Source organism: Christensenella sp. KGMB01412 (genome assembly GCF_055522415.1).
Genome location: NZ_JBVFVW010000011.1, coordinates 1 through 57,348 on the forward strand (window position 1 = coordinate 1; position 57,348 = coordinate 57,348).

General features: G+C 48.6%; 56 protein-coding genes and 1 riboswitch (1 of these 57 only partly in view). Of the genes, 8 read left to right on the forward strand and 48 right to left on the reverse strand.

The genetic code is table 11. The features are described from left to right. Window positions 1–134: 134 nt before the first annotated feature. The 19 genes from ACS5WU_RS12555 to ACS5WU_RS12645 form a co-directional block, all read right to left on the reverse strand. Window positions 135–1,763 carry a VanW family protein gene (locus tag ACS5WU_RS12555; RefSeq protein ID WP_046441756.1) on the reverse strand — a complete coding sequence of 543 codons (1,629 nt, stop codon included), beginning with the start codon at window positions 1,761–1,763 and terminating at the stop codon, window positions 135–137. A gap of 167 nt (window positions 1,764–1,930) precedes the next feature. Continuing rightward, on the reverse strand, window positions 1,931–3,826 hold the full coding sequence (locus ACS5WU_RS12560) for a VanW family protein (RefSeq protein WP_302761235.1): 1,896 nt from the start codon (window positions 3,824–3,826) through the stop codon (window positions 1,931–1,933). A 74-nt stretch (window positions 3,827–3,900) separates the two neighbouring features. Continuing rightward, window positions 3,901–4,296 carry a secondary thiamine-phosphate synthase enzyme YjbQ gene (locus ACS5WU_RS12565; protein WP_046441761.1) on the reverse strand — a complete coding sequence of 132 codons (396 nt, stop codon included), beginning with the start codon at window positions 4,294–4,296 and terminating at the stop codon, window positions 3,901–3,903. A gap of 13 nt (window positions 4,297–4,309) precedes the next feature. Next, window positions 4,310–4,936 carry a redox-sensing transcriptional repressor Rex gene (locus tag ACS5WU_RS12570; RefSeq protein ID WP_046441763.1) on the reverse strand — a complete coding sequence of 209 codons (627 nt, stop codon included), beginning with the start codon at window positions 4,934–4,936 and terminating at the stop codon, window positions 4,310–4,312. A 202-nt stretch (window positions 4,937–5,138) separates the two neighbouring features. After that, the gene (locus ACS5WU_RS12575) at window positions 5,139–5,780 is read right to left on the reverse strand and encodes a DUF4190 domain-containing protein (protein WP_052740051.1); all 642 of its coding nucleotides are present in this window, start codon (window positions 5,778–5,780) and stop codon (window positions 5,139–5,141) included. A 46-nt stretch (window positions 5,781–5,826) separates the two neighbouring features. Beyond that, window positions 5,827–6,411, reverse strand: a complete 585-nt coding sequence (locus ACS5WU_RS12580; RefSeq protein ID WP_046441765.1) for a DUF4190 domain-containing protein — start codon at window positions 6,409–6,411, stop codon at window positions 5,827–5,829. A 276-nt stretch (window positions 6,412–6,687) separates the two neighbouring features. Then, the gene (locus ACS5WU_RS12585; RefSeq protein WP_046441767.1) at window positions 6,688–7,605 is read right to left on the reverse strand and encodes an AEC family transporter; all 918 of its coding nucleotides are present in this window, start codon (window positions 7,603–7,605) and stop codon (window positions 6,688–6,690) included. A 106-nt stretch (window positions 7,606–7,711) separates the two neighbouring features. Beyond that, on the reverse strand, window positions 7,712–8,413 hold the full coding sequence (locus ACS5WU_RS12590; protein WP_302761241.1) for a flavodoxin family protein: 702 nt from the start codon (window positions 8,411–8,413) through the stop codon (window positions 7,712–7,714). Beyond that, window positions 8,413–8,949 (reverse strand): helix-turn-helix domain-containing protein, encoded by a 537-nt coding sequence (locus ACS5WU_RS12595; protein ID WP_302761243.1) that lies wholly within the window; start codon window positions 8,947–8,949, stop codon window positions 8,413–8,415. The genes ACS5WU_RS12590 and ACS5WU_RS12595 overlap by 1 nt, the downstream gene beginning before the upstream one ends. A gap of 188 nt (window positions 8,950–9,137) precedes the next feature. After that, entirely contained in the window at window positions 9,138–9,404 is a 267-nt protein-coding gene (locus tag ACS5WU_RS12600; RefSeq protein ID WP_302761245.1) for a phage holin family protein, read from the reverse strand. A gap of 13 nt (window positions 9,405–9,417) precedes the next feature. Further along, window positions 9,418–10,197 carry a peptidoglycan recognition protein family protein gene (locus ACS5WU_RS12605; RefSeq protein WP_046441773.1) on the reverse strand — a complete coding sequence of 260 codons (780 nt, stop codon included), beginning with the start codon at window positions 10,195–10,197 and terminating at the stop codon, window positions 9,418–9,420. Between the two features lie 10 nt (window positions 10,198–10,207). Further along, entirely contained in the window at window positions 10,208–10,471 is a 264-nt protein-coding gene (locus ACS5WU_RS12610; RefSeq protein ID WP_302761249.1) for a hypothetical protein, read from the reverse strand. Window positions 10,472–10,535: 64 nt separating this feature from the next. Continuing rightward, entirely contained in the window at window positions 10,536–11,261 is a 726-nt protein-coding gene (locus ACS5WU_RS12615; RefSeq protein WP_465089188.1) for a hypothetical protein, read from the reverse strand. Window positions 11,262–11,333: 72 nt separating this feature from the next. Then, window positions 11,334–11,735, reverse strand: a complete 402-nt coding sequence (locus tag ACS5WU_RS12620; protein WP_465089189.1) for a hypothetical protein — start codon at window positions 11,733–11,735, stop codon at window positions 11,334–11,336. Window positions 11,736–11,745: 10 nt separating this feature from the next. Then, complete coding sequence (locus ACS5WU_RS12625; RefSeq protein WP_302760057.1) at window positions 11,746–13,932, reverse strand: tail fiber protein; 2,187 nt, start codon at window positions 13,930–13,932, stop codon at window positions 11,746–11,748. A gap of 20 nt (window positions 13,933–13,952) precedes the next feature. Further along, complete coding sequence (locus ACS5WU_RS12630; protein ID WP_302760056.1) at window positions 13,953–15,836, reverse strand: hypothetical protein; 1,884 nt, start codon at window positions 15,834–15,836, stop codon at window positions 13,953–13,955. Further along, the gene (locus ACS5WU_RS12635; RefSeq protein WP_131924999.1) at window positions 15,833–16,249 is read right to left on the reverse strand and encodes a hypothetical protein; all 417 of its coding nucleotides are present in this window, start codon (window positions 16,247–16,249) and stop codon (window positions 15,833–15,835) included. Before ACS5WU_RS12635 ends, ACS5WU_RS12630 begins: the two co-directional genes overlap by 4 nt. A 128-nt stretch (window positions 16,250–16,377) precedes the next feature. After that, window positions 16,378–17,748, reverse strand: coding sequence for a phage terminase large subunit (locus ACS5WU_RS12640; RefSeq protein ID WP_302760055.1), 1,371 nt, complete (start codon window positions 17,746–17,748; stop codon window positions 16,378–16,380). Then, complete coding sequence (locus ACS5WU_RS12645) at window positions 17,745–18,179, reverse strand: terminase small subunit (protein WP_046443930.1); 435 nt, start codon at window positions 18,177–18,179, stop codon at window positions 17,745–17,747. The genes ACS5WU_RS12640 and ACS5WU_RS12645 overlap by 4 nt, the downstream gene beginning before the upstream one ends. 116 nt (window positions 18,180–18,295) lie before the next feature. On the opposite strand from ACS5WU_RS12645, the gene ACS5WU_RS12650 reads away from it, so the two are divergent. Beyond that, on the forward strand, window positions 18,296–18,505 hold the full coding sequence (locus ACS5WU_RS12650) for a hypothetical protein (protein WP_046443929.1): 210 nt from the start codon (window positions 18,296–18,298) through the stop codon (window positions 18,503–18,505). Between the two features lie 71 nt (window positions 18,506–18,576). Here ACS5WU_RS12650 and ACS5WU_RS12655 read toward each other — a convergent pair whose 3' ends face one another. From ACS5WU_RS12655 to ACS5WU_RS12695, 9 genes are all read right to left on the reverse strand, one after another. After that, window positions 18,577–19,626, reverse strand: a complete 1,050-nt coding sequence (locus tag ACS5WU_RS12655) for a chitobiase/beta-hexosaminidase C-terminal domain-containing protein (protein ID WP_302760054.1) — start codon at window positions 19,624–19,626, stop codon at window positions 18,577–18,579. A gap of 15 nt (window positions 19,627–19,641) precedes the next feature. Continuing rightward, complete coding sequence (locus ACS5WU_RS12660) at window positions 19,642–20,424, reverse strand: hypothetical protein (protein ID WP_302760053.1); 783 nt, start codon at window positions 20,422–20,424, stop codon at window positions 19,642–19,644. A gap of 59 nt (window positions 20,425–20,483) precedes the next feature. Further along, the gene (locus ACS5WU_RS12665) at window positions 20,484–20,675 is read right to left on the reverse strand and encodes a hypothetical protein (RefSeq protein ID WP_302760052.1); all 192 of its coding nucleotides are present in this window, start codon (window positions 20,673–20,675) and stop codon (window positions 20,484–20,486) included. 178 nt (window positions 20,676–20,853) lie between these two features. Further along, window positions 20,854–21,105, reverse strand: coding sequence for a hypothetical protein (locus ACS5WU_RS12670; protein WP_302760051.1), 252 nt, complete (start codon window positions 21,103–21,105; stop codon window positions 20,854–20,856). A 5-nt stretch (window positions 21,106–21,110) separates the two neighbouring features. Next, window positions 21,111–24,338, reverse strand: coding sequence for a hypothetical protein (locus ACS5WU_RS12675; RefSeq protein WP_302760050.1), 3,228 nt, complete (start codon window positions 24,336–24,338; stop codon window positions 21,111–21,113). 76 nt (window positions 24,339–24,414) lie between these two features. Further along, window positions 24,415–26,529, reverse strand: a complete 2,115-nt coding sequence (locus tag ACS5WU_RS12680; RefSeq protein ID WP_302760049.1) for a hypothetical protein — start codon at window positions 26,527–26,529, stop codon at window positions 24,415–24,417. A gap of 134 nt (window positions 26,530–26,663) precedes the next feature. After that, window positions 26,664–26,867, reverse strand: a complete 204-nt coding sequence (locus ACS5WU_RS12685) for a hypothetical protein (protein WP_302760048.1) — start codon at window positions 26,865–26,867, stop codon at window positions 26,664–26,666. Between the two features lie 132 nt (window positions 26,868–26,999). Beyond that, the gene (locus ACS5WU_RS12690) at window positions 27,000–27,446 is read right to left on the reverse strand and encodes a hypothetical protein (RefSeq protein ID WP_302760047.1); all 447 of its coding nucleotides are present in this window, start codon (window positions 27,444–27,446) and stop codon (window positions 27,000–27,002) included. A gap of 12 nt (window positions 27,447–27,458) precedes the next feature. Then, complete coding sequence (locus ACS5WU_RS12695; RefSeq protein WP_302760046.1) at window positions 27,459–27,713, reverse strand: hypothetical protein; 255 nt, start codon at window positions 27,711–27,713, stop codon at window positions 27,459–27,461. A gap of 256 nt (window positions 27,714–27,969) precedes the next feature. On the opposite strand from ACS5WU_RS12695, the gene ACS5WU_RS12700 reads away from it, so the two are divergent. Then, window positions 27,970–28,293, forward strand: a complete 324-nt coding sequence (locus tag ACS5WU_RS12700) for a helix-turn-helix transcriptional regulator (protein ID WP_059108634.1) — start codon at window positions 27,970–27,972, stop codon at window positions 28,291–28,293. An 81-nt stretch (window positions 28,294–28,374) separates the two neighbouring features. Further along, the gene (locus ACS5WU_RS12705) at window positions 28,375–28,830 is read left to right on the forward strand and encodes a hypothetical protein (protein WP_046443919.1); all 456 of its coding nucleotides are present in this window, start codon (window positions 28,375–28,377) and stop codon (window positions 28,828–28,830) included. Between the two features lie 119 nt (window positions 28,831–28,949). On the opposite strand, the gene ACS5WU_RS12710 is transcribed toward ACS5WU_RS12705, so the two are convergent. The 4 genes from ACS5WU_RS12710 to ACS5WU_RS12725 form a co-directional block, all read right to left on the reverse strand. Next, the gene (locus ACS5WU_RS12710) at window positions 28,950–29,609 is read right to left on the reverse strand and encodes an anaerobic ribonucleoside-triphosphate reductase activating protein (RefSeq protein WP_302760045.1); all 660 of its coding nucleotides are present in this window, start codon (window positions 29,607–29,609) and stop codon (window positions 28,950–28,952) included. Then, complete coding sequence (locus ACS5WU_RS12715; RefSeq protein WP_046443916.1) at window positions 29,606–31,705, reverse strand: ribonucleoside triphosphate reductase; 2,100 nt, start codon at window positions 31,703–31,705, stop codon at window positions 29,606–29,608. The genes ACS5WU_RS12710 and ACS5WU_RS12715 overlap by 4 nt, the downstream gene beginning before the upstream one ends. A 108-nt stretch (window positions 31,706–31,813) precedes the next feature. After that, window positions 31,814–31,994: riboswitch (cobalamin riboswitch) on the reverse strand. A 149-nt stretch (window positions 31,995–32,143) separates the two neighbouring features. Next, complete coding sequence (locus ACS5WU_RS12720; RefSeq protein ID WP_302760044.1) at window positions 32,144–32,929, reverse strand: 4Fe-4S binding protein; 786 nt, start codon at window positions 32,927–32,929, stop codon at window positions 32,144–32,146. A gap of 26 nt (window positions 32,930–32,955) precedes the next feature. After that, complete coding sequence (locus tag ACS5WU_RS12725) at window positions 32,956–33,660, reverse strand: TetR/AcrR family transcriptional regulator (protein WP_059108638.1); 705 nt, start codon at window positions 33,658–33,660, stop codon at window positions 32,956–32,958. Between the two features lie 285 nt (window positions 33,661–33,945). Here ACS5WU_RS12725 and ACS5WU_RS12730 point away from each other — a divergent pair, with 285 nt between their 5' ends. The 4 genes from ACS5WU_RS12730 to ACS5WU_RS12745 all read left to right on the forward strand — a co-directional run bounded on the left by ACS5WU_RS12730 (window position 33,946) and on the right by ACS5WU_RS12745 (window position 39,110). Next, window positions 33,946–36,240, forward strand: a complete 2,295-nt coding sequence (locus ACS5WU_RS12730; protein WP_465089190.1) for an ABC transporter ATP-binding protein — start codon at window positions 33,946–33,948, stop codon at window positions 36,238–36,240. After that, the gene (locus ACS5WU_RS12735) at window positions 36,237–38,111 is read left to right on the forward strand and encodes an ABC transporter ATP-binding protein (RefSeq protein WP_302760041.1); all 1,875 of its coding nucleotides are present in this window, start codon (window positions 36,237–36,239) and stop codon (window positions 38,109–38,111) included. The genes ACS5WU_RS12730 and ACS5WU_RS12735 overlap by 4 nt, the downstream gene beginning before the upstream one ends. Before the next feature lie 151 nt (window positions 38,112–38,262). Next, window positions 38,263–38,739, forward strand: a complete 477-nt coding sequence (locus tag ACS5WU_RS12740; protein WP_302760040.1) for a YbaK/EbsC family protein — start codon at window positions 38,263–38,265, stop codon at window positions 38,737–38,739. A 20-nt stretch (window positions 38,740–38,759) separates the two neighbouring features. Further along, window positions 38,760–39,110, forward strand: coding sequence for an arsenate reductase family protein (locus tag ACS5WU_RS12745; RefSeq protein WP_046443905.1), 351 nt, complete (start codon window positions 38,760–38,762; stop codon window positions 39,108–39,110). Window positions 39,111–39,202: 92 nt separating this feature from the next. On the opposite strand, the gene ACS5WU_RS12750 is transcribed toward ACS5WU_RS12745, so the two are convergent. The 16 genes from ACS5WU_RS12750 to ACS5WU_RS12825 all read right to left on the reverse strand — a co-directional run bounded on the left by ACS5WU_RS12750 (window position 39,203) and on the right by ACS5WU_RS12825 (window position 55,861). Further along, window positions 39,203–39,652 (reverse strand): aminoacyl-tRNA deacylase, encoded by a 450-nt coding sequence (locus ACS5WU_RS12750; protein ID WP_046443904.1) that lies wholly within the window; start codon window positions 39,650–39,652, stop codon window positions 39,203–39,205. Between the two features lies 1 nt (window position 39,653). Then, on the reverse strand, window positions 39,654–40,142 hold the full coding sequence (gene ybaK / locus ACS5WU_RS12755; protein WP_059108643.1) for a Cys-tRNA(Pro) deacylase: 489 nt from the start codon (window positions 40,140–40,142) through the stop codon (window positions 39,654–39,656). A 90-nt stretch (window positions 40,143–40,232) separates the two neighbouring features. Continuing rightward, window positions 40,233–40,385 (reverse strand): hypothetical protein, encoded by a 153-nt coding sequence (locus ACS5WU_RS12760; RefSeq protein WP_156415066.1) that lies wholly within the window; start codon window positions 40,383–40,385, stop codon window positions 40,233–40,235. A 149-nt stretch (window positions 40,386–40,534) separates the two neighbouring features. Further along, the gene (locus ACS5WU_RS12765) at window positions 40,535–41,401 is read right to left on the reverse strand and encodes a hypothetical protein (RefSeq protein WP_059108644.1); all 867 of its coding nucleotides are present in this window, start codon (window positions 41,399–41,401) and stop codon (window positions 40,535–40,537) included. Next, window positions 41,388–42,089, reverse strand: coding sequence for a response regulator (locus tag ACS5WU_RS12770; protein WP_046443901.1), 702 nt, complete (start codon window positions 42,087–42,089; stop codon window positions 41,388–41,390). Before ACS5WU_RS12770 ends, ACS5WU_RS12765 begins: the two co-directional genes overlap by 14 nt. Then, on the reverse strand, window positions 42,064–44,760 hold the full coding sequence (locus ACS5WU_RS12775; protein WP_302760037.1) for a sensor histidine kinase: 2,697 nt from the start codon (window positions 44,758–44,760) through the stop codon (window positions 42,064–42,066). Before ACS5WU_RS12775 ends, ACS5WU_RS12770 begins: the two co-directional genes overlap by 26 nt. 24 nt (window positions 44,761–44,784) lie before the next feature. After that, the gene (kdpC, locus tag ACS5WU_RS12780) at window positions 44,785–45,393 is read right to left on the reverse strand and encodes a potassium-transporting ATPase subunit KdpC (RefSeq protein WP_046443899.1); all 609 of its coding nucleotides are present in this window, start codon (window positions 45,391–45,393) and stop codon (window positions 44,785–44,787) included. A 12-nt stretch (window positions 45,394–45,405) separates the two neighbouring features. Beyond that, a complete protein-coding gene (gene kdpB / locus ACS5WU_RS12785) occupies window positions 45,406–47,475 on the reverse strand; it encodes a potassium-transporting ATPase subunit KdpB (protein WP_046443898.1) in 2,070 nt (689 codons plus the stop codon). A gap of 13 nt (window positions 47,476–47,488) precedes the next feature. Continuing rightward, window positions 47,489–49,228 carry a potassium-transporting ATPase subunit KdpA gene (gene kdpA, locus ACS5WU_RS12790; RefSeq protein ID WP_046443897.1) on the reverse strand — a complete coding sequence of 580 codons (1,740 nt, stop codon included), beginning with the start codon at window positions 49,226–49,228 and terminating at the stop codon, window positions 47,489–47,491. Then, window positions 49,225–49,314, reverse strand: coding sequence for a potassium-transporting ATPase subunit F (locus ACS5WU_RS12795; protein ID WP_082103502.1), 90 nt, complete (start codon window positions 49,312–49,314; stop codon window positions 49,225–49,227). Before ACS5WU_RS12795 ends, kdpA begins: the two co-directional genes overlap by 4 nt. Window positions 49,315–49,481: 167 nt before the next feature. Then, window positions 49,482–49,763, reverse strand: a complete 282-nt coding sequence (locus tag ACS5WU_RS12800; RefSeq protein ID WP_320606612.1) for a hypothetical protein — start codon at window positions 49,761–49,763, stop codon at window positions 49,482–49,484. A 36-nt stretch (window positions 49,764–49,799) separates the two neighbouring features. Further along, window positions 49,800–50,924 (reverse strand): hypothetical protein, encoded by a 1,125-nt coding sequence (locus ACS5WU_RS12805; RefSeq protein ID WP_302761881.1) that lies wholly within the window; start codon window positions 50,922–50,924, stop codon window positions 49,800–49,802. 155 nt (window positions 50,925–51,079) lie between these two features. Then, entirely contained in the window at window positions 51,080–52,291 is a 1,212-nt protein-coding gene (locus ACS5WU_RS12810; protein ID WP_302761879.1) for a hypothetical protein, read from the reverse strand. 729 nt (window positions 52,292–53,020) lie between these two features. Beyond that, the gene (locus ACS5WU_RS12815) at window positions 53,021–54,517 is read right to left on the reverse strand and encodes a flotillin family protein (protein WP_302761883.1); all 1,497 of its coding nucleotides are present in this window, start codon (window positions 54,515–54,517) and stop codon (window positions 53,021–53,023) included. A gap of 45 nt (window positions 54,518–54,562) precedes the next feature. Continuing rightward, window positions 54,563–55,306 carry an NfeD family protein gene (locus ACS5WU_RS12820; protein WP_052740505.1) on the reverse strand — a complete coding sequence of 248 codons (744 nt, stop codon included), beginning with the start codon at window positions 55,304–55,306 and terminating at the stop codon, window positions 54,563–54,565. Window positions 55,307–55,321: 15 nt separating this feature from the next. Further along, on the reverse strand, window positions 55,322–55,861 hold the full coding sequence (locus ACS5WU_RS12825; RefSeq protein WP_052740504.1) for a DUF1836 domain-containing protein: 540 nt from the start codon (window positions 55,859–55,861) through the stop codon (window positions 55,322–55,324). Between the two features lie 256 nt (window positions 55,862–56,117). Between ACS5WU_RS12825 and ACS5WU_RS12830 the strand changes: the two genes are divergently transcribed. After that, on the forward strand, window positions 56,118–57,348 hold the 5' portion of the coding sequence (locus tag ACS5WU_RS12830) for an alpha-amylase (protein ID WP_465089191.1). 212 nt of this gene lie beyond the right edge of the window; 1,231 of the gene's 1,443 nt are visible here — the first part of the coding sequence; its start codon is at window positions 56,118–56,120; its stop codon lies off the right edge, out of view.

The following is a 57,348-nucleotide window of genomic DNA, read 5'->3' on the forward strand; positions in this document are numbered from 1 at the left end:
TCCTCCCGAAAAATCATTTTGTTGAATGAGGTTTTTTCCTCAAATTTACTTTCAACGAATCATAATACGCTATAGTATAATATTTTAAGGTTTTCCGCGGCGTTTGTCAAGCATAACAACCGCTCAAAAACCTCTTATTCAGCGGGTGCATTCCCCGGATCGGTCACCGGATCGGTCGTCTCCTCAGGCGGAGCCGAAGGCTCTGTGGACGGCTGCGCAGAAGGCTGCGGATTGTTGGCCTCTTCCTCCTTGGCCTTAAGCTCAGCTGCCTGCGCTTTCACTTCCTCGATTGACGTTCCGTCCGCAGGGATTGGTATCCCGCTGCCAAGCTCCACTACCGGCGCACTCGCGTTGTAGGTGGAGGTCGTCACCTTGAACTTGTCGCCGATCTTCTGATCTGTCTCTTTATCGTACTTCTGGCCCCATATCTGGTATTTCTCACCCTGCTGTCCGACCTTTGTGCGCTGTATGCCGTACTTATCCAGTTCAGAGTTCGTCACATATTTAACGGCCGGTAAATCCTGCTTTTCGATCAGCTCACTCTCGAATTTCAGGTAATAGTCGCGTTCCACCGTGCCATAAATATCCACCGTAACCTTCATATCCGGGATATTACAGGTCACGATCATGACCATATCGTCCTCATATGGGTTCTTTACCTTGAAATCCGGTCCGCCGGTGGAGATCGTCGCGTCCATGCCCGGATCCACATATCCTGCCATAATGCTGTGCGGCAGCCTTGCCACGATATCCATTTCCGCGCGCAGAGCAGCATTATAGAAGGTGGAGGAAACCTGGCAGATTCCGCCGCCCGCCTGATCAGTATAGGTGCCGTTCTCAATTCCCGGCGCAAGCGCCCATCCAAGTTCTACCGTGCGGTCTCCCACATAATCGTTGACCGAGAAGGTCTCTCCCGGTTTGAATACCGCGCCATTGAGTTTGTCGCTGATCATCCAGATGTTAAACTTCCTGCCCTTGGAAGAGCTTGAACCAATTTTGGTGGTATAGCTTCCCATTTTTACCATTTCCTTGGGATTGGAAGAACCCTGCGCCTGCACCACTTCTACCGTAGCTTCAAAGGGCGCAAATTGCTTTGTTTCTATTTCATTTTTGACGGCGGACTTGATGCTTTCCACATCTACCTTCCAGCCGTCCTTTGCTTCCTGCGTTACAAGCGTACCGCCCGTAGTGAGCGCGTCCTCGTCTTTTTGTTTTTCCACGACAAAGGATGCTTCCACAGCTTCCTCGCCCCATTCCGCTCCATCGCGTTCCAAAAGGGATGCAAGCTTTGTTTCATCATAAGCATAGTCAATCGGCCAGTTCTTCGCCTCAACTTTGCCAAACTGCAAATCCCAGCGCGTACCTTCACGCCCGTAAAGCATCGCCTCCCGCAAAGGCGTTTCGTAGTCCACCGAGGCGCCCACTTCTGAAAGCGAATAGGAGTAAGGCTGATCTTTTACAGTAAACTCGATTTTGTTGTCGTTCATCATACTGTCGGCAACCGCTTTTACCTTTTCCTCACCCTGCTGGTATGTGAGCCCGCCAAGCGGCACATCGGCTACCGATACCCCCTCGACAAACGTACCTGTTTCAAACAGCTCTTTTTGCTTTTCGTCCGTTAATTTCACTTCGGAAAACATATATACGCAAAATAAAATTACGATAACTGCAGCCGCAATCGCCGCCGCAAATATCGCAATTCTTTTTGGGTTAACCACACGCGTCGTCGTTATATGGCCTCTTGCCGGCCTGTACTTTCTCATAGTCTCTTTTCTCTCCTACGCTGCTGTTTTCAGCTTGAATTATTCACTATCTATGATAGCTTATCGCCTTATGAATGTAAACACAACTTTCATTTATTCAAACAATTTTCATATTTAAATTGCATTAAAAAAGGCCCGCGCGATAAACACGCCGGGCCTCTTGTTTTTTATGCCGCTTCCCCCTCCGCAGGCGCCTCAGGCGTTGGCGTCTCTACCGGAGCCGGCGTTGGATCTGGTTGTGGTACCGGAGTTGGCGCCTCCGGTGTTGGCGTCTCTACCGGAGCCGGCGTTGCCGCCGGTGCGGTTCCGACATATACAATCGCCGGGAATGCCGCATAGGTTTCCGTCGAGAACTTCTCCTTCTTCACTTCGTTGCCATCCGCGTCGTACCAGTGCTTATACACTTCATAAACCCTGCGCGGATGCTGATCCTGCTTCACCCTGCGCTGTCCTTCCGCCATGGATGGATCCTGAATGACCTTCTCGCCTCCGCTGTAGGACTCGCTGATTTTTACCGAGGTAAAATCTCGCGTGAGGCCGTCCTCAAATTTCGGCCCATAAATCGAAACCTCTATCGTTCGCGCGCTGCCGTCGCATGTCGCTACAATATAGATCGGAATATCATAATTGTTCTGTATTTTGAAGTCCGGCGCGCCGGTTGAGATCGTCGCATCGAGCCCCCCGTCCACATAGGTAAGCGGCCACGAGTGATGCGTGCGGTCCACAACTTTTACCTCTGCCCGCAGGATCGAACCATAGAGCGTTGAGGAAACCTGGCAGATTCCGCCGCCTGCTTCTTCCTGGTATTCGCCGTTGCTGATGCCCGGCGCTCCCTTCCAGCCGCGGGAATATGTCCTCGGGCCCGCCTCTTCGTTGATCGACCAGGTTTCGCCCGGTTCAATCTTTACGCCGTTGATAATATCCGCCATTTTCCAGATATTATAACGCCTGCCCTCGGCAGAGCTGCCATATTCCGTCTTGAAGGTTCCAAGCATCGTATATCGGTCCTCAAGCTGCGCCTTTGTCAGCTTTGGCTGCGTCACCTGCGTTTCTGCTACCACCGTTTCAAAATTATTCTGCCCAAGCTGCGTGAAAATCGTTTCTGCAAGAGCCTCGTCGTCTACCTCTTTGCCCACGACCTCGTCTGTCAGGGTAATTTTGGAATTTGTGGTCATGGAGCCTTCGTCGGATATCTTCTCAAAATTAACGCCTGCATCCTGCGCGGGTACGTTGATTTTATCATCGTTTGCCTTGAGCGATTCAAGGATCACCGACTGATCGTAGGTAACGGGCATTTCTATTTCCACGCCCTTTTGCTTTGCGTCGTTAATTGCGCTCATGCGCTGCGCGAAATTACCCTCACGCCCGTACAATAGCGCCTTTTGCAGCGCCTGGTCAACGTCCGCCTTTGCACCCAGTTGATCTGCGGTAAGGCTGAAGGTATCTTCATCCACCTTGTAATCAATCGAAATTTCCTTTAAGGATTCGTCCGCTTTTTCTTCCACCAAAGGGCGCGCTTCATCAAGCGTCATACCCGAAAGGTCTACGCCTGCCAGCCTCACGCCGTCATAAAACGTTCCGTTGTCCAGTATTTCCTGAAGATTGTCTCCCGCGAGTGTATTCTTAGGCCCAAGGAACAAATATCCCATTACGCCCGCAGCCGCAATAACGATTACAAGCACCGTCACAAGGACGATTTTTTTCGTGCTCCATTTTTTCCGTTCCTTTTTCCCGGTTTGGCCTTCCATCTTATTTTTGCCAAAGGTTCCCTGCGAAGCTTCGCTGCCCGCGGCACCCATTGCCGCATCTGTCTGCATTGCCGGTTCTTCTGCCGATGGTTCCTCCTCCGGCAGCTCATCTATTGGCGTTTCCTGCGGTACGCTCTGCTGCGTATCGGCCTCTTCCGGCGCGGACTGCGCTGCCGGCTCGTCTGCGGGCGCTTCTTCTGCAGGCGGCTGTGCCTGCATTTCGTTTTCAGGCATAGACGGCTCTTCGCCTATTTTTCTTGCCGTATGTTCTGTGTTCTTTTCTTCCCGGTTGTTTGCATCAAAATCGTTGGGCATTTGCTCTTTTTCCTCTCAATATCCTTCTACTGCGCAGTGCGCAAACGAGATTCCTCCCGCTTATCACAAAGTAGTTATTCCGCAGAACCTGCGGTTACATAAAACTGGCGGGAACGCGGCCCGTCAAATTCACAAAAATAAATTCCCTGCCAGACGCCGAGGCACAGATCCCCGTTTTTTACAGGGACGCTGACGCTGTTTCCCACCAGAATCGATTTCAAATGGGCGGGGGAATTTCCCTCGGCATGCCGGTAGTCAATATCCGGCGTAATTGCGTCAAGCGCGCGGATCATATCCGCACACACGTCGGGATCCGCATTTTCAGTGATCGTAATACCTGCGGTGGTATGCGGGCAATGCACGATCACAATGCCATTCGTTACGCCGCTCTTAATCACTTCCTCACGCACGCTGCGGGTAATATTGATAAAAGCCTCTTTTTTGTAGGTTTCCAAATCAAAAACTCTCATAGTGCCGTTCCTCTTATTTACTTACTTTCAATTTATATGACAACACATACAGGCTGTCCGAAAGATGCACGTTTTCCACAGCAACGCCGCGTCTTACCGCAACGTCTGTCGGGGCAAAATTCCAGATTGCCTTGATTCCAAAGCTCACAAGCAGATCCGCCGATTGCTGGGCATATTCCTTTGGCGTGCAGATAATCGCAATGTCGATATCCCCGTCCTTCAAATAGGTGTCAAGGCCCGCAATACTCTGCACCTTGCGTCCCTGTATATCCGTTCCGATCTTTGACGGATCGTTATCGAAAATGTCGATTACGTTAAAGCCTTCCAGCATAAAGTTTTTATAACCCATCAACGCCTGACCGATGCGTCCCGCCCCTACGATGATTACATTATAACGCTTATCCAGCCCCAAAATGCGCGCAATCTCTTTTTTCAGTTTTTGTACGCTGTAACCGTATCCTTGTTGTCCAAACCCTCCAAAGCAGTTGAGGTCGCGCCTGATCTGCGAAGCGTTAAGCCCCATTTCCAGACTCATCTGAGAGGAGGATATTTTATCCATCCCCTTGCCTTCCAGCTCTTCCAGATACCTGTAATATCTGGGCAGCCTGCGAATGACCGCCGGAGAAATTTTCTCACTCATAATAGTTTCTCCTTTTCCAAAATCCACGTATACTATTTTATTATACTACACACTTGCCAGTATGTGTGAAAAAATTTCACAACTTTTTCACAACTTTGGATTTATTAATCTGCTCAACGCTTCCTGACCATATCATCGCGCTTCCCTCAAAAGTAAAACAGGCACATCCTTTTTGGATATGCCTGCGTTAGCATTCATCTGATCAATAATACATCCAGTCGTAATAACTCAATCCCGTTGCAACTGCCGCAAACATAACGGCAACCACGATCATAACGATCACCGCGACCACAATAGCAACAATGCCGCAGATAAATCCTGCCGTCGCCATGCCCGCCTGTCCGTCAGGCAGCTTCTTTTTCGCCAGATTTCCAAAAATAATTGCCAGAATGCCAAGAACGATAGCCAAAGCCGGTACCGCGCAGGTTATGATACCAACGATACCACATACCAAACTGCCGATTGCAAAACCTTTTCCATTGTCTGCCGGATTCTGTACCGGAACTTGCTGGTATTGCTGCTGATATTGCTGAGCGTTCTGCTGGGGCTGCTGATATTGTTGCTGCTGATACTGCTGCTGCGGCGCCTGCTGGTATTGTGCATCCTGCTGCGCGCCCGGTTGCTGCTGTGGCTGAGCCGGCTGCTGCTCCGGTTGCTGATACTGTTGCTGCTCCGGCTGAGTTGGCTGCTGCACTGGCTGCTGATACTGCGTATCTTGCTGCGCGCCTGGTTGCTGCTGTGGCTGAGCCGACTGCTCCCCAGGCTGCGCTTCGTTTTGCGCGCCGCAAAACGGGCAGGCTTCTAAATTTCCGTCATAGTCCTGACGGCATTGTTTACATTCCATTATTTTATCCTTTCTTCTCTATAAATGACAACTCATCTACCGGATACTAATAAAGCCACCATAATCCTGTGCACGCGATTCCAACTGCTATTGTTACAAACAAAGCAACGATAAAACCTATGATTCCGCATACAAATCCCGCTGTGGCCATACCACTTTGAGCATTCGGGCCATCCTTACGCGCAAGAATAAAGAAAATGATCGCCATAGCGTTGATAATCAGTCCCGCGAACGGCACCCAGCACAGAATCAAGCCGAGGATGCCGCATACAAGCGACGCAACCGCCATACCTCTTTTATCTCCCTGTACAGGTACCGGCTGATACTGCTGCTGATATTGCGGCTGTCCATACGGCTGCTGGTACTGTTGATTTTGCTGTTGGTACTGTTGTTGGTATTGCTGTCCATTTTGCTGCGGTTGCTGATATTGCTGATTTTGCTGCGGCTGCTGGTATTGCTGTGCGTTCTGCTGTGGCTGCTGATACTGTTGATTTTGCTGCGGCTGCTGATATTGGGTATCCTGCGGCTGTTGCACAGGCGGAACATATGTTTGCTGCGGCGTCGCATTTCCGCAGTAGGGACAAGCGTCCAAACGGCCGTCATATTCCTGATGACATTTTTCACAATTCATAATTGTTTGCTCCTTTCGCTCTACCCTTTATTTATAACATATCCAAAGGCGTTTATCAAAGGTATATTCTTAATATTTCCTGACAATAGAAGGACAAAATTCTTAACTTTTGTTAAACCGTTCCGGGAATTCCAAAACGTGATATTTATAGAATTGAAACCACTCCGTAAATACATTCTTTCTATTTGATCCGGCGGCGTGCCGGTCACGGTTCTTTTCGTACAAAAAAGACGCAGGCGGTTACAGGCCCCTGCGTCTTCCCATGCGTATATTCTTCTAGGTAATGTCCATCACCGCAAGCAACGTTGTAATAATGACCGTACTAAGCACAATCGTAATAGAATTGACCATGCTTGAAAGCGCCACATTTCCTTTGCATTTTTCTGTAAATACCGGCGCCATTGCCGGAATCGGCCCGCACAGCAGGATAACAAGCACCTGCCGTATCTCGAGCGAAAACGGCGATACGAAGTAAACGAGCACGGACAGCACCGCCGCAACGCCATACCGCAGCAAAATGATCACAACAGCATCCTTAATATATTCTTTTTTGATGTTCATCTCAAACATCATTCCAACCATAAACATGGCGAGGAATACGTTTGCAACGCCAATCGTGGAAGAGATTGAAACCACAAATTCCGGCATCCTGACTTGAAAGGACGTCAGGATAAGCATGATAATATAAACGTCAAACGGGATCGACGCAAACAAGGTTTTTAATATCCCGCCGATTCCCTTTGTATCGTTTTTGCCTGTAACGCCTTTTGCAATCGCATAGGTAGTTCCCGTGCACATAATCGAATTGCCCGTATCAAACATACAGGTCATGACAACGCCCGCCGGGCCAAGAAAATTCTGGATAAAGGGAAGAGTGTAGCATCCAATGTTATAACCCGCAAGGTTAATCATATAGAAGGCCTTTTCATCCGCACTTTTTTTGAGCGTAATCAGGTAGCCGATTCCAGACATCAGGAGATTGCAGGCAAGTCCGATCACAATCAGCCACAACAGCGACGAATCCATGATAAAGTTGGAGAAACTTGCAATAATCGTGGCAGGGAAGGTAATATTAAAAACGATCTTGGAAACCAGTACATAATCTTTGGGCCCAAAAAAACCAACGCGTTTTAAAATATATCCCAATAGGATAATACAAATCAATCCGATCGCTTTGCTCAACACTTCTGCCATTTACATTCTCCCTTTCCGCCGCACCTGTTTATTATATAACAGCATGATAATGGGCGCAACGAAAAAAGGATACCGCCATAAAAGCGGTATCCTTTTTTTTACTTTCCTAACTGCGTTTCCACGGACGGTTCCTGCCCAGCCATCCGCGCTCCTCCCAGTATTCCCGGTCGAGTGGCAGCCATTTGTTGTTCTTCTGCATTTTCCGCATCATCAGAAACATGAATTTAGCGAAAAGTCCCGGTGGTTTGGGCGAGGCAACGTTACGCTTCACCTTTTTCGCCACCTTAGCGGCCTTTTTTTCGATCTGTTTCTTTTTCCGGTCCGTTACCTGTTCCCAATTCATAGCAAATACGCTTTCTCCAAATGAAAAAACTTTCGGAATACATATCCCTGAAAGGCAGCTCTTCATCGCCTTATTCGCCTGTTTTGTTCCATATCCTCCCGCAGTGGATATCACAAGCCCTGTTTTAAAAAACATCCCGGGATCCGGCCTGTGTACCATAAACCGGTACCCGGTGTGATCGAGAAAGCATTTCAGCTGTCCGGTCATCCCAAGAACATAAACAGGGCTGTCCAGCACAATAAGGTCTGCCTCCTCAAATGCTTCCATAATCGGTTTTACCTGCCCCGCATGCGGACATGTGTGTTCTCCGTTCACAAAGCAGGAAAAACACCCTTTACATGGCTCTGAAAAATTCCCCGGAAGAAAAAATTCCGTTATCTCACCTCCAAGCAACTCCAAAAATATTTGCGCGGTATGATAGGTGCTTCCTTTGTGCATAGCCCCATGCACAACTGCAATTTTCATTATTTCCCATCCTTTTTCTTTGTTTTTTTCCCCACATTGATTCCGTCGCCGATAATTTTACCAATTACTTTTCCGTGTACGCCATTTTTCACAGAACCCGAAACCCGTCCGTAAAGGCTCCCTTCCACGCATCCGGAAATATCGCCTTCCACCTTGCCCCAAACGCTGCCCTCCACATTCCCATAAATATTCCTCACACGGCCAAAAATACTGCCCTTGACGTCTCCGTAAATATCGCCTTTGACCGTTCCAAAAACATTGCCCACATCCGCGTGAATGTCCTGATGCACGCCACCGAATATATTTCCAAAATAAGCCCTTTGCTGCTGGCCAATATCGTCCGTTCCCATCAGCTCGTCGAGCGATATCCTGAATATCTTTGCAATTTCCGGCATAATTTGTATGTCTGGTATTGATAAATCATTTTCCCATTTGGATACGGCCTGGTAGGTAACTCCAAGATGATTTGCCAGCTGCTCCTGCGTCCATCCGAGCTCCTTTCGCCTTTTTCTGATTACTGTTCCGATCTGATCCATAGCTCTTCCGTTTTCTCTCTTTCTTTTTCTGCAACCGATACGCAAAGTATACGCGAAAACGCCATAAAAAAGCAATCAACAGCTCTGTGTATTTTCTCAACCGTTGGTTGATTTTTCTTTTCGGAACGCAAAAAAGCCGTATTCCAGAACGGAACACGGCTTTTTTGATTTCTATTTTATTTTTCAAATCATTTTCCCGGCATCTTATATCCGAGCGCCCTTGCACTGTCACCAACGCCCTTTGTCGTCGGATCAACAAGTGCATTGTAAAGCGCCGCCAGCATCAGGAACACCACATATGGATTGCTGACCGCTCTTACAATCAGATCTCCTATCGCCTGCCATGTCGTGAGATCCGCTCCCGTAATGCCAAAATAAGCAAGTACAGGCGCGATAACGGCAATTACCACCGATACCCAAAATGAAAAATTCTTTACCCTTACTTTTAAATTCATGCTGTTCTCCTTTCTATCGCAAAAGCTTCCACGTTTTTGGCCCGATCACACCGTCTGCGCCCGCGCTGCCAAGATCATAACCTTCCGCAATACGGGCCTTTTGGAAACGGACTGTCGCAGCCTTTGTATTCTTACCAAAAACACCGTCAATCTTTCCGGGCTCCGCAAGGTGGCACTCCAACCGTTCCTGCGCTTTCCGCACGTCATCCCCGCGCATCATGGGTGATACAAGCTTCAGATTTCGGAAAAGGTTTGAAAATTCATGTTCTTCTTCCCGTGTCTGCTCTGGCGCTGGCTGCAGCGCCTGATCATTGCCAAGCGCATAAGCCCTTATCTCGTCAAGTGGAAAGTACTGGCCAGGGCAAGTCGTGTAATCCCTGCCCGCTACCTCATTATGTCCCTTGATCTCGGTAATCCTGTAATACTGCGCCACTTCCCGCGTGATGCGCTTTATTCCGTCCTTCTGTGCCTCCGGCATTTGATCAATGTCAAAATTTCCAAGTGCAACGATTGCTACGGAATCGTCGTTCATTCCTTTTGTGGAAATATTGGAATTGTTGACGCTGCCGCCGCAGTATTCAAGCCCCCGCCCCCATACCACTCCTCCGTCCTTTTCCACACAAATGTTGTAATCAATGCCCTTGTGTCCTCTTGAGAGATGGTAAGCATGGATGCCCAGTACCGTTTCCAACGGTCCGCCGCACGTTTCATGCAGCAAAATCCGCTTCGTACTTTTGCGCGGTACAAGCGTCCCTTTAAACTTCAGGGCATAATCCTTTACAAATTCAAACATCCTTTTCTCCTTATTTACTTATGTGTTCTGTGATCCTGCAATGCGCCTGCTTTGCACTCTGCTCCACTGCAGTGATCCTCTCGCCCTGCAAATCGACTTTTTCCTCCAGTACCTTTACGTCCTGTTTGATCCCCATGATCGCATCCAATTTTGCATCCACACTGCCGCGCCATTTGCTTTCACCGGAAATCTTTTTATCCCTGCCTGATAGCCAGCCGGCAAGGCCGACAAAACCCGCTAAAATCGCAAGTATCAATGAAACTTCTATACTCATTGTTCACTCTCTTTCTTATTTTTTTGCATAGCCGTCAGGACAGAATAATTTTTGGATTTTACCCTTATTTTCCACCCGGACTGCCCTGCCAGCGTTTTTTATCATAAAAATAGGAAGGAAGTTTTGATTGAGTAGCACCGCCAGCTGGTGCTGCCTGCCAACGTTTTGCATCAATATAAGATGTCGGAACCGTATTAAACGTAGAACTTGTTTTCTTCTTTACAGTTCCTGAACTGGATTTTTTACTTGCTGTATACCGTCTTTCCGCCTCTTCCTGTCTCTTGCGTTCTTCCTCTTCCTGCTTTCGTCTTTCCTCTTCTTTCAGGGCAATTTCATATGCAAATTTAGCCTGTTCCATGGCTTGCGACCGTTGCTGCTGATCCAGCTCCGCCTGCTTTTGCGCCCAACTGCTTTTCAGTGTCGAGCTGTTTGTCATATAACTGTTTTGCAAATCTGACATCGCCGTGTTGTAGGAGGCATCCGCAGCACTTTTTGATCTCAGGTAATCCCTGAAAATATTAGACGCTGTCGTTTCCGTCATTCCCCCGCTGATTCCCTGTGCCGCAAGCATTTGAGGCATTTTTTTGCTCGCCATGGTTCGCGCAATATAAGCCTCCTGACTAGCCCTTTCCAGTTCCTGCTGCGCCCTTTTGGAGGCGGTATCCCTCTGCTTGTCAAGGGCAGCCTGCTCCGCTGCCTGTGCATCCTGATATTGCTTTCTCTGCTCATCAAAACCCTTTGAGCTTTCGTTAAATTTGTCCCGGTATATATCATCCCAATTTGGTGCCATTTATTGTCCCTCTCTTTCCATGAATCCTGCTCTTTTCTTCTACTGGCTTTCAATTTGTTTTTTCATAATCGCTTATTTCCATTTACCAACTGCCAATATGTGAATTTTCACATCTTTTACTTTTATTTGCGCAGAACCGGTTACCCAGCAAGAATCATCGGCCAGTGTACTGAGCCATATCGGCGTATTGGTCGTATTTGTAATTGATACTTCCTTACTTCTGTAGCATGCCCCTACAAATGGAAATGCAAATCCTCCCAAAGAGATTGCATAATTATGGGTATAAGTAGCGCCTATATGCGCCGTCAGGTCAATATCCCCAACAGTGACCGTTTTCATACAGATCAATGTACCATCTGCAAATTTGATCGCCGTACCATTTTCATTTTCAATTCTTTCCGGTACGTAGTATTCTGGTGCTCGTCCGCCCAGTTTTTCCGTATCTTCAACCGGTTTTGTTGTTTTAATACTCATTTTTGCCTCCTCAATAAATTTCTGCATCAAGATTCATCAATGCGTTATTTCCCCATGCGCAAACGGCTTGTGCCGGTTTGGACGCAAATGTTCCAAGAGTGAATGCCATGCCCGTATTTCCCCTGGCATATATCTCCTGGATGGTCAGTTTATCCAATAATCCTCCATTATATGCAACATACCAGAATGAAACTCCCGATATCGTCGGTACGATCCGCATTGGCGCTATAAACTTAACGTATACGTTGGCATTGGTTGGTGTGTATGCGATAGCACCGTTTAAATCCGATGGAAGAACTTGATAATACCGTTGGCAAAGCAACAATTCCTCTGAATACAGCCTATGCACAAATGGAGTCGCAACGCTTCCATATTCCAGCTTCACATGATCAATACAAAGATTCCCCGTTTTAAATATATTCACACTGTCCGCGCCATATGTTCCTATCTCAGACGAAGCAAGTCCGAATCCAACTGTAAGGATATCCTCTTCTGTGACCGCTCCTTCCGGCACAGCAAACGTCAACGTAAATTTGTATTCCTTGTTTGCTTCCGGCATTTCCACTTGTAAAACGCCAAACGTATTATCGATGTCTGATTTTTTTGAAACAAATGCGGTATATTTTCTGCCTGCAATATTTGCAATCGCTTCAAATGATAAAGTGAATGTTTTCCCATTGATCCAATCGGCATTCACAATTTCAATATACTGTGATAATCTCGTATCTAACGTGATATCTTTTCTTGCATTGACACCAAATTTTTGTCTGACGCCTATTGCTTTTTCTACATTAATATCTTCAATCGGATTGGATGTCAAAAGCAGCCACCTGTCCGCTGTATATTTTCCGCCGCTTCCACCTAATGCTTCCATCCCGCGTTGCCACACCTGAAAGTCGCCGTTGATGATCAGATTCTGGTTTTTAGCTTCCACAACCGGAACGTCCCCATCCATATCCGGCGTCTTCCCATTGACAGATAACACCCTGCCCGCAGGTACCAAATAGACACGGTCAATGTATGCCGTCCCTTCGAATGCCGTGTTCGAATAGATCACAATATCACCTGCGCTGTTTTTTTCCATTTCAAACAGCACTGCCTTCATCTTATCCGTTTCCGTCGTATCGTAAAGCGCAGTCAATACGCAATGCTCACCCCGCCTATGCTCGCGTTCGGGGATATTCAGTACATATCCGCCGGCTTCGTTCTCCAGCCAGTCGGAATCAGAAAACGCCCAGATGCACGGCGGAGCAGTTACCCCTATTTCTTCATAAGACCTGCCGTATTTAATGATATAGTTGCATACGAGGTACGGTTGTAAATTATTGTGTGTCTGCCCGCCACCAGTAGCCCCGGTCTTCAACGCTCCGGGCGTTGGTATCGCCCCGCTTGGATAATACCAATATCTTGGGTCAGCCTGTGTTACGCTTGCCGGCGTCGTATATCCTCCAGGTGCCTTGACATGGTCATGGCTTGGCAGCTCCTCCACAGTCAGGCCATGCTTTTCTTCTCCTCCTGCCTTGCCGAGCGCGTCAAACGTGTCCTCATCCTTACCGACTCCCACGCGTCCCCGCATGTCCGGAACGCGAAATGTATTTGCCATATCATCGGCCTGGTTGTATCTCGTACCAATAATTTCAAAAAGAGTTTTATAATCCCCATTTGTTGGATAACTCGCGCCGTCGCACCATAAATATCCATCCGGCAATGTCTCACCTGCAAAAAATTTCATACATCCTACAGGTTCAAATTCCCCGCCGCCACCGCCGCCACCGCCGCCGGCATCAATCGCGTCTGTCACCGCCTTCTGGCTCATCACCGCTGTCGTTGACCGTCCCCTCATCTGGACAATGTCGGTTTTCGCAACATATTCGTTGAATTTTTGCAATAATTCCGCCTTGTCCTCAACTTCCAGTCTCCTGACGCTTTCCAAAACATCCTGTACGTTCGTTCCTTCCGCACCAAAAATTGTTGAAACGCCAATATTTTCCGCACCGCTTTTCCCCGCTTCCGTATCCATCAGCGCATCGATCAGTTCATTGTGTTTTCCAAGCGCAATCATCATCTTCCCAATATTGTCAAATCGCGCCTTCAGTTCAGAAGCGGATATGCCTTCAGCAGAAGGATTATCCGGCAGGCTGGAAACATCCTGTCCGTTAAAATCCGCATCTGTAAATTTCAATTTATCAATATTCATTCTTTTCTCCTTCACATTACCTATTTTACCTTTGTCTTCAGGTCATAGTAGACCGTCGCTCCATAAATTCCAAACGCTTCATCCAATACATCATTTTCGAATTTAAACTGCGTTGTAATGATCTTTTTCGCCTTTACCTTTGTATAAATAATATTTACATCCGTATTGGTGTTGAATGTAAACCGTTCAAAATCCACATCATCCCAGTTCATGATGTCCGCTTTTTTATCATCCACCAGAACCTCGGCCCCATCCTCTTTCAGATAGAGCTTGACACTTGACCTTGCGTACGGGTTCAGCTTTGTGTAAATCCTGCGCACCGTTTTGTATTTTGTATATGTGTCAAAAGCGATTGCCGGCGTCATCCAATACGCGGTGATCGCTTTTCCGTCGTCATTATACGACGATGAAATTTTCGTATTATAAAACCTCATCACACATCCATCATCAGTACCAAACAGCAATCTTTCGTTTTCCTTATACCAACATCGCGCAGGCACATTCTCCCAGTAATACCATTCATACTGGTATTGCTCGGCATTCTTTCCTTTGTAGTTTCGCTGCGCGGCGTCCGCCACATAAACGTGCCCATTTACCGCGATATAAAGATATCCCTGATATTCTACCGCCACGGCTTCCTCGAGCTTTGGTTCCCTGCACAGCTTTTTATTAATCAGCTCGCTTCTTGCCTGTGCATACTGCTGGGCCGTCACCGCGTTCGTAGTAATTGCAAATACTCCCTGCTTCGAGAGATACATATGGTCGTCCCTCAGATCCTTCATGCAATACGGAGAAACCGCACCTACGCCTGCAAGTCCGGTTTTCAGCGGGAAAAGAACTGTAATGTCATCTTTTAATGTTGCCGATCTCAGGAACACGGTCGCATCCTGCTCGTTATCTTCCTTCAAAATCGCCAGCTCGTTTCCGCTCCGCAGGTACCCAATGATTTTCGTATTGTCCTGTCCAACCTGGGCGTACATATTTTCCGGGAAGTAGGTAGGCAGCGCCTGCGTTCCGTCGGTAAAATCCGATACAAAATCCTGGTTGACATAATCCGGATTCCCCGCAACAAATAACCTGTTATATCCCCCCAGTCCCCATAGCACGCCCGTCGTACACTTGTTGATCTTGTCCGCCTGATTTTCTTTTTGATTCTCCTTTTTATAGGTAATGCGTACATTATCTTCCCCAGTTACCGGAGAGTTCCCAATAGCTCCTGCAAACGTCACTCTCCCGGACTTGGGTTCAACGCTCCACGATTGAATTACAGACCAGTTTCCGTTCGCTTCGAGCTTTTCGCATTTTTCCACTCCAGAAATATCAGTCGAATCGAGCTGATATACCGTTGCGCTCGTATTTCCCAAAAATTTATTGATCCGCAGCGGCGTCAGCAGGTTAAACTGGTCCTTGGTCTCGCCTCCCCCAGATGGCGGCGCAGCGATCGTGGATGTCGGCACGTACGCTGTTTTTTCCACCGGCTCTGCAACCTTTCCGTCATAACGCATCATCTTTTTTCCATCCAATATCCATAACTGGCTCTCCATTTGAAATGCGCAGCTTCGCATATCGTTCATGCCTGTGTATAGCTCAGTGGTCGTATTATCGTCCTTCCATAAATACAGCTTGTCGCCGCTATGAATTAATCGCTTTTCTTCTCGTTCTTTTTTGTCATTCAAATGGGATAACCGGAATATACCGTTTATCCTGCCCTGTAGCTGTAACAGCTTTTCATAACCAAACCGTTTCACCGGCCTCCCGCTCTGGTCCGATATCATGTTCAGGCAGTCAGGGGAACGCGATAAAGATACAGCGCCAATTTCGCTTTCAAAATCCGCTCCTTTAAACTCCTTGAACTCTATTGCCTTGGTTCCGTTGGAAGGCGGAAGCTTTGCTCCAACCGTCATATTCCATCACCTCCGTAAACGTCCTCTACCTCTTCCGTGACCGCCTTTGCATATTTGATCTTGTTCGTTTCATAATTTGCGTTACAAATATTGGCTTTGTCATTTTCGTCGTCCTGAAAAAGCAGCCAGTAAGCCAGCCCATAACTCATCACACCACTGATTACTTCATGCTCAAAAGGGATGATATCCTCCATATTTTTTACTGCCGGAATTTCTTCCAAAGGTTCCTTTCCGGTAAAAATTCTGCGCGTATTATTGCACTCAAAGCAATCTATCATCAGCTGGTTTACAAGATTCACTGTAAATGTCGCATATCCGCTTTCATATCCGGCTTCCTCACCCATTACAGACATTGCCTGCCGCAACAGATCCCTCACTGTTATTTTATCTTCCATATCTTTTCCTTTCCGCATTTGCAGATATCCTCGATTCTGCGCATGAAAAAAGGACGAATTATTTCGTCCTTCCACTTTTTCCATACTATCATGTTACTATATTTTATCCGACGCTGCCCGCCATTCATCCGACATCCATTTCAGGCTTATTGTCCAAATTCCAGCAGTTCGGCAAGCTGCTCGTCATAATCAAAATCATGCCTGCCCTGTGGAGCAATCGTGTCGGCAGGTATTGGCCTTCCCGCCACAAAATAACGAATCGCGTCCGGCGCGTGAGTCAATTCATGCGGCTCGCGTGCGCAATCATTCGGATTCTTACCGTCGTAGCGCAAAGCAGGAAGCGTCCTGATCAGGTTGACGCAGTTTTCAAAAATTTTCAAATGCGCGTCCCGCTCCTTATTATCCTGTATCATTTGTTTATTTGCTTCATTTAACAGCGAATATGGCTTCAACCATTCCTTCAAATTGTACCAGCCCTGCACCCTGTCGTTGCTGGCCCGGGCAAGCAGTATTCCCTGTTCGGAAAATATTTCCGCCGTACTTTTCCCCGTATCGCTGTGCCTGTTCCACAAATCCGGCGGGGCATAATACGCGTAAACCGGTTCATCCGTCATCTCTATAATTTTTTGCGCCGCGTCGGATACCTTCAGCCCGCTTTCATACAGCTCTTTATATACAAACGCATTCTCCCTTTCGTCCATTGCGATCCAGTAACATGCCAGCATATCGAGCCCATAGTCAAGCGTCACATACCTGCGCCAGTGTTGCGGTATCACAAACGGCTGCACTACGTGTATTTCGCGCTTGAACTCTCCAAAATATTGTCCTTCAAAGATATCCCAGTCCCCGTATAGCATTGCCTTTTTCCGGTCCTCCGGCAAATTTTCCAGTGTTCGCACATAGTCCGGCGAATGCTTCATCAAAAAATCATTTTCATAAACAAGCGATTGTATAAACGCATAGTCCTGCTCCCGCTCGCTTTCACGGTATTCCCTGTCTATAAAAAGCCTCTTCACCCATGCGTGCCCTACGCCGCCCGGATTGCAAGTCAAATACATCCTCGGTAAAAATTGTTTCCTGCAAAGCCCTGACGAGCGGTTTGACTCCGTGAGCGTCTGGTACTGAAATTCCGTAAACTGCGTCGCTTCCTCCATAAAAATCACGTCGTATGCCTGCCCCTGGTATTGTAAAACATCCTGCTCTCCTGCACAATATCCGAGTTTTAACCTGCTTCCGTTTGGAAACAAAAACTCGCGTGTGCTTTCCTTGTATTTTGCAATCCCTTTCAGGAGGCCCAATAGCACGATCACATGGTTTTCCCTCAATTCCGGCAGCGTACGCCGCAATAGCAATATCTGTATCCCGTCGTAATTAAGCGCCAGCAACACCACCTTCATGCGCGCCGCCCAGCTTTTCCCGCCGCCGCGCGCGCCTCCGTATGCCACATACTTTGCGTTCTCCGCAAAAAATTTTGCCTGCTTGGGGTATGGCTTTACCATTTTCAGTACAGCCTTCATTTCGCCCACTCCTTAATGTTGTCGTCAAGCTCTACTCGAATCACATCCTCGCCCTTGTCTTCTTCTTTCTCATCGAGTATTCTGTAATACTTGGCCAAAAATTCTGCCGCCTTTGTCCTGTCAGCCACCTTAACCGGCTGCCTGACCAGTATTTCCTGCCCTGTCTCCTGGTCAACTTCGATGCGCTGTTCAAACACCTCGTCACGCATCAACGCAGTAAAATACTGTAATATTTCCCATGTCTGTGCCAGCTTCCTGTTCTTCTCATTGTTCTTTAATTCATCTATATATCGTCTCACCCGTTTGTCAGCCAGTATCGCCTGTGCCGTCCGCCGCGCCCTTTTTTCACTGTACCCCGCTCGCAACGCCGCTTGTGTTGCGTTCTCATCCTTGATATATTCCCTGCAAAAACGTTGTTGCCTTTCTGTCATTTTGCCGCTCTCCCATAGCTAAAAAATTTTTACATTTAATGAAATTAATGTGCTTATCCCTCCAAATGTGTTTATAAGTATTATGTAAAGAAAACAGATTGTAAGGAGGTCTCATTATGACATACAAAATAATCGTACGCGATCCCTCAGAGGGAACAGAAATCTATTTGGATAATCTGGCAAAAGAACAGGCCATCAAAGAAGCCGAAGAGCGCGCTAAAGATTCTACCAAACAGGTATATATCAGCTTTGTTGACGACGAAGGCCACGGCGGTTACCTGAACCGTGACGGTGCGACCTGTAATTGCCCTGGCGAACCCTGGTAAACCGAATTTCTCCTTCTGATAATTTTGGAAAGCAGCCATATATATATGGCTGCTTTCCTTTTTTCTATTTCTTACGCATTCACAGCCTGTGCGAGTGCGCTGCGGTAACTTCCCTCTTTTTCCGCAAACGCTTTGATTGTCTGTCCCGATTCCAAAGAAACCGCCGCCGTATAGGTTTTTACGGATTTGGAATACCTTGGATCTGTCCCGTCCACCGTGTATTTGAATGTCACGCCGGATACCGCCGTGATCGTCGCCGCGTTCGACGCAATCGCAATCTTTGGCACCGCAAGCACCTTCGCGGTGTCAACAGCCGCATATACGCCGCCCGCCTTTGCGCCCAGTACAAACGCGTCAAAATAATTCCTTCCTTCAAGCACGTTTCCGTCGATTCCAGCGACGTCGTTCAGCACGCGCATCGTCTTGATCTTGTTCGGGTTAATCACCGAGCCCTTAAATGTAATCAGGAAATAAACGCCTTCCGGGAAGTACACATCCGGTACTTTGATTGCCTGCATATCTGCGATCATACCTACATAGCCTTTTGCAAGCGCCTTTTCCGCCAGCGTATCTACCGCCAGAAATTCCTTGGAAAGTCTCAGCATATTGTAATACGTGGTCGGGATATAAAGTACCCTTTCCTGATCAGGTACAAGCTCGTTGTCCAGCACCTTTGCGCCTTCAAAAATTTTCTCTACAATCGTTTCCTTCGTAGGCGCGTCTGTCCCCGCGATTGTTCCCGCCTGCTCGGCCCAGCGTCTCAACGTATATTTGTCCATGTAGGGAACCACCTGCTCCTTGATCTGTGCGTTCAGCATCTTCGCCGCACCCTTTGTATTCATCTGGTCCACATTGTTGCCTTTGTCGATTGTGATTGAAAATCCCTTGTCCTGTGAAAGCTCTACCTCCTGCACAGTGTCCTGCATCTCAACCGGCGTTCCAAAACGGTTTTCCCCGCTGCGCTTATAGTCGTTAAGATCAACCGTCTGGGGCGTATAAATTGAGATCGATTTCACACCTGCAAAATCATATTCCATCGAGGCATTACCCGCCACATAGCTTTCCTTTGTAAATTTTTCTGCGATCTTATTGCTGTATTTTCCTGCCAAATTAACTGCCATATTATATTCTCCTTTTTATTTCATTAATTCCGTGATAAACGGATCCTCCGCTTCCACGCCCAGGCCTTTCACGCTCCCTGGTAATTTCTCTCTATTCTTTTTTTCATGTTTCAAAGCGCGAAGCTCCTGCTCACGCTCCTCGAGCAAATAATTCTGGTACGCCGCCACCGGAGATGCCCCCGCGCGTATTTCTTCTACCACAGTGTCAGGCAAATCCTCAACATCGGGATACATCCGTTCAAACTCGTCGATTCCGGAAAAAACAATCGCCTTTTCCTTCATTTGCGGATCGTTTCCCGGATTGTTTTTATACCTTGCGTTTTCCAGCTCAATCCGGGCAATATGCTCTGCCATTTCATAATCATAGCCCTGTCCGCTCAACTGCTGCGCCCTCATCGCGCATTTTGCTTCGTCCTCAGCCTGTTCCGCCCTCGATATCAGTTCTTCCTTGCTTATCCCCGCTTGCTGTGCGAGCCGTTCCAAAATTCTTTGTTCTTCGTTGGGAGTATTTTTCTGGTTTTCTATTTCTTCTTTGGAAAACACATATTCCTGTCCGTCTAAAAAGACCTTTACTCCCATATTGTCGCTTGAAGCGTTTTTATTTTCTTCGCTCGAAGCGTCTTCAATATCTGTTTCGCTGATGTCTGTGTTGTACATTCGATCTGCCTTCTCTGTTTTTTCCATGGCGTCCGCCGCCTGCGTATCGCTGTCAAACACTTTTTCAAAATCAGCTTCCTGTTCCGCCGACATTTCCTCTGCCAGCGTGTCCTCGATCTCCTGTGTAATCATATCTTCCATGGTGTTTCCTTTCCTGTACCTTAAGAACGCGGCCTTCCTCGCCGGTTCCGGCAATCCCGCTATCCAAGCGGTTGTTCATTTCGTATTTCTGATTTCACGCCGTATGCAATGCACTTCGGGTTTACACATTCCAGTGTCAATACCGCAAACAGCCTTGTCGGCGTTTCTTTCGAATCGTCTCCCTCCACAACGTTCCTGCTTCCTGTCACACGCAGCGAGCATCCGCATTCGCTGCAAACGTCCCTGTTCATTATGCTGTCCTCCTTTACTTTAAGGCATAAAAAAAGAGCGGTTTTCTTCGCTCTTTCCGGCCTCTGTTTCCATGTTACCATTATACGATATTTTTCCGGACATTACCTGCCCCCTGACGGACATGGTGCAGACATAAGAAGATTTATTCTGTCGGCATTTCCATTTCTGCAACCTGTTTTAGTAAAAATCAATACCGCATTTAGCCAATAATTTCGAAATATCATCCTCAGATTTAATATATATTCCTCCTATTTCTGTATCATTATATATATCTAATTCACGCCCTTTATACTTATAGCATTGAATCATAGTATCATCTGCGTCAATCAACAATTCTTTTTTTTCAATTCCTTCAGCACTATTAATTAGCATAGATACTTTTTGAAACATTTTTTCGTCACAATCTGGTGATATAAAATATTCTTTCATTTAATTCACTCCATTCCTACTAATTTGTTATACTTTTTGTTTAATTTTGTTGCTGTCAAATAGATATCTTCCACCGCTTCCTCTTTTGTCATATGCTTCGTTTTCATCTTTTTTTGGAGTAATTCATCAAACGTTAGATTAGGTCTTTTTCTTTCTAATTTCATTCTATTTTCTACATCCGCCATTAAACCTCTTGTTTGTTTCCTATACAAATTTCTCAGTTCAAAAGCTTGTTTGGCTTGTTCTTCAAACGATAATGAACGATCAACCAATTTAGGTATATCGACAACCTTATTATAATACCATTCTCTAGCTGTTAGATTGTCTAATGATTCTCTTGGCAAATCTTCAAAATCAGATTCAATAATTTTCTCAATATTATCAAACCTTTTGCCTTTTAATATTATATCACCCTCTTCATTCGTCTGTAGTGCTCTTTTCTCAATATCATTGTTTTTTTCATTTCTTTGTCTTTCTCCCGTCATTTCCCCTACAATTTCTCTTGCCGCCGCTTCCGCTTCTCCCTGCGTCATGCCCTGCTGCTCCCGCGCGGCTTTCCCAATCATTTCCTCAAGGCTTACTTCCCCGCGCCCCTCTGCATCCGTGAACTTCTTCCCCTCCGGCGTATCAAAATACTCCATGATCTCCTGTGCCGCGCTTTTCGGTTGGCTGTCTGCTGTCCTCGCGCCGTCAATCCCGGTCTCCTTGCCCGCCAGTGCCTGCGTCGCCTCAGCCAGCGTTTCTTCACTCAAAAGCCCCGGTGCCGCCCTGTTTCCTTTGCCTGTCAGTCCCGCGTCAATGCCCGATCCGGCGGTTCCTTCCTGCACAGCCGCAGCGTCCCTGCTCTGTCCTCTAAGCCCGTCTGCCGCTTCCTTGCCAGACAGCATATCCAGCATCGGCGTTCCCGTTCCCTCCAAAAGGTTGGTTGCTCCCGCGCTTTCCATATCGCCCGTTTGTGTCCCTGTCCTTCCCGTGATCCCGAGCCCGCGGCCCATTGCGTCCATTCCTTTTCCGGCCCCGTTTGCCACAATCGATGTTAGCGCGCCAACCAGCCCGCTATACAGCTGCTCCTCTGTAAATAGTTTGATCTCGTTGTTCTCCCCAAAAATCAGGTTCCTCAGTACTGGCTCCAAAAACGACTGCATGCTTTCCTGTGTAAATTCTCCTCCGCTGTCAATTCCCTGTTGAAGCAAATACTTCAGAATTCCCTGTCCAGCCCTGCTTTTAAAGGTGTTTTCAATCACCTTGTTTGAGTTCAGTAAAAATTTCTCCGCTGTTTTTTCCATTCCGCCCAACTTGGAAATACCACCGATCAAATACTGCGTCGTTCCTTCCAGCACACCTACCGCCGCTCCGTAAGCCACCGCCTTGTCCACAGGCTTTCCTTCCTTCAACGATTGGTTTACCGCTCCGCCAAACGCATTCGCCGCCGATACTGCCGTTCCAAATATGGGGTTCACCGCCCCCGCGGCAATCGCCGGCGCCGCGTTCGATACGTTATATACCACGTCGTTCCACAGTCCGTCCACCTCCGTAAGCTCCGGCCTGTACTCGTTCCGCGCCGCGTTATACATCCCGTCCTCCACCGCCAGCGTGCTTCCCCGTATAAGGTCCGTGGTCTGCCTCATAGAACCCAAAAAGCTTTCCAGTCCCGCCCCCGCTGCCGTCGTGCCCAGCATATACCGCTTCATCCATGGATCATCCTTCTCTTTGATCGCCTCTACCACCTCCGCTCCGGCTTTCGCGCTCACTTCGCCACGGATAAGGTCCAGGTAATTCAGCGCCTCCGGCAAGCCCTTGTCGTCGTAAATTGCATAAAATACGTCTTTCTGCTCATCTGTTGCATAAGAGCTTCCATTGAGGTTAATCTGAGAAACCACCTCGTTCCCCTCGTGGAACGGATCAAATTCGCCTGTCGATCTCGATTCCGCTTCGGCCAGCCGCGCCTTGCCCCTTGCCGCTTTTTCCTCAAATCCCGGCTGCCCTGCCATCGCTTCGTAATCCCTCAGCTCCTCTGCCTTTTGCATGGCCTGTCCGTAATTCACAGCATGCTCCTTCAGGAATTTCGTATTGTCTATCTGCTCTTGAAGCGCCTGTATCCTGCCCGCCTTCGCGGTCTGCTCCTTCGTGCTTTCAGCCCTTGCCGAACGCTCCTCTTTAAGCCGCTTCTCCAATGCCTTTTGCTCTGTTTCATATCCCTCCGCCGTTTTTTCCGGCTTCATCTCCAGCGGGTGTGCACGCAACTCGTCACGCTCTTTCTCCAGTGTTTCGTCCGCCTCGTCGGTATATTTCTTTTTTTGCTCGAACAACTGAAGCGTTTTGTCATAAAGCTCTGTTTGCCCTGTTCCGGATAAATACGCAAGCATATTTTCTTCCTGTGTCCCAAGCTCTGCATTTTTGGCAATCTGCGACATCATCCTTTCAGGATGGTAGCCTCCCGCCATATTATTAAAATCATCTGCCGCGGCTTTTTTTCTTCCGTTTTCCACGCCTGCCCAGTATTCATCCTCGCTCACGCCCTTCAACGCGTTTCCAATGTCCTCGCTCAGCTTTCCATATTCAGCTTCAAATCGGTCTTTCTCTTCTTTCTTTTTTGCCCGTTCCTCCTGTGCTTTCGCCTCCTCTTCTTCTTTTCTTTTGTTCAACTCCTCATCAGATAAAAACGGGCCCTTATCTTCTTTTTTAAGCTCATTGAGCCATTCCCACATCGGCTTTGTGAATACGGCTTCCCAAAGCTTGTCTTTTCGTTGCTTTTCCTGATTCTCATTGGGTTTTGCGGTTTTATTCCCATCCTGCTTTTTTACCATTCCAAATTGATTTTCAAAACCGTTTTCCGCCTGCTTTGCGCCCCATATCGGCTGTGTCTGTTCTTTCAGCTGTCCCGCCGGTTTGATCTCCGGCTCCATATTAAGTCCCATAACGCCGGACGGCCTGCTCTTCCAGCCCGGCTTCCATTGCGATTGCTCAGGCTCATTCGTACTGTTTGTTTTATTTTGTGTTTCGCTTTGACGCGATGTATTCCCGCTGCTTTTCTTAGCCTGGCTTTTCGTCGGGCGCGACGGCTCGCTTCGCTTGCTTGTGTTGTATCCGTCCACGCCTGACGGCTTGGTTTTTGTATTGCTTGTCTTTTTTTCCTGCTTCTGGTTCCCGCCTGTCGCGGGCCCGCCGCCCGGCATTCCCTGCCAGCGCTTTTTGTCATACCACCAATCCGGTTTCTTGTTCGTATTTGCCATTTTCTCTCCTCTTTTTCCGCACAAAAAATACGCATTGCCTTCCATCGCCATGCGTATCCTTTGTATGCCCGTTTCGTTATTTCATTTTTCCGCTTTGCCGTTCCAGCTCGCTGACCAGCCACATTTTCTGTTCCTCGGTCGTCTCCAGCTTTTCTACTGCCTCGATTACCGCCTGCGGTTTAAGCGTTTTCAGTTCCTCCAGAATTTTCATCAGCTCTTCCGCAGAAAAACTACCGTCCGGTGGGCCGTCCGCTTCCTCAGCCTCCGTCGCCCCGTCAGTCCCCATATCCATCCGTGCTTTGTTCTCCCGGATAAATTCCTGTAATTCCTCATCGCTCATGCCTTTTACATCCGGGCTTTCTCCAGTTCCTTCTTCTGTATCTCCCATCTGCCCCTTCATGTCGGCAATGAATGCCTGCAACTCTTCGTCACTCATGTCTGCGGGATTCGGCATTGCGCCTTCTCCCTGCACGCCGGATGCGAAGGGCGGCGCTCCCATCGCCTGTCCTCCAGGCATTTCCGGCATTCCATCCATCCCGGCGCCCATCATTCCCCCTGCTGCGCCCTGCGCCTGCCGTATACTTTCAACGATCTTATTCTTATTCTTGATATACCCCTCCGGCACAGCCTCCAGATACGTTAACGCATCCGGTATAATCTTGTTTTTCATCATACTGTCAAGCGTCTGAACCTGCATCAACTCAGACCAATAGGAGCCCTGCCCAATATCGATTTTCAAATTCAGCGCATAATTTTTCAGCAGGCCGAAATCAAATTCCTCCTTTGTCACATTTCCCTCATTGTCCGTCAGCGTAACGCAACGCGTTCCGTAATCGACGCGCATCATCTCGATAAAGATGCGAACGCAGCTTTCCACAAAATTGTAAAAATCCATCCTTTGGATATCGAGCGGCATACCCGCCGCCTTTTGCACGGCAATAATTGCCGATGTGTTGTCCGGCTTCACATTTCCAAGAGCCGCGTCCGACGCTCCCATCATTTCTTTGGTCTGCGTGATGGTAGACTGCACCATGTTCATCACATTGTTGCTCATATCGGCAGACTGGAAGTTCGCAAACAGCGCCTCGTTCGGATTCCCCGCCACGCCGATCGCCTTCCCGATCCGGTTGTCCCACGCCGCTATCTTGGTACGGTCATAAAGCATCTTGGGAAACGCCATCTTCGTCGTATACATCATCGCCATGGCATAAAGCTTGTTGACAAATATCTGGTTTTGTATCTTTCCTGTCAGCGGTGAAATCCCATGATAGCAATTTTTCATGGTCTCCCAGCTCAGCCATGCCAACGGATACAGCTTGTATTCCGTATCAGCTTCTCTTTTGATCACCGCATTCCTCGTGCACTTGATAATATGTACGGTTCCTTTTTCTTTCCACATTTTCAGGACTACCGTCGTATAGTCGTTGTCCCTGTCTTTTTCTGTGTTCACATAGTAGCTCTCATTATCCGCTACCACCTCGTCCGGGTTCATCCCGTTCATGCGGGCCTCGTCCTTCACTTCTTCCGTCAGCCTGCGGTAAGCAATCAGTACATACGGCTGCTCCTGCACTTCACCCTCAGATGGGTTGCCAAACAATACGTTTGTGTTGTCCACAAGGTCTACCTTAATTTCGCCCTTATAGTCAAAGCCTGTTTCAGCGTCCGGGTCAAACCAGATATAAAAGCACCCGTCGCCGTCCACCGCGCAGTTGCGTATCATTTTCCTGTTTTTAAACTTCATATTAGAGCGTTCGATGATGTTATCCACTTCCTGCGCGATAATTTTTGGAATTTTTTCATCCAGACTGGGTTCCCCAATCGTTCCCGCCTGCAAATCAGTCGAACCGCCGACAGGCTGCTCCCGCAATGCCTTCTGGTCGTTTTTCCCATCTGCCTGCGCTCCTTTTTTTCCCCTTTTTTTCTGCCCGTCCCCATTGCCTGGCCGGTTCGCCAACTCCACATTGGTCGCGATATCATCCGAAATCAGCATTGCCGTATAATAGTTTACCACCGGCTTCAAAAAATTGAATACCGGCTTATCAAGATCCGGTGCGTTCACGCCCTCCCACTGTTTATCATTGAAAAAATTGTTGTTCCGCTCTACGTTGTCATATAAGTTGATCCCTGTATTATAAGAGATTCCTCTTTCGTATTCCTTCCAAATTTCACTTGCTTCTTTTTTGATTCTCATTTTTCAGGCCCATCCTCCCTGTCTCTTTTTTTAAACTCTCGGTTCCTTCTTCTTGCCCTGTTCCTTGCCGCCAAACCATATTTCCCCATGCTTTTCCGCCTAACGGCCCAAATCCCTGTTTGCTATCCGCTTTCTTATTCTTCCTCTTCCGGATGTTGTTTCCTTCCGTTGTAATTCATCAGGTTATTCAGCTGTTCTGTCTGCCTGTCCTTTTTATCGATCTGTGCAGGCTTTTCCGGAATCGCATCCCGCGTTCTTTTTTCGATGCAAAACGGCTGCCTCACATAAGCCCCTGCAAAAAATGCTGCAATCATCCCCACTACAATGAATACTTCCATATTGCTACCTCCTTTTTTTCAATAAAAAAGAGCCCTGTTTTCCGGGCTCTTCCCAGTTATATCCCCGCATTTTCTTCATAATACCAGTCTATCACGCATCAGCCGACTTTGCGCGCCGTAGCTGCGACACGTTCACGCCACGCCCCCGGCAAGCTTCTTCAGCAGATTTTTACGGATACGCTGCGTCTGCCGTTCCGAATACCCCTGTTTATCGGCAATCCAGGCCACGCTCAGCCTGTCGATATACCGCAGCCTCAAATATTCGCATTCAACCTCCGAAAGCCCCGCTTCGTCCACCTTCCGCTTGATCTCGTCAAAATCAAAGCATAAATCCCTCAACTGTTCCGATTTCCGCGTTATCCTGTCGTCGAAAACGTCCACCATCTTCTGTACAACACAATAAACAGGATCATCCTTTTTTTCTGCTTTTACGCGTTCGCTGTCCGGCACAGATACGCGCAGCAGCCCCTCCATGCAGGAATATTTTTCAGCAAACAGCTCTTTTATTTCATCCTTACATTCTTTGATCTGTTTTTTCAAATTTCCAAACCTGTATAACAGGCGCTCCACCTTTTCCATTTTTCTCTCCTTTTACCTGCAAAACCTGTTTTCATGATATGCAATTTCCCGCTCGCACGCTCTTATTTCAACATCGTAGTAATCGAGCACATCCTCTTTCAGGTCCACGCTCAGGCACTCGAGGTCCTCCACGTCGCGCCGCTCGTCCTCCAAAAGATACATGCGCTCCTCTATTTCTTCAAGCCGCGGCCGGTACCGCCCGGGGTATTCTTCTCCTGTCGCCATACAATTACTGATATACGGCGGGTCTGTAATCCGTCCTCTCATCTTCCTTTTCCACTCCTTTTCCAAAATTTCTTTACATTTCTCATTCGGCAATGCTCTGCATTTGCCATTACCGGTATCCTTATTTGTTTTACGAGCCAATATATTAGCAAACTCAATATTAGTTAAGCTAATATTAGCACGCGGTGTTGATTATGTCAATAGATTATATTAGTTTTTCTAATATTTATTTCATTGAAAAAACCGACATTTTTCGTTAGAATATTAATAAAGTTAATATTTCGAGGTTATTTCCCCTATGAATCGAATCAAAGAATTAAGAAACCAAAAAGGCTTGAAGCAAACCGACCTGTGCAAGCAGCTCGGCGTTACGCAGGGTGCGCTTTCCGGCTGGGAAAATGAAAATTACGAGCCTGATATCAAAGCGCTCAAAAAGATGTCGGAAATCTTCGGCGTATCTGTAGATTACATCCTGTGCCTGACGGACGAACCTTCTCCTTCAGGCGAGGAAACCCTTGTCGCGCTTTCCGCTCCAAAGGGTTACGATCAGCTCACCGAGGAAGAACGCATTGAAATCGAGCAAATTATTGCGATCTATAATAAGCGCCGGGAAACGAATTAAAAATTTTTTCCAAAGCTTCATCGTTCGACATAATTCGACACACCTGCCTGCTATAATAAAAGCAAAGAGGTGAGGACGAAAATGTTAGACGATATTTTAGATGAAGAAATTCGCAAAAACGGCATCAAGCTCGAAACCTATCCCTTCCGCGCGGACATCAACGCACTCACGGTCGGAAAGACTATTTTGCTCAATAGTAGTCTCGATAATACCGCGCAGAAAAACGCGGTCAAAGCCCACGAGCTCGGTCACCAAAATACATGTGTGATCAATCTTTTGCATGCCGAAAAGCATATCCAGAATAAATATGAATATGTTGCTGACCGTTGGGCCACGCTCAAAGTCATGCCGGTAGAAAAGCTTCTCCAGGGCTATCGGATGGGCCTTCGCACTTATGAGGAATTTTGTGATTTCCTTGAAATAGACCAACCCTTTTTCCTGCGCGGTTTATCCGTTTTTTCCAATATCTACGGCAATTATTGCATCAAGGACGGTTGCCTGATCCGTTTTGATCCTCTGAATATAGATATCTTTTAAAGCGACTTAACATAAAACAGGTTATGCAAAATATACGATTAGTCACTTGTATATGCAATTTATACCATAATTTCCCACATCAAAAAAGCCGTTTCCAGTCTTTCTGGAAACGGCTTTTTTTAACATCTGGGGAAGATGTTTTTCTGGTATTGCCTGAGTTTTTCCGCAAAATTCACAATATCCTGTGCAGAGTATACTTTTTTACGTTCCACGCGCACCGGGCGGTATAGCTGCAACGCATAAGCGGGAAGCTCTTCCACCCCCTGCGCCATACGCAAAAGGTCTTTTTCCGATAGCTCTGGAATCACCGTTGTGCGAAGCTCCCATTCTACCGTCGCGCCCCGCAGAAGCTCCAGTGTCTGCTCCACTCCGGACGCGTCATGCCCGCATACCTGCGTATACAGTTCAAACGGCGCTTTGTAATCCATCGCCACATAGTCGACGCATCCACGCCGGAGCATTTCCTCCACTACCTGTGGCGCGCTGCCGTTCGTGTCCAGCTTCACGTCGTATCCCAGCTCCTTCAGGCGCTGCGCGAATTCCGGCAAATCTTCCTGCAATGTGGGTTCGCCGCCGGATATCACGATTCCGTCCAGCAGCCCGGCCCTCTTTTCCAAAAAGCGCCACACCTCTTTTTCATCCATCAGTTCTTTTGTCGTAAGGAGCTCGCGATTATGGCAAAACCCGCAGTCATAGTTGCATCCGGCAGTAAAAACGACTGCCGCCAGCCTGTGCGGAAAATCGATCGTTGCCGTTTTCAAAAGCCCTGCAATGTTCAAATAGAATTCTCCTTGATCGTATATTTCACGCGCTCGTCATACTCTGTCTTCTTGCCCTTGTGGAAGTTCTGTACCGGGCGTAAATATCCCACTACGCGGCTCCACACCTCTGTGTCGCTCCCACACTGCGGGCAGGTAAATTGCTCGCCGTCCAGATAACCGTGCTCCTGGCAAATCGAAAAGGTAGGCGTCAGTGAGATATACGGCAGCTTATAGTTGGTAAACACCTTGCGAATCAGCCGCTTGGCCACCTCCACGTCAGATATCCTCTCCCCAAGGTACAGATGCAAAACAGTGCCGCCCGTGTAAAGGCTTTGCAATTCGTCCTGCAAATCCATCGTCTCAAAAATATCGTCTGTAAAACCAACCGGGAGCTGTGTCGAATTTGTGTAATACGGCACCTTGTCGTCGCCCGCACAAATAATCTCAGGATATTTTTTCCTGTCAAGCTCTGCAAGCCTGTAGCTTGTTCCCTCGGCAGGCGTCGCCTCCAGATTGTAGAAGTGTCCTGTCTCCTCTTGGATTCCCGTCATCAAATCGCGCATATAATTCATAATAGAAACGGCAAATTCCTGCCCCTTTTCCGTCGTCAGGTCTGTTCCGTCGCCAAAGAAATTTTTCAGCGCCTCGTTCATGCCCAGCACGCCGATCGTATTAAAATGATTAAACCAGTATTGGTTTGTCCGCATCTTGATATTACGCAGGTAATGCGCCGAGAATGGGTATAGTCCCTTCTCCGTCTGGTCCTCGATAATTTTACGCTTTATTTCGAGGCTGTTTTTCGCCATCATTACAAGCTTCCACAAACGCGCGCGGAATTCCCCTTCCGATTTGGACAGATAGCCGATTCTTGGAAGGTTAATCGTCACCACGCCAATCGATCCTGTCATCGGATTGCTTCCAAAAAGTCCGCCGCCGCGTTTCCTCAGCTCTTTTGTGTCCAGACGCAGACGGCAGCACATTGAGAGCGCATCTTCCGGATTCAGGTCTGAATTAATATAGTTTGAAAAATACGGAATACCATATTTACACGTAATCTCCATAAAACGGTTCACCACAGGGCTGTCCCAGTCAAAATCGTTTGTCACGTTGATCGTGGGAATCGGGAAGGTAAATACGCGTCCATGCGCGTCGCCCTCCAGCATCACTTCGCAAAACGCCTGATTGAAAATATCCATTTCCTTCTGGAATTCGCCATAGCTTTCGTTCATAACCTTGCCGCCGCAAATTACCGCCTCGTCCTTGAGGGTACGCGGGCAAACGATGTCAAACGTCAGGTTGGAGAACGGACACTGGAACCCCACGCGCGTGGGTACGTTGATATTAAAAATAAATTCCTGCAATGCCTGTTTTACAGCGTCAAACGTCATATTATCATAGCGGATAAACGGAGCGCAGTAGGTGTCGATGGAAGACCATGCCTGCGCGCCCGCCGTTTCACCCTGCGTTGTAAAGGTCGAATTCACAACCTGTCCCAAAAAGGAACGCAAATGCTTCGCCGGGGAGGACTCCACCTTTCCCGGAACGCCGCCAAACCCGTCCATAAGCAGCTGGCGCAGGTCCCAGCCCGCACAATACGGCCCAAAAAATCCAAGGTCATGAATGTGGAAATCCCCTCCTACGTGCGCCTCACGCACCTCCTGCGGATATACCTCGTGCAGCCAGTACTGCTTTGTAAACGTCTCGCGCACATAGTTGTTCATTCCATTAATCGATTTTTGTGTGTTTGCGTTTTCCTTGATCTGCCAGTCTTTGTCGTCCAGATAGTCCGAGAACATATCGATTGTCGCGCCGATCAAAGCGTTGGATTCTCTTGCGGCACGCCTCTTTTCCCTGTAAAGGATATATGCCTTTGCCGTCTTTGCGTGTCCCCGCTCGATCAGCACCTTTTCCACAATATCCTGTATCTGCTCTACATCCGCCTCATCCGCCTTGAGCTGGAGATTCGCGATGTCCACCACCTCGTTCGAAATTTTCTGTGCCGTGTCAAAATCATCGCCGCCCACCGCAGTGACCGCCTTAAAAATAGCCCATGTGATTTTTTCCTGCTGGAACTGTTCCGTGCTTCCGTTTCTCTTCCTGATTTGCGTAATCATCTTTCTTTCTCCTGTCCGTTTCGTTTATTCATATCATAATCTGGAAAACCGAAAAGAAAAGCGCCCGGAAAGGACGCGCCTATTCCGCTTTTGCCATACTCCGTGGCAGCGTACTGAAGTTTACAGGCAGGTCTTCTGGCTTGGGCGTCAGACGCAGTGTACGCCTTCCCGAATATCATTCAGTGGCTTTGTACCCTGCTTCGCCCTTACAGCGGCGGGACCGCGCGGGATTTGCACCCGTCTTCCCTTTTATACCCCGATTCGGGATACCTGTAACACAATATACTGTGCTTTTTCATTTCATTAATACATAGATATTGTATTGCCATTCCATACAAATGTCAATACCGCATGTTTTTCCCTTAAATAAAAGAAACCGCCCCGTAAAGCGGTTTCCTGCCTGTCAACTGGTTTTTTCCCAAAAAAATTTAATTAATTTTAATCTTTCTCTGCAAAAAACAGCTCCGGCTCCCGGCGTATTTTCATCAGCTTTCCCTCCAGTTGCTTCACCGCAACGGCAAAAACCGGTCCCCCAACGCTCCTCGCCTTTTGCGGGCATTCCTTCACACACGCCAGACAGCGGATGCAGCTCGCCTTGTCCGTATTTCTCGGATTGTCCTTTGAAATCGCTCCCGCCGGACATATCCGTACGCACACCCCGCATTGATTGCAGGCTTTTGCGCCCTTCGGCGCGAAAGGAACCGTCTGGAACTCCCTGTACGGCCTGTTCCCCGGAAGCCCCAGTGCGGCTGTTTTTCCACTTTCAAGGCATTCCTTCGTTTTCTCTGCAAGACACGCCACAGCCTTCCTGTCCTTTTCGTCAGGTCGTCCTTCGCCAATTCTTGCGGAAAAAGTATGCGGCGCAATAAACGCTCCGGCTCCTACGCCAAAAAAGCCCTGCCTCGCGCAGTAGTCGGATAGCTCCAAAAGAGCGTCCTCAAACGCGCGGTTTCCATAGCTTACCACAAATAGAGCGGGCGTATTCTCGCCATGCAGCTTTCCAAATAATCCGCCCCGCACCTGCGGTATCCTTCCATAATATACGGGTGCGCCGATCACAACAAGCTCATCCGGTCCAAAAAAATGTTCCTGCGCTCGTTCTTCCCTGTCAGTAAGGTTGATCTCTGTATATTCCGCATCCAGCTCTTTGGCAATCGCGCACACATATTCGCGTGTTCCCTTCGTTGGACTGAAATAAATTGCAGTTACTTTTTTTGCAGTCATTCCCACCATCTCCTCCATCTTATTGTCTATTGATCGGTTTCACGTTCCCGCCTGTGCCGCGCGTGCTTTTCCCTCGCTTCCATATGCCGCTTTCTGCGGTCCGAACCCTTTATATTCTTCCATATCGCGCCAATGTCAATCTTATCGCCTTTTCTCAGCTCCGGTTTCACATCCAGCAAAACCTCGACCTCCGTGCGAATCACCTTTGCGAAATCAAAGCTTCCGTCCGACATCACCCACGCAAACGACGTACTCATAAACGTCTGGTGCACAAGCGCACACAGCATCTGCGCGTCGGAGCTGTTCCTGATCTCGCCCGCCTTCTGCCCCTTGCCGATAATATCGCACTGCATTTGCATCATTGCCCCGCGTTTTTCATTGATGCGGAATGTTCCCACATCGCAATTAAGGTTTTTGATAAAGAGCTGCCGGGCAATTTCTGTCCCGGATTCGCTTATATGCTCCAAAAACGGGTTATAAGAAAGCAGGAGTTGCTCTACATAATTTTCAGCGTTCAGTATTTGAACAAAGTATTCCGTCCCAATATCGTACGGCAACTCATAGAAGTCTTTCAGGAGCTCGTCCTTGGATTTAAAATAGTAGTAAAAGGTATGCTTGTTTACGCCGCTTTGCTCACATATCTCATTGATGGTTACATTTTCAAAGCCACGTTCCTGAAATAGATTCAGCCCGATTTCCTTAATTCTTGTTTTAGTGTCCCTGCCCGCCATTTCTATTACTTCTTTCTTGCAGCATATTAACAAATCACAGCGCACATCCTACGCATGAAAATGTTTGCTGCATAGCAGCTCCCTGCAAATGTTGTTTACACATCCATTTGAGAAACTGCAATCATAATCTAAAACGAGATTAACATATAAATGCAACTGCGTCAATATTTTTAACAATCTTATTGACATTATTATGCAACCGCGGTATCATAAGTCCACGGAAGTTTCAATCAAGGCAAAAGCCACTCTGTAAGAAAGGAAGAAAAACGCTTTATGATGCGCATAATGAAATACTTAAAGCCCTACGCCGCGCTCATACTCGCTGCTATCGTGCTGCTTTTCGGGCAGGCGTTCTGCGATCTGTCATTGCCAAATTATATGTCCAAGATCGTAGACACCGGCATTCAGCAAGGCGGTATCGAAAACGCCATTCCATCGGCAGTCAGTGAAAATACAATGAACTCGCTGCTTCCCTTTATGGATGAGCAGCAGCAAAAAACGGTGCAGGAAAGCTACACGCTCATAAACCAATCAAGCGCCGACTATGATACTTATTTGAAATCCTATCCGGCCCTTGCAAACGAAGCTGTCTATGTCAGGACAGATATGAATGAAGGAGGAACGGAGGCGCTTAACTCTGCTTTTTCAAAAGCATTCGCATCCGTCAGCGCAATCGAGCAGGTAATGAGCGCGGAGCAAAGCGGCTCGTCCAGCATTGCCCTCGATAAACAGGTCAACGAAGACGGCAGCGAGAAAACCGCCGAGATTCCGCCTGCATTGCTGCAGTTTCTGGGTTATTATACACAGCAGGCACAGGGAGAGGACTTCTTTACGGCACTCAGCTCCTATCCGGATTCCGCGGCGGTATATGAAAGCCTGAACGAATTGCTTAAAGAAAAAATCGGAGGAATGGATGCCAGTATGCTCACGCAGATGGCCATTCCCGCGGTCACACAGGAATATCAGGCGCTTGGAGTGGACACCACCAAGGTCCAGCAGGATTACATCTGGAACAACGGCTTTTCTATGTTGATGCTGGCGCTTGGCTCTGCGGCCTGCACGGTCGTGGTCGGTTTTTTTGCCGCGAGGATCGGTGCGGGGCTTGCCCGCGACCTGCGTCAAAAGACCTTCACCAAGGTAGAGAACTTCTCCAATGTAGAGTTCGATAAATTTTCGACTGCGTCGCTGATCACGCGGAGTACCAACGATATCACCCAAATACAAATGGTCGTCATCATGATGATCCGTATGGTTATCTATGCGCCTATCATGGGTGTAGGCGGCGTCATTATGGCACTCAACAAAAGCGTATCCATGTCGTGGATTATTGCGCTTGCAGTGGTTGTTTTGCTTGGTTTCATCGGTACGATCTTTGCAGTCGTCATGCCCAAGTTCAAAAAGATGCAGTCCCTTGTTGACCGCCTGAACCTGGTCATGCGCGAAAACCTTTCAGGCCTCATGGTCATCCGGGCGTTCAATACGCAAAATTTTGAGCTCGACCGTTTTGACAAGGCAAATGAAGACCTTACAAAAACTTCGCTGTTCGTCGGTCGTGTCATGATCTGGTTGTACCCGATTATGACGCTTATTATGAACGGGGTTTCCATCCTCATCATTTGGGTGGGCGCGAACCAGATCGCAGCCTCGTCCATGCAGGTCGGCGATATGATGGCGTTCATGCAATACGCAATGCAGATTGTTATGGCCTTCCTCATGATGTCCATGATGTTCATCATGCTCCCCCGTGCTTCTGTTTCGGCACACCGTATTGCAGATGTAATCGATACGGAGCCGCAGATTCACGATCCCAAAGATCCAAAGCACTTTACGGATCCCAAGGGCCTGCTTGAATTCAAGGACGTATGTTTTGCCTATCCCGGCGCGGAGGATAATGTCCTGACGGATATCAACTTCACCGCAAAACCCGGTGAGACCACTGCCTTTATCGGCTCCACCGGCTCAGGCAAATCTACGGTCGCAAACCTCATTCCGCGTTTTTATGACGTTTCCTGCGGAAGCGTCACCATCGACGGAATCGACGTACGCGACGTCACAAGGCACGATCTGCGCGAGCAGGTCGGCTACGTTCCGCAAAAATCAGTGCTGTTTTCCGGTACCATCGCGTCCAATCTCCGTCTCGGCGACGAGGAGGCTACGGACGCGCAAATGGAAAAAGCGGCGGAAGAAGCGCAGGCAATGGAATTCATCAGTAAGAATCCCAAAGGTCTTGACGCAAGTATTTCGCAGGGCGGCGCAAACGTGTCAGGCGGTCAAAAACAGCGCTTGTCCATTGCACGCGCGCTTGTCAAGGATCCAAACATCTACGTATTTGACGACAGCTTCTCAGCGCTCGATTTCAAGACGGACGCGACGCTGCGAGAAGCGATCAAGGAACAAACGAAGGATAAGACTGTGCTGATTATTGCCCAGCGCGTCGGTACCATTATGGACGCGCAGCAGATCATCGTTCTCGATGAAGGAAAGATCGTCGGCAAGGGCACGCACAGGGAACTCATGCAAACCTGCGAAGCATATCGCGAGATTGCACTCTCCCAGCTTTCAGAGGAGGAATTACAATGAGCAATGAAACAAAAAGACCTCCCGTAAGGCAAGGAGGAGGCCCCGGCGGGCCGCAGATCGCAATGGCAGGCGCGAAAGCCAAAGATTTTAAAGGCTCGATAGGCCGCCTGCTCAAATACATTGGAAAATACAAGATCGCGGTCATCATCGTTGTCATCTTTGCGGTCGCTTCAACGATCTTCTCAATCATCGGCCCGAAACTCATGGGTAACGCGACCACCGTTCTCTTTGAAGGGGTTATGGGCCAAATCGGCGGCACCGGACAGGGCGTGGATTTCCTGAAGATCAGCCAGATCCTGATCACCCTTGTGATCCTGTACGGTATTTCGGCCCTGTTCGGATACATTCAGGGATATATCATGACCGGCGTATCCATGAAGGTCACCTACCGTCTGCGTAAGGACATCAGCGAAAAGGTCAACACACTGCCCCTTTCGTATTTTGACAAAACAAGCCACGGGGATATCCTGTCGCGCGTTACAAACGATGTAGACACCATCAGCCAGACGCTCAACCAGAGCCTGTCGCAAATCATTACCTCCGTAACGATGGTCATCGGCGTGCTCGTCATGATGTTTACCATCAACTGGTTGATGACGCTCGTCGTGCTGATCATCATACCTGTCTCTTTGGTGCTGATCATGCTGGTGGTTAAAAAATCACAGAAATTCTTCAAGCAGCAGCAACGCTATCTTGGAACTGTAAACGGGCATGTTGAGGAAATGTTTGCCGGCCACAACGTCATCTCCGCCTATAACGGCGAAGAGGAGAGCATCGAGGTATTTAACGGCGAAAACGAAAAGCTGTATAGCGCCGCGTGGAAGGCAAACTTTATGTCAGGCATGATGCAGCCCATCATGTCCTTCATCGGCAACCTCGGTTATGTCGCAGTATGCGTGCTTGGCGGTTATCTGGCGGCGACGGGCTCTATTACGGTTGGTAACATCCAGTCGTTTGTACAGTATGTCCGCAGCTTTACTATGCCGCTCTCTCAGCTTGCAAATATCTCCAATGTCCTGCAGCAAACGGCGGCGGCTTCCGAGCGCGTGTTTGAATTCCTCAATGAAGAAGAGGAATCTCCAGACACCCCAAATCCGATCAAGCTTGACAAGGTTGACGGCAACGTGGAATTTGAAGACGTCCACTTTGGCTATAACCCGGATAAAATTATCATCAACGATTTTTCCGCAAAGATCAAGCCTGGTCAAAAAATTGCTATCGTCGGCCCAACCGGCGCGGGCAAAACCACTATGATCAAACTGCTGATGCGTTTTTACGACCTCAACAGCGGCAAAATCCTGATCGACGGCCACGCCACTACGGATTTCACGCGGGCAGACCTGCGCAGGCACTTTGGTATGGTGCTGCAGGACACTTGGCTGTATAACGATACGATCATGGAAAACATCCGCTACGGGCGTATGGACGCAACAGACGAGGAGGTCATCGCCGCGGCGAAGGCGGCCTATGCCGACCACTTCATCAAAGCGCTGCCCCACGGCTATGAAATGGTGCTCAACGAAGACGCTACCAATATCTCGCAGGGCCAGAAGCAGCTGCTTACAATCGCGCGGGCGATTCTGGCGGATCCGGATATGCTGATTCTTGACGAAGCCACAAGCTCAGTCGATACGCGTACGGAAAGCCTCATTCAAAAGGCTATGGACGCCCTTATGAAAGATCGTACCAGCTTTGTGATCGCGCACCGCCTGTCCACCATCAAGGACGCGGATCTCATCCTCGTTATGAAGGACGGGGATATCATCGAGCAGGGCACGCATAATGAGCTTCTTGAGCGGGGCGGCTTCTATGCCGAGCTCTATAACAGCCAGTTTGCTGCTCCGGCAGCTGCATTGCAGTCCCAATCCTGAAAAATCTAAAACAAAATACTGAAAACAAAGAACGGCCACTTATGGCTGTTCTTTGTTATTTAGTCCATATATTTCCTCCCTTTTACTGTTTTGACTTTTCCGTTGAATTGTTGTAAAGTATGCTCGTGACTACAACGTGAAGGAGTTCAGTATGGCAATCGACACCGTCAGGGAATATTTGAAACAGTTTGGCAGGCAACAGGATATTATGGAATTCAGCACCTCCAGCGCAACCGTAGAGCTTGCGGCTCAGGCGCTCAATGTAATTCCCGCCCGTATCGCAAAAACGCTTTCCTTCCGTGTGAATGACGCATGTATCCTGATCGTCACAGCTGGCGACGCAAAGATCGATAATCCCAAATACCGCACGCAGTTTTCCTGCAAAGCAAAAATGCTTTCCGCAGAAGAGGTTGAACCGATGACAGGCCATGAAATCGGCGGCGTATGCCCTTTTGCCAACCCGCAGGACGTAAGGACGTTTCTTGATGTTTCGCTCCAACGCTTTGACACGGTGTTTCCCGCCTGTGGCAGCAGTAATTCGGCAATCGAGCTTTCATGCGGCGAGCTGTTTCGTTATGCAAACGCACAGGACTGGATCGACGTATGTAAAGGCTGGCAAGAAGAATAGAAAAAAGGAGAAGCAAGTTTATGTTACTATTATGTTATCCAAAATGCACGACCTGTAAAAAGGCTGAAAAATGGCTGGATGAAAACGGTATTTCCTATGAATACCGCGACATCAAACTGCAAAATCCGACAAAAGAGGAGCTCATGCTTTGGCAGGAAAAAAGCGGGCTTCCACTGAAAAAATTCTTTAATACAAGCGGGCTTTTATATAAAAGCCTTAACCTGAAGGATAAGCTCCCTGCCATGAGCGAAGACGAGCAATTCTCGCTTCTTGCAACGGACGGCATGCTGGTAAAGCGCCCCATCCTCATAAGCGATGACTTTGTGCTTACAGGCTTTCGCCCTGCGGAATGGGAACAAAAACTGAAATAATAAAAAAGCCTTTGGCGGCAGTCTTTCCGCCAAAGGCTTTTTCCTTTACATCCATTGCTGATTTTACCAAAGCCGGCTTTATCCAACGTTTCCTATTCAATAAAATCAATCATATTGTTTAGCCGGATCACATCCTCCGGCCTTATTTTCAGCGTATGGAATTCGTCGCCCGTCCCGCCATAAATAAAGTCGTGTATGGTCAGCTGTTTGTCAAACAGAATGGGCAGGTTATGCCCCACCAGCGGAATTCTGCCCGCTTCGTATCCTGTCGCCTGCTTCACCACCTTTGGATCCGCAAGCCCTTTTACATCATAACCCAGCACGGTTTTGATGCTGCTTACATCCATATCCGTACGCTGCGCGCTCATTACCATCGCTACAAGCCCCTGCTGCGTTGCAATCACAAACACAGGCGCGCATAGCTCCAGATCAAAATACTCCGCCGCATCTTTTGTCTTTAAAATTGGTTTTTCATGCTCGATAATCTCGCAATCCGCCTTGCTTTCCGTCAAATATTCTCTGAGTTGTTCCAAATTCATCATGCTAATTCTGCCCCTGTTTTACAATGTCCGCCACATCCGCGCCGATGAGGGTAATCAAATCCTGTGGCATAAGCTCCACCTGCTGCCCGATCTTCCCGGCGCTTACCAGCATCGTATCAAGCGCACGGCACGATTCGTCAATCACCGTATGGAATTGCTTTTTCATGCCCACCGGCGAGCATCCTCCGCGGATGTATCCCGTCACCTTACTGATGTCTTTCACATGGATCATTTCCACATTTTTTTCACCTGCCGCGCGCGCCGCTTTTTTCACGTCAAGCTCACACGCCACCGGAATCACAAATACGATATAGCGCCTGTCCGCCCCCTGCGTTACCAACGTTTTAAAAACCTTCCGCACAGGAATTCCAAGCTTTTGCGCAACCTCGGTTCCCGGGACGGCAAGCCCGTCCGTTTCATAGGAATGCGCAGTGTATTTTATGTTCGCCCTGTCTAAAATACGCATTGCGTTTGTCTTTGCATTCGCCATAAAACCCTCCGTATTTATTATACCGGAAAACCTCTTTTTTTCCAACAGAAAACCGTCCGGTGTTTTGTCCGGACGGTTCTGGTCGTTTCATTATTTCGATGTTTTTTGCTGAACCTTGTTGTTTGCCTTTGTCGAAGCCTGATTTACTTTGGAAGACGCTTTGCTCACGGCTTCTTTTGTTTTGTCTTTTACCTTTGTCATTGCTTCATCAACTTTTTTTCCTGCTTTTTCCATTGCTTTCATTTTCATTACCTCTTATTATCTTTCATTTTTTCGGTACGCTTTCACGCGTTCCTGCTTTGTGCTATTACAATACACCGCGCCGAATCATTAAAACATTAAAATGAAAAAATACGAGATAAATCCGTTGTTTAAAATCGCATGTCCTTCTGTCACGCCGGAAATAAGAATTTCATAAGCAGCCGTTCAGCGGCGGGGCCGTTTTCAAAATCAAATATCCTGCGTTTTCCCTGCGCATCCACAATCATAAAACCCGTTTCATCCAGAACGGTCTCAAATCCACAGGCTTCCAGCGCAAGCCCAAGAGCGAATTCCCATGAATAAACGTCTGTTTCTTCTCCATCCTGCAAAAGCTCCAGAAAACGCTCAAACTCTTCATAAGAAACGCCGTTCTCCAAAAAAGCCCGCCAAAGCCCGGCAATCTGTTCAATCCCAAGCGCACTGATGCACTCCCTGTAGCCTTCTCCGATGGGTTTTAGCATCGCATACCTGTAATAAAACAGCTCCAAATCCGCAAACAGCCCTCTTGCCAGTGGAGCTTCATCCCATTCGCGGCCCAATACCGCGCACGGCTTTTCTACCTGCAAAAGCACTTCGCGCGCAAGCGCGCAATCCTTTTCTCCTGCAAAACGCAGACAAAAACACAGGTTTCGAAGCGCCCTGAAATCCTCGCCTGTCGCATCATATTTTTGAAAAATCACATTGCCGTTCTCCGTTTCAACTGTGATTTCCCCATTTTCATATCCGCTCGTAAGTCCGCTTACCACAAGCGGTGTTTCTTGCGCGGCAAGAGCGAGCATCGGTCCATATTCCTCTACCAGCATATCCGTTTCAAAATAGGAACCGTAAAATAAAATATGCAGTACGCTGCTCCCCTCCAGCATATAATATTGCGGCATAACGCCGGTCTGGACGCGCAGCGCATCCACCAGGCAGGCAAGCACGCGCAGCAGATGGGCCTGCTGATGCGGTTTTGGAATTGCAATATCCCTGTTTTGAACATAATTACGCCTGAGCATCTTCTTTCCCCTCGATTCTCAGCATCCTGTACCCCACGCCAACATGTGTCTGGATATATTTCTGCCCCTTGTCTATCTTTTTACGCAGAGTCGCCATAAATACGCGAAGTGACGGTACGTCGCTTTCAAAGCCGCTTCCCCATACTTCTTTGAGGATATACTGGTGTGTCAGTACCCTCCCCACATTCTTTGCGAGCAGGCAAACGAGCTTATATTCCATGGGCGTCAGGTGGCACTCCACACCATCCACATATACGCAGCCGGCTGCGTAATCGATTTTCAGTCCGCCGTTTTCAAACACAGAATTTTCCATATTCGGTACGCTGCCAATCCTCCTTGCGGCCACACGGATACGCGCCAAAAGCTCCTCCATACTAAACGGTTTGGTAAGATAATCGTCCGCGCCAGCGTCAAGCGCGCTGATTTTGTCCCTGTCCTCCATACGCGCGCTCACCACAATAATCGGGCAATTCGACCATGTCCTGATCTTCCTGATGATATCCACACCGTCCATATCCGGCAATCCAAGGTCAAGGATAATCATATCCGGCTGTTTTGAAACAGCCAGCATCAAAGCCTCCTCCCCCGTTTGCGCCGTATAGCACTGGTAAGCGTTCATATCCAGCGTCGCCGACATAAAATTTTTGATCGCCTGGTCGTCCTCAACCACCATGATTGAAGTTTTCATTTTCCTTCACCTCCGCTATGGGCAGCGTAAATTCGAATACAGTTCCGCACGGCTCGTTATCCTTTACCCTGATCCTGCCGCCGTGCGCTTCCACAATCGTCCTGCACAGCGCCAGCCCCAGTCCCAGCCCCCTGCGGCTGTCCGTCTGCTTGCCTCCCGCCGTATAAAACATATCAAAAATATTTTTCTTATCCGCGTCGCTGATTCCTTTTCCATTGTCCGCAACGCATACCACCGCTTCTTTTCCCCTGCGTGCGGCGCTGATCAAAATATCCGAGCCTGGCTGCGTGTATTTGACGGCATTATCCACCAGATTGATCATTACCTGCACAATCAGCTGCACGTCGACGTCCGCCATCAACATATCGTCCGCCAAATCAATCCTGATATGATGCTCTTCCGCCTTACGGCTCAAATGACGCAGCGCTTCCTCTACGATCTCCGATATGAATTGAGGCTCCGTTTTAAGCTTTACGTTCCCATTGTCTATCCTTGATACGGAAAGCAGGTTTTCCACCAGATTGATCAACCACAATGAATCGTCGTAAATTCCTGTCACAAGGCGTTTTTTTGTCTCCTCGTCAAAGCAGTTCGTAAGCAACGAACTTGCGCTTCCGGAAATACTCGTGAGCGGCGTACGCAGATCATGCGATACCGCGCGCAGCAGGTTAGAACGGAAGCGTTCGCTTTCCGCCTGTGTTTCCGCCTTTCTTTGCGCCTCGTTCAGGTAATACTTTTCAATCGCCGATCCAATCTGTGCAAACAACGTATACAGCAGCGAATCCTGTATGCTGTCTATCTGGTCGTCGGCATCTGTCACTATGCCGATTGCTGCCAGCACCCTTTCCTTTGTCGTAAGCGGAGTATAGCGCGCCGCCGCGCCGGGCAGCGTATTGGTGCCCTTTCCAGCGGAATGTCCGTTCCGGATACACCACGCCGCTACAGCCTGCTCGTCGGGCGTGATATATGCGCTGTTTTTTTCCAGTATTCCCTCTTCGTCGCACGCATAAACCCTGCCGATCTCATTTCCGTCCGCGAGGTAAAACACCACCGGTTTATGCGCCAGCTTCGCTACTTTGCCAATCGCGTGCGTTGCTATCTCATCCAGCGTCTTTGCGTCCTGCAGGCTTCGATTTGTCTCCAGCAGCACGTTCGTGCGAAAAGCATTTATTGTGGCGATTGCCGCCTGTTTTTTTACTTTGCTCGTAAGCGCGCTTGTAATCAGCGCGGCAATCAGCATAATTGCAAATGTCACCGGATATTCCGCTCCGTATGCGTTGAAGGTAAACCGCGGATCGGTAAAGAAAAAATTATACATCAGCACGCCGATTACAGATGCCACAACTCCATAAAACCGTCCATGCGTCTGGTTTGCCGTAATCAATACGCCCAAAATCAAAATGACGATGATATTCGCCTGGTTAAAACCAACCCAGTCAAAAAACGCTCCCACTGCGATGCACGCTGCCATTATGAGCAGCATTTTGAGGAAATCCTTCCAGTGGAACCGGAATGTTCCCCACCTGATCCGGTGCCGCGCCGGTTTGTAATCCTGCGCGTCGTTGTCCGGGATGACAAAAACCTCAAGCTCCGCGGCATAGGATATCAATTCATCGATCATGTTCTGGCCGCGCTTCCATATCTTCGGTTTCTGGCGCGTCCTCCCAACGACAATCTTTGTAACGCCGCTCACCTTGGAAAAACGGGCAATCTGCATCGGTACGTTGTCGCCGTATGTCGTAGCGATTTTTGCACCCAGCTCCTTGGCAAGCCGGATGTTGTCACGCAGCAGCTTTGCATTTTCCCGGTTTAAAACCGGGCTTGTCGGCGTATCCACGAAAAGCGCGGTAAAAGAGGCGTGGAACGCTTCTGCCATACGCGCCGCCGTACGAATTACCTTTGCGTTGGAAGGCGATGTTGAGAGACATACCAGAATATGCTCCCTCGCCGGCGCCGTACGTTCCGGCGTATCCTTATTTACCCTGTCGGCCACCCGCCTCAACGCGATCTCGCGCAGCGCCGCGAGATTGCCCTTCACAAAAAAATGGGCCAACGCCTGATGCGCCTGTTGTTCTTTATAGATTTTACCGGCTTCCAGGCGCGCGAGCAGTACCGACGGCTCCACGTCGATGATCTCCACCTCGTCCGCCATATCGAAAATCCGGTCTGGAACGCGTTCCTTTACGATCACCTGCGTGATCGACGCAACGATATCATTAAGGCTTTCAATGTGCTGCACATTTACGGTTGTATAAACGTCAATGCCTGCGCCCATCAGCTCTTCGATATCTCCCCAGCGCTTGGTATGGCGCAATCCCTGCGCATTCGTATGCGCGAGTTCGTCCACCAGAATCAGCTGCGGCTTTCTTTCAAGCGCGCCGTCAAGGTCAAATTCCCGCAGCTTGATTCCTTTGTACGGCACCTCAAGCGGCGGCAACACCTCAAGCCCGTCCAAAAGTGCAAGCGTTTCAGGCCGGGTGTGCGGCTCCACATATCCGACTACAACGTCAACACCCTGCTCTTTTGCAGCGTGCGCGGCCTCAAGCATGGCATAGGTTTTTCCAACACCCGCCGCGTATCCAAAGAATATTTTAAGTTTTCCCCGCCGCTCTTTCTCCGGTTGCATCTGCCGAAGCAGCTCGTTTGGATCGGGCCGCGCATCATCAAGCATTCATTTCTCCTCCTTGGCGCCAGGTTATTTCAATAGGCCGTCCAGCGCCAGATTCACTTCCAAAACATTTACCGTCGGTTCTCCAAAAATTCCGAGAAACCTTCCCTCCGTATATTTTGCCACAATCTCGCGCACCTGACCAGCAGGAATATTACGAGCCCTTGCAATCCGCTCCACCTGGTATTCGGCGGCAGCAGGCGAAATATGCGGATCGAGTCCGCTGCCGGAGCACGTCACAAGATCTGACGGAATCGGTTCGTCGCCTTTTTCAGGATGCGCATCACGCAGCTTTTGTACGCGTTCTTCAATAAGGGCGGCATATTCGTCGCTGGCAGGAGAGAGGTTCGAAGGCCCTGCAAACAGCAACGGATTTCCCTGATCGTCGTAAAATGTTTCCGTATTAAGGTTCATCACGCGTCCCCACATATATTCTTCCGTAGTGAATTCCTGTGCCAGTAACGTGCTGCCATACTTTTTCCCGTCTATCTCAATCATACTGCCGTTTGCCTGTTTTGGAAAGGCAAGCTGCGAAATCCCGGTTACCACCAGCGGATAAATCACGCCGCAAACCAGCGTAAAAATTAAAATCATGATCAAAGCCGGCAGGGCAACTTTTTTTATATTTTTTAACATTGTCCGTTCCTCCTAAAATAATCCTACCGCTACAAGCAGCATATCGATCAGCTTGATTGCAATGAACGGCAGGATTACGCCGCCAACGCCAAACACCAACAGGTTACGCGACAACAGCTTTTTTGCCGGCACTTCCCTGTATTTTACGCCCTTCAGCGCCAGCGGAATCAGCGCTACAATGATCACCGCATTATAGATGACCGCAGAAAATATCGCGCTTTCCGGGCTGTGCAGCCTCATGATGTTAAGCGCCTGCAACTGCGGGAACAGCAGGAAGAAAAGCGGCGGGATGATCGCAAAATATTTTGCGATATCGTTGGCAATGCTGAATGTTGTAAGCGCACCGCGCGTCATCAAAAGCTGCTTGCCGATCCTCACAATGTCGATCAGCTTCGTCGGCGACGAATCAAGATCCACCATGTTGCCCGCCTCTTTGGCTGCCTGCGTGCCCGTGTTCATGGCGACCGCAACATCAGCCTGTGCAAGCGCGGGCGCGTCGTTTGTGCCGTCGCCTGTCATTGCCACCATATGTCCGTGCTTCTGGTAATCGCGTATCAGCTCCAGCTTGCCCTCCGGAGTCGCCTCTGCCAGAAAATCATCCACACCTGCTTCGGCGGCGATTGCCGCAGCGGTAAGCGGGTTGTCTCCTGTAATCATGATCGTCCTGATGCCCATTTTCCGCAGGTCGGCAAATTTTTCCTGTACACCCTGCTTGATAATATCCTTTAAATGGACGACTCCAAGTATTTTCCCATTCTTCGCAACCAGCAACGGTGTCCCCCCGCTGTTTGCAACGCGTTTTACAGTTTCGTCGCATTCCGGCGAGTAGTTTCCGCCTTTTGACTGCACATATTCTTTTACCGCATCCGCAGCCCCCTTACGTACTTCATTTCCTTCGTAATCCACACCGCTCATTCTTGTTTTGGCAGAAAACGGGATAAACTGGACATTCATCTCGCCTATATTGCGGCCCCGGATTCCGAACTTCTCTTTTGCCAGCACTACGATGCTCCTGCCTTCAGGCGTTTCATCAGAGAGCGAAGACAGTTGGGCCGCATCCGCAAGCTCCCTGATATCCGTTCCATCCACAGGTATAAATTCACTTGCCTGACGGTTGCCAAGCGTGATCGTCCCTGTTTTATCGAGCATCAGGATATCTACGTCGCCCGCGGCTTCGATTGCCCTGCCGCTCATTGCAAGTACGTTAGCCTGATTGAGCCTGCTCATGCCTGCAATACCGATTGCGGAAAGCAGCGCGCCAATCGTCGTGGGCGCAAGGCATACAAGCAACGCCAGCAGGGAGGTAACGGACGTTGGATTTGCGCTCATACCCTGCATCTGTGCGGAAAAATGTGCAAACGCGTAAAGCGATACAGTCACAACGAGGAATATGATCGTCAGCGATACCAACAGTATCTGCAACGCGACCTCGTTTGGCGTCTTTTTGCGCGCTGCGCCTTCCACCATGGCAATCATCTTGTCAAGGAAGCTCTCGCCCGGATTGCTCGTCACATGGATCACCAGCCAGTCGGATATCACCGTGGTTCCTCCTGTTACTGCGCAGCGGTCGCCGCCGCTCTCACGAATCACCGGGGCAGATTCCCCGGTGATCGCGCTTTCATCTACAGACGCCGCCCCATCGATCACGTCGCCGTCCGCGGGTATCTGCTCCCCGGCTTTCACGAGTACAATATCGCCTTTCCTAAGGGAAGCGGATGGAACTTCTTCCACTCTGTCCCTTTCTTCAGGCGAGGGTATCTTATAAGCCGTAATATCACGCTTCGTCGCGCGCAGGGCATCCGCCTGCGCTTTTCCCCTGCCCTCGGCGATCGCCTCTGCAAAATTGGCAAACAGTACGGTCAGCCATAACAGTACCGCGATACCCAGTATAAACTCCGGCGTATTGTCCCTGATACCCGCAAGCGCGATCACATAAAGCACAGTTGTCAATATCGCCGCAACATATACGACAAACATAACCGGATTTTGCACCTGTATCTTCGGATTCAGCTTCAAAAACGAGTCTTTCAGAGCGCGTCCGATCATTTGCTTATTTACAAACTTTGTCTTTTTATCCTTCATGATCTTTTCACTCCTAACCTATCATCTGGAAGAACTCTGCAATCGGCCCAACCGCAAGCGCCGGAAGAAAGCTCAGCGCTCCGACAAGCAGTACAACCAGTATCAATACGGCGATAAACAGCGCGCCCGTTGTGGGCAACGTTCCCGCGCTGACCGCGACTTTTTGTTTGCGGACCAGCGATCCGGCGATCGCAAGCGTTGCAATCATCGGCATAAAACGTACAAACAGCATCACAATCCCAATCGCCACATTCAGGAAAGGCACGTTGGCGTTCAGGCCCGCAAATGCAGAACCATTGTTGCCCGCGCCGGATGAAAAGGCGTACAATACCTCCGAAAACCCATGCGGCCCACTATTGTTGAGGCTATCCATCACGGTAGGCACATAGCAGGCAATCGCCGTGCCAATAAGCGCCGCGAGAGGCGTCGCAAGGCATACGAGCGTCGCCATCTTCATTTCATACGGTTCTATCTTCTTTCCAAGAAATTCCGGTGTTCTGCCCACCATAAGCCCCGCAATGAATACCGCTACAATCGCAAACGCCAGCATTCCGTAAAGCCCGCAGCCAACGCCACCGAATATGACCTCGCCAAGCTGCATCTGCAGCATTGTAATCATTCCGCCAAGCGGTGTATAGCTGTCGTGCATGGAGTTAACAGAGCCGTTTGAGGCAGCCGTTGTAAATGAAGCCCAGGTGCTTGACGTCGCGATTCCAAACCGCGCTTCCTTGCCTTCCATGTTACCGCCCGGTTGCCCCTGCGTTGTCATATTGACCGCGCCGTCCTGGGCAAGCTGCGGCGTACCGTTTGCTTCGTTCGCTCCAATCACCGCAAGAAAACCTACGAGCATAATGAGCATTGCCAGAAACAATGCAACACCCTGTTTTTTGTTCTTTACATTCCTGCCAAATGTGAAGCACAGCGCAACAGGAATCAGCAGGAGCGATATCATCTCTATCATATTGGAGAATATGGTTGGATTCTCCAGCGGGAAGGCCGAGTTCACACCAAAGAAACCGCCACCATTCGTCCCCAACTGCTTGATCGCAATCTGGCTTGCGGCAGGCCCCTGCGGTATTACCTGGCTTGTGATTACCGTTCCGTCGTCAAGCGTAACCGGATGCAAAAGCTGTACCTCCGTATAGGAGGAAAGGTTCTGCACGACTCCCTGGGAAACAAGTAAAATCGCCACCACCAGCGAAAGCGGAATCAGCACATACCAAACCACCCTCGTCAGGTCTACCCAGAAGTTTCCAATCCCCGTTCCCTTTTCCCTCGTGAATCCACGAATCAACGCGAACAACACCACGATGCCTACGCCCGCAGATACAAAGTTTTGTACGGTCAGGCCAAGCATCTGTGTAAAATAGGAAAGCGCGCTCTCACCGGAATAAGACTGCCAGTTCGTATTCGTCACAAAGCTTGACGTCGTATTGAACGCCAGATGCCACGATGTTCCGTCGATGTTTTCCGGATTCAACGGCAGGACTCCTTGCGCCATATTGAGAAAAAAGAGGATTGCAAAACTAAAAACGCTGAACATAATGCAGCAGGCCGCATATTTCTTCCAGCCCATATCCTCGTTCTTATCAACGTGCAAAACCTTGTAGGTGAAATTTTCCACCGGCACAAAGGCCTTTGAAAGAAACGTCTTTTCACCGTTCATTACCTTACCGATGTACTTTCCAAGCGGTATGGCAAGCGCCACGAGTATCACGATGTAAAGCGCATACTGCAAAATCTGATTGCTCATTGCCTGTCACCTCTCAGCAGGACCACAAACAGGTACACAAAGAGTGCCGCCGCCACAATCCCAATTATTGTGATTACCACAGACATAACCTTTCTCCTTTCTTTTGCTGCATATCTAGGTCACTTAGTATTATAGGTCGCCGGAAATAAAGACGGTGTTAGGGTTATGCGCTTTGTATTAAGATTGTATAAAGAAAGAAACAAAAAAGGCCGTCCCCATTGGCTCATAGGGACGGCCTTTCTCTTGGCATATTTTATGTTTCTAACTGTTTTTTCTCCAAATCTTTTTCATCCCGCGGTTTTATATTAATCCACAGCAGAAAATAGAGTGCAACTTCCATTATAATTTCTACTTTGTGCAAATTATCTATGTAAAATCTTAGATTCAAACCATACATAAACATATTAAGCAAATCTAATCCGTCAGGATTATCCATCCTAAGCCTTGAAACAGGATGAATCGAAGAAACAACTACGCTAATACAAATAACGACTACAATCAAAATGAAATATAAGACCACTGCTCCCGTTTTCACGATGAGCATCGCTTTTCCAGAATCGGATTTTTCATGTTATTCCTGTTCCCAACAATCTTCCAGAATTTCTTTCAACTCAAAAACAGGCTGATCCGCTCTTCCCCCATAATTTACCAGATATACAAAGATTGTATCATCCTGCACTTCAATATGGTTCTTGTCGCTATCAAGGCTGACTTTTGCAATCTCTTTTTCCGCAGTCGTATTCCAATTCCTCCAAACAAGCGCATCTCCCCGCCGAAATAGCGCTCCCTTGCTGTTTAAATGAAAGACCTCATCCGTCCAATACAAAGGATATTCCGCCGCCACTGTCCCAGTCCCCATATCGATCGCAAGCACCTCGTTTTGTGAATTGATCGTTGCCCAAACATATATCGTCTCATTATCAACAAACGCCTCGTGAAAACTGTCCTCGCTTGCAAAATCAAGGATCGTCTTTGGTTCGCGCCATTCCTCTTCGCCTTTCAGCGAAACCGTGCTCACGCGCCCTGTATCACCGTCAATTATATAGACTTCACCTGTCCGCGCACTGTAAAACATCTCCTTTCTGGAGTACCTCGATATCAGCTCCTCACCGGTTTTCTTATTGATTATAATCCCCAGAGATTCCGTTCTATCAATTTCTTCCTCATTCGAATTAAAATACGTATAAAAATAGGTAAGAATGAGCTCTGTTCCCGTATCACAAAGCGTATATCCGTCTGTTTCATCCGGCGGATAGAGCCTGTAGTGCGGATACTCTGAAAACAGTTCTTCTGCTCTCCAACTGAATAGACGGGAATCTTCCAGTCTTGCAATATTCAAATCCGTCAATAGGTAATCCCTGGCGTTTGCTGTAATGGAAACGCTGTCCGTCCATGCGTACAAGAACGGAGGCCTGATTTCCATTTCCTGAAACCGGACGCTGTCGTAATAGTCCTTATGCAATAATTCTGTTGATTCGCCATACCGTTCGCTACGCCCTTCCCGCACCAGTATCAGCTCCGGAACACGTTGGTCTGCAGCCGCCTGCGCGTAAATAAGCCTGTCTTCACCTGCCGCGATGCACTGTATTGGTTGTTCGGCCTCAACGACCGTCTCTCCCGTCCGCAGCGACTTGATCTTATTTCCCTCTGCGTAGAGGATATCGCTCTGCCCCTTTTCCTCTGCTTCAACCGTCAACGGGCTTCCAACAACGGGTGGCGCGGTATGATCGGGTGGAAAAAACAGGGTCCAAAATATGCCGAAAAAAACAGCTGCCAAGCCCCCCAATACAGCTCCCGTCGTGATGCCCCCCACCTTCAGCATCCATTTCAAGTGCTTTTTGTTTCCCGGCTTCATTTCCCTGCTCCTTTTCCAATACCATAGGATACGATGAAAAATTTATTATTCATCAGATCATCTTTATCTTTATCTTTGTATTTCAGGTAAGCTTCTATGCTATCATAAGTTTTTTCTCCGCTTTGGGTAGTATCTCCATCATTATAACGCTTTCCATAATCTTTTACGCTGATTTTCCCATCGTCCAGAGCTTCCACCGCAACATAGTGCGCGCCAATCGATCCATCCGGAGCCTTATAGCCAAAACAAACGATCCCTTGTCCGGCATCTTTGATTTGCTGCTCTGCTTTTTTTGTAGCCCCCAAGTCGAGCATTGTCGTCCCCGCAATTTTTATATCCGGATTATTTTCCCTGATATAATTTACGATGCCGACCGGCATTTCAGCAGACCCTATTGGAACACCTTTCTCCATATACCATTCATAGATATCCTTATAAGGTACGTCTACCCCCGCCATTTGAAGCATATTGTTGGTAGCGGTCGAAATACACGCCCTGTCTTTAACCGTCGCATCGTTGAAGTCCAACCCCGCTATTTGTGGATTACTTTGTGCAATTTGTTCCGGCAATCCTTCAAATTTTTGGTGATAAGCAATCTCCGTCGTCGAATCCCACTTCCCAGTCGGCTCCACTCCAATATTTTGCTGTAACTTTTTGATGTCTTCCTCGTTTTTTACAAATCCGGGCGGCGTCGCGGTCATTCCCAAAGGACTATCCGCTTTGAATTGTTTTTCCCTTTCCCTGATCTTATCAATATTCCAGCCGTTTGGCAACGCCTCGTCCGGATGCTGCTGCAAATACTCGCGCATTTTTTTGCCCAGCTCCAATTTCTCCTGATCGGATAAATCTGCCCCTTTCTCTGGCTGCGAGTTTTTAAGTAAGCTTGCCTCCCCATTCCCATACTGCGGCGCAGCATTCCAGTTTTCACTCCACAGGTTTCCGCTTTTGTCTGTTTCCTCTTTTGGCGGCTGCGTTGGCCGCGCCTCCACCTGACTGCCGAGCAACTCTATATTTGCATTTTTTCCGTTTGTTTCCTTATTATACACCATATCCTTACCATTCCGGGATTGTTTCTGTTCGTTTATCGCATTTTTAAATAGATCCTGCAGCTCCCTGACGTCATTTTCCTCCCGTTCCGTTCCCATGTAAGAGCCCGGCAAATTAATTTCTTTTTTCTCTTTTTCATCGATTGGAATACGGTATTCCATTGTACGGGCCGCATCTTCCTGATTGTCCCAATCGTTTTTTCCTTATACCTGTCGCTATCCAGCCATCCTGTAAAATCGTTATCCACCACACTTTTCATATGGTCGGTTTTGGGCCCATAAACTCCGTCTACCTTAAGGGGGTCCCCATCCAGATAGGTCCTCCCGCTTTGATTCAGTCCCTCCTGCAACGTTTTCGTCTTTTGACTGGGCTGGTCAAGCTCCTTTTGATACCGTTGGAATTTTTCCGCCGCCTGCTTTGTTTTATCTCCAAATATGCCGTCCTCTTTTAATGGATTCCCTTGCTTATCTGTGAATCCAAACCGGTTCATCAAAAACTGTGTCGCTTTGATCGATTCCCCGCTTACCTTTTTTGCAGCTTCTTTCTGCTTTCGTTCACGTTCCTGCCTTTGGCGTTCTTGCCGCTCTTTTCTTCTTGCTGCCTCTTCCTGCCGCCTGCGCGCTTCTTCCTGCCGGCGTTTTCTTTCCTCTTCTTCCTTACGCCTTTGTTTTTCTTCCTGTTGCCTGCGTAAACGCTGCTCCGCCAATCTGTTTTGCCGGGCCTTTATTTTCCCCTTATCTGTGTATGCCATTGCCTTTTCCTTTCTTTTTGAACACAAAAAAGAAGCCTTTTTCAAAGCTTCTTTTTCTGTATGTATTATTTTTTCATACTATCATACTACCACAAAACAGGTGCCATTCGCCGACGTTTCCCCGACGCCCGGGCGCCGCTTATTTCTTTTGCTCCGGCTTTGGTTTGGCGTCCGCAGGCTTTACCTCAACTGCATCTACAGCTTCCGCCGGCTTCCTGACAGCCTCCGTTCCCGGCTCTTTTTCCACCAATATGGCTTTCTCGCCCTTTGTTTCCGGCCCTATTTTCTTACCAAGGAATTCCGGAAGCTGCATTCCCGCCATTTCAAATATCTCATTCATCGGCGGAATACTCTTCATCAGCCCGGATACGAAGTTAGCCGTGGACGATTTACCGTCCCTGCCTTCGCCGCTGTCCCAAACCGTTACCTTGTCGATCTTAAGGTCACGGATCGCTTCTACCTGAACCTTCATCAGGTTCTCCATCTTATCCGCAAGCATCAGCATCAGCGCATCTTTTGCGCTTCCGCCCGCCGCGTTTACGATATCCGCAAAACCGGACGCCTGCTTTTTCAGGATTTCCTGCATACCACGCGCTTCCGCTTCCATTTTTGCATAGATCGCGTCCGCTTCACCTGCCGCCTGACGGCGCAGGCGTTCTGCCTCGGCCTCCGCCTCCAGCTCTATCTGCCGCTTTTTGATCTCGGTTTTTACGATAACATCCGCCTCCAGCGTTGCTTTCTCACGTGCAAACCTTACAATTTCTGCTTCCTTTTCCGCCGCATACGCTTCCTCGAGGGCCTTTGCCGACTGTACCTTTTCCGCTGCGGTTGCCAGCCTCATCGCTTCGGCTTCCTTTTCCCTTCTTGCCGCGTCGGACTGCGCCACCTCGATCTTTGCGGTGTTTTCACCGGTGATTGCCTTGGAGTTTGCCGTAGCCACCTCTACGCGCTGGTCGCGCTGTGCGTTTGCCTCACCGATCGATCCGTCGCGTACCTTTTCGGCAACGGACTTCTTCGCGTCGTTGATTGCTTTTGCAGCGGCTTCCTTACCAAGCGCTGTGATATATCCGGATTCATCGCTGATGTCCGTTACGTTTACGTTAATAAGCCGCAGGCCGATCTTTTTGAGCTCAGATTCCACATTGCGCGAAACCGCCTCTAAAAATTTATCCCTGTCTGTGTTGATCTCCTCGATATCCATCGTTGCAATCACAAGACGAAGCTGTCCGAAAATGATATCCTTTGCGAGTTCCTGTACCTCCCCCATCTGCAGCCCAAGCAGCCTTTCCGCCGCGTTTTGCATCACGCCCTGCTCCGTCGAAATACCGACTGTAAAAATAGACGGTACGTCAATACGGATGTTCTGGCGTGAAAGCGCGCTCTTCAGGTCCACCTGTATGGAAAGCGGCGTCAGGTCCAGGTATTGGTAAGCCTGGATCACCGGCCAGATAAACGCCGCGCCGCCGTGAATACACTTTGACGTGCGGTTTGTCCCGTCCGTGTTCTGCCCTACCTTACCATAAATGACCATGATCTTGTCCGAAGGACATTTTTTATACCTGGTCAGGAAAATCAGCAGACACATGAACACCAAAACCACGATGACCACAATCAGGATCAACGATTCAATACTCATACTACCCATCATAATAACGCTACCTCTTCTTTCTCCTAAAAAACACTATTTTCTCTTTACCACCAGCGTATTCCCATTCGATATGCCGACCACAGTCACCTCCGCTCCCGTCGGGATCGACTCCTCCTCATCCGTTACGGCATCCATTTCTACAAGCCTGTCCTGCACCATCAGCGACACCTTGCCGGCATAGCTGCGCTTTTCGTGGATCGGCAGGTATACCGTGCCCGATTTTCCAAGGGCGTTACGGATGTCAAGCGTTCCATCCGACTGCAGCTTCAGCATTGCCCGCATCAGGTACGCAATCAGCACCATCGCCACAAAACCAAATGCAATCGCAAGCACCACGCTCGCAACCGGCTGCACATCTGATTTGAGCATCAGCAGTCCGGCCCAGCCAAATACTGCAAAAAATGCCACAAGCCCCTGCAGGGTAAACAGGTGAAGCCCGCTTCCGCCAAAATGCGTATGCGCGTCATGCCCCGCAGCTACGTCAGGCGAATCGCCGGGCGGTGCTGTTCCGTCTGAAATATCCACGTCCGATATTCCGTCCGGCCCAACGTGCCCAATGTGTATATCCATATCGGATATGTCCACATCCATGCCCGCGTGCCCGCCTGCGTCAAAATCCACATCCGAAGGAGCATCTGTGTGTACGTCCACATCTGAACCATGCCCCGCCCCTATTGCCAGAAGGATTACCTCAATTACCAATAAAACGGTAGCGGCAATACCCACCATGGCAAAAATCTGCTCGATCAGCGTCATGGCCTCCCACCAAGCAATCATTTCTGTTTTCCTCCTTTACTCGTCAAGCGCGTTTAAAAGTACGCTTGCCTCCGCTTTAATCCGGGCGGAAATATGTGTCAAAATCATAATATCAAGAACTTTCCTGATGCGGTTTGCTGCCTCAGGGCCTGTAATTCCATTTTCCTCTATCACGTTGTTTATAATTTCATCCACGCCCGTCGCCTCACGGATCGCATCCTCCGGAAGTTTTCTCAGAAGATCCACAAAGCACATATAAATGAGTGTAGGCGCGTTCTTCCCGTAAATAATCCCGACATAATCGATCATCTTTTTGATCTGGTCGATCTGGAAAATGTCATTAAGCATATTAATCATCACAATCGTACAGAATTGATCACAGTCATATTTTTTATTGACCGGAGGATCAACAAATTTCCGTTTCACCCAATTTTGCACGGTGTGCGCGCTAAGCCCCGTAAGCTGAAGCACCTGCGAGAGCACAAGCCCGTTTGCCGCAAACAACGAATTCAAAAAATCCGCCGCTCCATTGTCTATATTCAGTTCAACCGTTGTTCCCGGTAAAAACCTTATCATAGCAGCTTATCCTTCCTTAACAGACAGCATTGCGAATCACATCACAATTCGTTCCTTTCTTTTTATGGCTTTATTATACTACGCAGTCATATGACTGTCAAACATTTTCTAGTGACTTTTACAAATTATTTATTTCTGTTTCAGAGGTACGCCTCCGTCCTGCATCCGCGTCCCCGCTTTTCGATTTCCGTGATATAATTGTCCCGGGCAGGTTTATATAATGGAACAAATGATTCTTTCTGGAGGCGGTCTGTCTATGGATCAAAACGGTACGATGATGCAGTATTTCGAATGGTATCTCCCATCCGGAATGTTATGGAACAAAATGAAAGAGGAAGCGCCGAATCTTGCGGCGTGCGGAATTACAGCGCTGTGGATTCCTCCGGCTTATAAGGGAAACAGCGGTATAAACGACGTAGGCTATGGTGTCTATGACTTATACGACCTCGGCGAATTTGACCAGAAGGGTACTGCCGCTACCAAGTATGGTACAAAGGATGAGCTTCTTTGTGCAATCAAAGCGCTTCATGACGAGGGAATACAGGTCTATGCGGATGTGGTTCTTGACCATATGATGGGCGCAGACGAAGTAGAGACGGTCACGGCCCTTGAAGTGGATCCTGAAAACCGGAACGAAGAAGAGGGCGGTCCGCAGCAAATACAGGCATGGACGCATTTTACGTTTCCGGGAAGGAATGGAACCTATTCTGATTTTGAATGGCACTGGTATCATTTTACAGGAATCGACTGGGATCAGCGAGATAAGGAATCCGGCGTTTTTAAGTTTGAGGGTAAGGAATGGGACGACGAGGTAGACGAAGAGAAAGGCAACTTTGACTACCTGATGGGCGCAGACCTCGACCTTGGACATTTTGATGTGATCACAGAGCTTACACAGTGGGGTAAATGGTTTATCGAAACGACGGATATCGATGGATTCCGTTTTGACGCAGTCAAGCATATGAAATTCTCTTTTTACCAAAACTGGCTGGACGCGATGCGGCGCGACGCAAAGGAAGAGCTTTTTTCCGTCGGGGAATACTGGAATGCGGATTTAAACGCATTGAAAAATTATATTGATACCACAAAGGGCGCTTTGTCCTTGTTTGATGTTCCGCTGCATTTTCGTTTCTATGACGCGGCAACCTCCAACGTTGGCTTTGATATGCGGACAATTTTTGATGGAACGCTCACGCAGGATAATCCAACCCGCTCCGTCACGTTTGTGGATAACCACGACACCCAGCCCAGCCAGGCGCTCCAGTCGTGGATTCCGGATTGGTTCAAGCCGATTGCCTACGCACTGATCCTGCTTCGCGCGGATGGCTATCCCTGCATTTTCTACGGTGATTATTATGGAATCGAACACGACAATGTGCAGCCCAAAAAAGATATGCTGGACTGTATGCTTGCAGCCAGAAAAGACCGTGCCTACGGAAAACAAAACGATTATTTCGACCACCCCGATATCATAGGCTGGACGCGCG

Excerpts from the sequence above, each read along its gene's own strand:
- ACS5WU_RS12555 (WP_046441756.1), bottom strand. The coding sequence starts at position 1,763 with ATGAGAAAGTACAGGCCGGCAAGAGGCCATATAACGACGACGCGTGTG.
- ACS5WU_RS12560 (WP_302761235.1), bottom strand. The coding sequence starts at position 3,826 with ATGCCCAACGATTTTGATGCAAACAACCGGGAAGAAAAGAACACAGAA.
- ACS5WU_RS12565 (WP_046441761.1), bottom strand. The coding sequence starts at position 4,296 with ATGAGAGTTTTTGATTTGGAAACCTACAAAAAAGAGGCTTTTATCAAT.
- ACS5WU_RS12570 (WP_046441763.1), bottom strand. The coding sequence starts at position 4,936 with ATGAGTGAGAAAATTTCTCCGGCGGTCATTCGCAGGCTGCCCAGATAT.
- ACS5WU_RS12575 (WP_052740051.1), bottom strand. The coding sequence starts at position 5,780 with ATGGAATGTAAACAATGCCGTCAGGACTATGACGGAAATTTAGAAGCC.
- ACS5WU_RS12580 (WP_046441765.1), bottom strand. The coding sequence starts at position 6,411 with ATGAATTGTGAAAAATGTCATCAGGAATATGACGGCCGTTTGGACGCT.
- ACS5WU_RS12585 (WP_046441767.1), bottom strand. The coding sequence starts at position 7,605 with ATGGCAGAAGTGTTGAGCAAAGCGATCGGATTGATTTGTATTATCCTA.
- ACS5WU_RS12590 (WP_302761241.1), bottom strand. The coding sequence starts at position 8,413 with ATGAAAATTGCAGTTGTGCATGGGGCTATGCACAAAGGAAGCACCTAT.
- ACS5WU_RS12595 (WP_302761243.1), bottom strand. The coding sequence starts at position 8,949 with ATGGATCAGATCGGAACAGTAATCAGAAAAAGGCGAAAGGAGCTCGGA.
- ACS5WU_RS12600 (WP_302761245.1), bottom strand. The coding sequence starts at position 9,404 with ATGAATTTAAAAGTAAGGGTAAAGAATTTTTCATTTTGGGTATCGGTG.
- ACS5WU_RS12605 (WP_046441773.1), bottom strand. The coding sequence starts at position 10,197 with ATGTTTGAATTTGTAAAGGATTATGCCCTGAAGTTTAAAGGGACGCTT.
- ACS5WU_RS12610 (WP_302761249.1), bottom strand. The coding sequence starts at position 10,471 with ATGAGTATAGAAGTTTCATTGATACTTGCGATTTTAGCGGGTTTTGTC.
- ACS5WU_RS12615 (WP_465089188.1), bottom strand. The coding sequence starts at position 11,261 with ATGGCACCAAATTGGGATGATATATACCGGGACAAATTTAACGAAAGC.
- ACS5WU_RS12620 (WP_465089189.1), bottom strand. The coding sequence starts at position 11,735 with ATGAGTATTAAAACAACAAAACCGGTTGAAGATACGGAAAAACTGGGC.
- ACS5WU_RS12625 (WP_302760057.1), bottom strand. The coding sequence starts at position 13,932 with ATGAATATTGATAAATTGAAATTTACAGATGCGGATTTTAACGGACAG.
- ACS5WU_RS12630 (WP_302760056.1), bottom strand. The coding sequence starts at position 15,836 with ATGACGGTTGGAGCAAAGCTTCCGCCTTCCAACGGAACCAAGGCAATA.
- ACS5WU_RS12635 (WP_131924999.1), bottom strand. The coding sequence starts at position 16,249 with ATGCGGAAAGGAAAAGATATGGAAGATAAAATAACAGTGAGGGATCTG.
- ACS5WU_RS12640 (WP_302760055.1), bottom strand. The coding sequence starts at position 17,748 with ATGAAGGCTGTACTGAAAATGGTAAAGCCATACCCCAAGCAGGCAAAA.
- ACS5WU_RS12645 (WP_046443930.1), bottom strand. The coding sequence starts at position 18,179 with ATGACAGAAAGGCAACAACGTTTTTGCAGGGAATATATCAAGGATGAG.
- ACS5WU_RS12650 (WP_046443929.1), top strand. The coding sequence starts at position 18,296 with ATGACATACAAAATAATCGTACGCGATCCCTCAGAGGGAACAGAAATC.
- ACS5WU_RS12655 (WP_302760054.1), bottom strand. The coding sequence starts at position 19,626 with ATGGCAGTTAATTTGGCAGGAAAATACAGCAATAAGATCGCAGAAAAA.
- ACS5WU_RS12660 (WP_302760053.1), bottom strand. The coding sequence starts at position 20,424 with ATGGAAGATATGATTACACAGGAGATCGAGGACACGCTGGCAGAGGAA.
- ACS5WU_RS12665 (WP_302760052.1), bottom strand. The coding sequence starts at position 20,675 with ATGAACAGGGACGTTTGCAGCGAATGCGGATGCTCGCTGCGTGTGACA.
- ACS5WU_RS12670 (WP_302760051.1), bottom strand. The coding sequence starts at position 21,105 with ATGAAAGAATATTTTATATCACCAGATTGTGACGAAAAAATGTTTCAA.
- ACS5WU_RS12675 (WP_302760050.1), bottom strand. The coding sequence starts at position 24,338 with ATGGCAAATACGAACAAGAAACCGGATTGGTGGTATGACAAAAAGCGC.
- ACS5WU_RS12680 (WP_302760049.1), bottom strand. The coding sequence starts at position 26,529 with ATGAGAATCAAAAAAGAAGCAAGTGAAATTTGGAAGGAATACGAAAGA.
- ACS5WU_RS12685 (WP_302760048.1), bottom strand. The coding sequence starts at position 26,867 with ATGGAAGTATTCATTGTAGTGGGGATGATTGCAGCATTTTTTGCAGGG.
- ACS5WU_RS12690 (WP_302760047.1), bottom strand. The coding sequence starts at position 27,446 with ATGGAAAAGGTGGAGCGCCTGTTATACAGGTTTGGAAATTTGAAAAAA.
- ACS5WU_RS12695 (WP_302760046.1), bottom strand. The coding sequence starts at position 27,713 with ATGAGAGGACGGATTACAGACCCGCCGTATATCAGTAATTGTATGGCG.
- ACS5WU_RS12700 (WP_059108634.1), top strand. The coding sequence starts at position 27,970 with ATGAATCGAATCAAAGAATTAAGAAACCAAAAAGGCTTGAAGCAAACC.
- ACS5WU_RS12705 (WP_046443919.1), top strand. The coding sequence starts at position 28,375 with ATGTTAGACGATATTTTAGATGAAGAAATTCGCAAAAACGGCATCAAG.
- ACS5WU_RS12715 (WP_046443916.1), bottom strand. The coding sequence starts at position 31,705 with ATGATTACGCAAATCAGGAAGAGAAACGGAAGCACGGAACAGTTCCAG.
- ACS5WU_RS12720 (WP_302760044.1), bottom strand. The coding sequence starts at position 32,929 with ATGACTGCAAAAAAAGTAACTGCAATTTATTTCAGTCCAACGAAGGGA.
- ACS5WU_RS12725 (WP_059108638.1), bottom strand. The coding sequence starts at position 33,660 with ATGGCGGGCAGGGACACTAAAACAAGAATTAAGGAAATCGGGCTGAAT.
- ACS5WU_RS12730 (WP_465089190.1), top strand. The coding sequence starts at position 33,946 with ATGAAATACTTAAAGCCCTACGCCGCGCTCATACTCGCTGCTATCGTG.
- ACS5WU_RS12735 (WP_302760041.1), top strand. The coding sequence starts at position 36,237 with ATGAGCAATGAAACAAAAAGACCTCCCGTAAGGCAAGGAGGAGGCCCC.
- ACS5WU_RS12740 (WP_302760040.1), top strand. The coding sequence starts at position 38,263 with ATGGCAATCGACACCGTCAGGGAATATTTGAAACAGTTTGGCAGGCAA.
- ACS5WU_RS12745 (WP_046443905.1), top strand. The coding sequence starts at position 38,760 with ATGTTACTATTATGTTATCCAAAATGCACGACCTGTAAAAAGGCTGAA.
- ACS5WU_RS12750 (WP_046443904.1), bottom strand. The coding sequence starts at position 39,652 with ATGATGAATTTGGAACAACTCAGAGAATATTTGACGGAAAGCAAGGCG.
- ybaK (WP_059108643.1), bottom strand. The coding sequence starts at position 40,142 with ATGGCGAATGCAAAGACAAACGCAATGCGTATTTTAGACAGGGCGAAC.
- ACS5WU_RS12760 (WP_156415066.1), bottom strand. The coding sequence starts at position 40,385 with ATGAAAGCAATGGAAAAAGCAGGAAAAAAAGTTGATGAAGCAATGACA.
- ACS5WU_RS12765 (WP_059108644.1), bottom strand. The coding sequence starts at position 41,401 with ATGCTCAGGCGTAATTATGTTCAAAACAGGGATATTGCAATTCCAAAA.
- ACS5WU_RS12770 (WP_046443901.1), bottom strand. The coding sequence starts at position 42,089 with ATGAAAACTTCAATCATGGTGGTTGAGGACGACCAGGCGATCAAAAAT.
- ACS5WU_RS12775 (WP_302760037.1), bottom strand. The coding sequence starts at position 44,760 with ATGCTTGATGATGCGCGGCCCGATCCAAACGAGCTGCTTCGGCAGATG.
- kdpC (WP_046443899.1), bottom strand. The coding sequence starts at position 45,393 with ATGTTAAAAAATATAAAAAAAGTTGCCCTGCCGGCTTTGATCATGATT.
- kdpB (WP_046443898.1), bottom strand. The coding sequence starts at position 47,475 with ATGAAGGATAAAAAGACAAAGTTTGTAAATAAGCAAATGATCGGACGC.
- kdpA (WP_046443897.1), bottom strand. The coding sequence starts at position 49,228 with ATGAGCAATCAGATTTTGCAGTATGCGCTTTACATCGTGATACTCGTG.
- ACS5WU_RS12795 (WP_082103502.1), bottom strand. The coding sequence starts at position 49,314 with ATGTCTGTGGTAATCACAATAATTGGGATTGTGGCGGCGGCACTCTTT.
- ACS5WU_RS12810 (WP_302761879.1), bottom strand. The coding sequence starts at position 52,291 with ATGGAATACCGTATTCCAATCGATGAAAAAGAGAAAAAAGAAATTAAT.
- ACS5WU_RS12815 (WP_302761883.1), bottom strand. The coding sequence starts at position 54,517 with ATGAGTATTGAATCGTTGATCCTGATTGTGGTCATCGTGGTTTTGGTG.
- ACS5WU_RS12820 (WP_052740505.1), bottom strand. The coding sequence starts at position 55,306 with ATGATTGCTTGGTGGGAGGCCATGACGCTGATCGAGCAGATTTTTGCC.
- ACS5WU_RS12825 (WP_052740504.1), bottom strand. The coding sequence starts at position 55,861 with ATGATAAGGTTTTTACCGGGAACAACGGTTGAACTGAATATAGACAAT.